We start from the raw sequence: 57671 nt of genomic DNA on the forward strand, positions 1-57671 counted from the left end.
ATTGGCCACCTTGTGCAGCGCCACCGCGGTCACGGTCGAGCCGCCCAGCGTCACCGAGTTATGTGCCGACGAGTCGTACATCACGGCGTTGGCCATCTGGCCTTGCAAGGTCGTGACGTTGTTTTGCACCGTCGTCATCTGGCCTTGCAAGGTCGTGACGTTGTTTTGCACCGTCGTCATCTGCCCTTGCAGCGTCGTGACGTTGTTTTGCACCGTCGTCATCTGCCCTTGCAGCGTCGTGACCTGACCTTGCACGGTCGTCATCTGCCCGTTGAGCGTGCTGATGCTGTTCGTGTTGGCCGTAACCTGCGTATCGGCCGCGTAAAGCTGCGAACCGTTCACCGCGTCCGTGCTCGTAGCCGTCACCCGGCCTGCCGCCACGTTCGTGATCGTGCGCTCCGTGCCGGCCGCACCGACGCTGACCGTACCCGTCGGGCTCGTGCCCGCGTACGTGTACGTCGTGCCGCCGATCACGCCGCTTGCCGTGCCAACAGCTGCTGCCGTCGTCGCGCCGTTGCCCAGCGCCACCGAGTTGGCCGTCGTAGCCTGCGCGCCTGTGCCGATCGCGATCGAATTCGTATTCGACGCAACCGCGGTTTTGCCGACCGCAATCGCCGAAGAACCAGACGCGGATGCAGAAGTGCCCGCAGCCAACGCGTCCGCAGCCAGCGATTGCGCGACGTAACCCAGCGCTATGCCGTCGGTTTGCGACGCGGTCGTGTACGTCCCCAGCGCAACGGCGTAAGCACCCGAGGCGAGGGCATTGGCTCCAAACGCCGCAGACTGTTGGTTGAGCGCCCTCGCAGTCGGGCCAAGTGCGGTGGAGAACTGTCCGCTAGCCGTTGCCGATGCACCGAGCGCGACCGCCGCTTGCCCGGACGAGGTCGTGCCGTTGCCGAGCGCCATCGAGTCCGTGTTCGTTGCTTTCGAAACAGCGTAAAAGCTGCCGGTGGTACCCAGGGAAATCGCACCGATTCCCGTGGCAGACGACGAACTACCAATCGCGATTGCTCCGTTGGCGCCGGTTGCGGTGCCGCCGTCCACGCTACCCGCGTGGGCCTGATGGGCAACAAACGAACTACCCAGCATCAGCGCGGCGGCCACGACTTGCGAGCCCTTGCTGCGCCCCTTTGCCGTTTCCTGGGCCGCCACCCATGTTTGCGTGGCAGCGTTCCAGACAGAACGATACGTCTTATTCAATTTGCAATCCTTAATAAAATATAAATCATCTGGACGCTGCCCCTGATCGCGTGGCGACGCTCAGACCTTCTGGCGACACTGTCGTGTCAAGCGAATCACAGTGCTCTGGCGAACACCGCGCTTTGTGGAATTAGTGCTTCACGCTGAACCGGTCAGGCCGTTCCGCTTGCCCGTTTCGTACCGCGGCGCACCGTCCTGTTCGCACCGCGCCTTACCTCAATGCGCGAGCTTGAAATCCTGCTCGTTGCTGCGGACCATTTTTGAATACACGGCGCGCCACGTATTGCCGCGCCGCACGAACACATCGGTGAATAGAAAGCGAACCGGCGTGGCCGCCGACGAAAGCTTGAACACGTTGGTTCCCGTTACGACGCCGACATCGCCGACCATTCGCACTTCGCAGTCTTGCAGTGCTTGCGTCGAACCCGCGGGAGGCGGCGGAGCAACGAGCATTTCGCGCTTCGAGCGGTGCGAACCGGTCGTTCCCGTCTCGACGAACGAGTCGTCGAGAATGCGATCCACAGTGGTGCGATCACCCGAGGAAACGGCTTGCGCCCAGGTGTTTTCCAGCGAGAGGATCGCCGCTTCGTCGGAGGCAGGCGGCACGGCTTGCGCACTCGCCATCGAGGCCATTGAAATGAGCAGGGACGCCAACAAGATGCGCTTCACGGATTCACCTCGGATATGAAATTCAATGTTTGAGCGATACGACGAACGCGCTCATTGCAAACCGCTGCCGCGTCGCGCTTCATCTAAAAACATAGGAGTCCATAGTAATTGTCCAGACATGCCGTTCACATCGGAATCCTTCGATAGTGGGCGTCGTTCGGCTCACGGGTGCGCCGCGAGCGATATCGGCTCCGGTTAAATCGAACGAGTGCTGTCTGACCGATGGCTAATTACGTTCGCCGTGTCGATTCCCTTGTCGAATCGCTTGGGACCAGGCGAAACGAGGCACGCGCCCGTCTCTGCAGAGACGGTTCGCCAGCCGGCAGGCGAGAACAAGCCATGCGGGCCTGAATCGCTGGGCACATCGGGAAGACGAAACGCAAACTGACACTCGATCAACATCCGTCGGGATCAGGGGGCTCGTTACCCGTAATACCCGACGCATGTTACGAATGGGGAGAAAAAAGACGTATCAGACAACTCTTAATTTGGCCATCTGAATTCGGATTTGTCTGGATGACAAACTAGAATGTTAGGTTTTTTTTAAAGACCGGCAAGCCACCCTCAAAAGATGGCTTATCCGTCAAATCGATCAGCGTTTAGCGATGAGCGTTGATCGTGTCGCGCGTCTTTTCAGCAGCCATTGCAGCCGCCTGCGCGTAGTCGTCGCCCTTGCTTGCGTAGATGATCGCGCGCGACGAATTGATGAGCATGCCGGTGCCGTTCGCCGTGCGGCCGGCCTTCACCGTGGCTTCCACGTCGCCGCCTTGCGCGCCGATGCCGGGAATCAGCAGCGGCATGTCGCCGACGATTTCGCGCACGGTTTCGATTTCCTTCGGGAACGTCGCGCCAACCACGAGACCGAGTTCGCCGCTCGCGTTCCACTTCTGCGCCGCAAGCGAAGCGACCACCTGATAAAGCGGCTTGCCGTCGGTGGTGAGAAATTGCAGGTCGGAGCCGCCGGGGTTCGAGGTGCGGCACAGCACGATCACGCCTTTGCCGGCATGCGCGAGCCACGGCTCGATCGAATCGAAGCCCATGTACGGATTGACGGTCACCGCATCGGCTTGAAAGCGCTCGAATGCTTCGCGCGCGTATTGCTCGGCGGTGCTGCCGATGTCGCCGCGCTTGGCGTCGAGAATGACGGGCAGCCCCGGATGTTTTTCGTGGATGTGCGCAATGAGCGCTTCGAGCTGGTCTTCGGCGCGATGCGCGGCGAAGTAGGCGATCTGCGGCTTGAAGGAGCACGCGTAAGGCGCGGTCGCATCGACGATGTCGCGGCAGAATTCGAAAATGGCGTCGCCGCGATTGGCCAACGCGGCCGGAAATTTCGTCGGTTCGGGATCGAGCCCGACGCAGAGCAGCGAGCCGGTGCGCTGCCAGGCGGCGGAGAGCGTCTGGGAGAAAGAGGTCATGATGTGCCGGGCGGGCAAGCCGTGGAAAGGGAAACGGCCCGTATTTTACCCGCCTGGCGGTCGGTCGCCGGACCGCCGCGCCACGGCGCGCGGCGCCGGCTCCGGGCTCAGCGCGCGTCCTGGCGCGCGCGTATGCCCTTGGCGCCGCGCGCCGCGCGGGTGCGTGCGCCACCGCGATGCGCGCTCGCGGCCTCGCGCGCGTCCATGCGCTCGACGGTGAACGCGAAGCGCCGCACGAGCCGCTCGCCGTGCGCGAGCACGGTCATGCCGTGTGCGTCGCCGCCGCCGCGCAAATTGACCGCGTTGATCGGATGATCGACGGGCTCGAAGCAGAAAAAGTCCTTGCCGGGCGGCGTGTAGAGCACGTAGTAGCCCGCATCCGCGCAAATGGAAAGCGAAAGCCGCCGGCGCTCCCACACCACCGCCGCGCGCCCGCTCCAGCCGCTGAACGCGTGATTCACCAGTCGATCCGGCAGCGGATACGCCACGCCGAACTGCCACGCGGGCGGCGCGGGCACGTGGCGCAGCGGCAGCCAGTCGGCGCCGGAAAGCCACAGGCCGCTCGCGGGCGCCGAAAGCTCGGTGCTCGCGTCGCGTGCGAGAAACGGATGCACGCCCAGCCCGAACGGCAGCGCGTCGCGGCCCGTGTTTTCCACTTCGAGCGCAATCGCGAGCGTCGCGCCGTCGAGCGCATAGGTGAGCGCCGCACGGTACGAATACGGCTCGCCGTCGCTGCGATCGAGCACGAGCCGCACGCTCTCGCGATCGGCGCGCTCGACGCTCCAGGGCGCGAGCCAGCCGTCGCCGTGAATCGGCAGCGGCTCGCCCGCGCGATTGCGCGGAACCTCGATATCGCGCCCGCCGAAGTGAAAGCGCCCCTCGCCGATTCGGTTCGAATACGGCAGCAGCGGGTAGCAGGCGAGTTCGTTCGGGTCCATGCGCGCGCTCACGCGCTCGCAGCGCCGAAACACCGGCTCGAACGCGCCTTCGCTGCGCCAGTCGAAGCGCGTGATGCCGCCGCCCAGTTGAGGCGCGACATCCAGACGCAAATAGGCGTTCGCCAGCGTCACGCAGTCCACGTCGCTCGACGCCACCGCGCCGATCGCGACCGCCGACGTGCTCGGCCCCGGCATGACCGGATGCGTGGCGGCTTCGAGCCGCGCGCGGCGCGCCGCGGCGGCGGGCGAAACGGTGGACGGCATGGTGGAAGAAGCGGCCGGCGCCGAAGCGGACGGCGAAGGCGCGGCGGGCTGCGCGTTCAGCGCTTGAGCGGTGGAACGATTGGATCGACGCACAGCGGAATTCGCGACGCTCATGAGAGGCTCCTCGAGAGGCATGTTCTGATGGCCGTCCTGGCGGCTCCAGCACGGCTTCCCGGCGGCTTTCGGGTTCGCGTGCGGGTTGCCCGCGCGCGCCTGGCCGCTTCTTGTGTTTGCCCTTCTACTCGATGACGCTTTGACGTGGCAACGGCCGGCGCCCGATACCGATGCATCTGTTGCCGAACTGCAACGGCTCAAGCGCGCCGACACACATGGCCGCGTCGAACAAGGCGGCGCGGGCCGCCTGCGCCCCCGCCGTATCGGCGAGGCCTGCTAACGCGGATCAGCCGCGCCGGCGCCCCTGAAACAGCGGCTCGGCCAGGCCCGTGTGGCCGGCTTTGGCAGCGAACACGCCGCCCGCCTGCGGCTCGCGAGCGAGCGTTTCGGTATCCATGCCCTCGCGCGCGCTCGTCACGTAAAGCGTGTCCAGCAACGCACCGCCGAGCGTAACGCAGCTTGGCTGCGCCGTGGGAATCTTTACCCGGGCAGTTTCCCTACCTTCGGCGCTGTAGCGCACCACGCGCGCGCCGCCCCATTGCGCGTTCCAGAGGCCGCCCTCGGCGTCGACGGTCGAACCGTCCGGCGCGCCGCTCTCGTCCGCGAGCGTCGCGAACGTGCGCTGGTTTGCAATCGTGCCGTCAGCGCCGTAGTCGCACGCGCGAATCTCGCCCGCGAGCGTGTCGCAAAAGTACATCGTCGCGCCGTCGGGGCTGAACGCAATGCTGTTGGAGATCGCGGGCTCGGGCAGCGGCAGCTTTTCCAGCGTGAGATCGTGATTGAGCCGATAAAAACCGCCGATCGCCCGCATCGGCTCGCCTTCGTATTTCGTGCCGAACACGAAGCGGCCCTGGCGGTCGCAGCGCCCGTCGTTCAGGCGCGTGGGCCGGCCGGGCTCGACTTCGACGATCGTTTCGAGCGCGCCCGTTCGCAGATCGAAGAACGCGAGCCGCGAAGCGAGACCGAGCAGCAGCGTGCCTTCGTCCTCGCAAAAAGCGAAGCACGCGAGGCGCTCGGGCATCGTCCACGCATGCGTTTTCTCGCCGGACGCATTCGCGTCGTGGCGATAGAGGCGCTTGCCTTCGATGTCGGTCCAGTAAAGCCTCCCGCTGCGCGCGCACCAGGTGGCGCCTTCGCCCAGCTCGCATTGCACCGGGACGAACAGCCCGGCCACGTTTTCGCCGCCCGTTTGCGCGCTCATGCCCAACCTCCGTCAACGATGATTTCCTGAGACGTGATCATGCGGCTGTCGTCGGCGGCGAGAAATAGCGCCATGCGCGCGAGATCCTCGGGCAGCAGTTCGGCGTCGATGCACTGGCCGCGCTTGATGTCCTCGCGGCCCGCGTCGGTGAGCCACAAGCGGCGCTGCTTCTCCGTCATCACCCAGCCCGGCAGCAGCGAATTCACGCGGATGCCGAAGCGCCCGAGGTCTTTCGCGAGACCGCGCGTGAGCCCCTGGACCGCCGCCTTGCTCATCGTGTAGACCGGCATTTCCCACTGCTTGAGCAGCCAGCTTATCGAGCCCAGATTGATGATCGAGCCCGCCCGCGCCGCCTTCATGTCCTCCGCCACCGCCTGAATGGCGAACAACTGATGACGCAGATTCACGGCCACGCCCGCGTCGTAGGACTCGGGCGTGACTTCCGCGAGCGTGTGGCGCTTGTCGTTGGCCGCGTTGTTGACGAGCACTTCGATCGGGCCGAGCGCCGCTTTCACGTCGGCGATACCGGCGCGCAACGCGGCGATGTCGGTGAGATCGACGTTGGCGAACAGCGGCTTGTGGCGCGAATCGCCGAGCTGGTCGGCCAGCGCCTGGCCGGCGCTCGCGTCGACGTCGAAGAACGCCGTGCGCGCGCCCTGCGCCGCGAAGTGCTCGACGAACGACGCGCCGATGCCGGTCGCGCCGCCCGTGACGAGCACCACGCGATCGACGAGGCTGGGAAAGCGCGCGTATTGCGGCTGCGTGTGTGCGTTGGCGGGTGACGACATGTCAAGCTTCTCCTTGGCCTTGATCGCTCAATCGCGCGAGCCGCGATTCTTCAACTGATCGAGCAGCACCGCGGCGAGCAGGATCGCGCCGCGCACGAGGTACTGGTAGAACGCGTCGATGTTGAGCAGGTTCATCACGTTTTCGACCGTGCCCATGATGAGCACGCCGATCACCACGCCCGAGATCGTCGCGCGGCCGCCCAGCAGCGAGACGCCGCCCAGCACGCACGCCGAAATCACGTTCAGCTCGAAGCCTTCGGCCGCGTTCGGCTGGCCCGAGGTGATGCGCGCGGCGAGAATCACGCCCGCGAGCGCCGTGACCGCGCCCTGGATCAGGAAGATCCAGACGCGCGTGCGCTCGACCTTGATGCCGGCGAGCCGCGACGCTTCCGGGTTGCCGCCGATCGCGAGCGTGTTGCGCCCGTACACGGTCTGATTGAGCATCACGCCGAACACGATGAAGCAGATGAGCGTGACCCAGATCGGCATTTGCACGCCGAAGAACGCCATCGTGCCCATGGCGATGAACGTGTCCGACGACACGCCCACGGCCTGGCCGTGCGAGACGATGAAGCCCAGGCCGCGCACGATTTCCATCGTCGCGAGCGTGGTGATCAGCGCGTTGATGCGCAGGTACGCGATCACGGCGCCGTTCACGAAGCCGATCGCGGCGCCGGCCGCCACCGCCGCCACGATCGCGACGAACGTGTTGTTGGTGGCGTTGAGCACCATCGCGCAGAGCACGCCCGCGAACGCGACGGTCGAGCCCACCGAAAGGTCGAAGTCGCGCGAGGCGAGGCAGAACATCATGGTGCAGGCGACCATGCCGATCTGCGAGATCGACAGCGCAAGGCCCAGCATGTTCTCGATCGAGAAGAAGTGATCGACGGTCAGCGACATCGTGATGAACATCACCGCGAAGATCACGATGAGGCTGTACTCGGTGATCTGCTGCCACCACTTCTGCTTGTCGGTCTTTTGCGGAATGAGCGCGTCGGCCGCGCTGTGCGCCACGCTTTTCGCGGCGTCGGCGGCCTCGGCCGCCAGATTCTCTCGTTGCATTTCCTTTACTCCTCCCCGTCCACTCAAGCCGCGCGCTTCTGCGCGCCCTGCGGCAGCGCGAGATCCAGCACGGCGTGTTCGCTCGCCGCGCCACGCGGCAACTCGCCCGAAATGCGGCCTTCGCGCATCACCACGATGCGATCCGACACGCCCAGCACTTCCGGCAACTCCGACGACACCATCACGATCGCGCAACCGCGCTGCGCAAGCTGATAGATCACGTTGTAAATCTCGTGCTTCGCGCCCACGTCGATGCCGCGCGTCGGCTCGTCGAGAATCACCACCTTCAGGTCCGGCTCCGCGAGCCAGCGCGACAAGATCGCTTTCTGCTGATTGCCGCCCGAGAGAAAGCGGATCTTCTGGCGGCGGCTCGGCGTCTTGATCTTCAGCAGCTTGATGAAGCGGTCCGCCGTTTCTGCTTCCTTCTTGCGGTCGAGGAACATGCCCGCGCGCAGGAAGTGGCGCCGGCAACTGATGTTGATGTTCTCCGAAACCGTGGCCATCGCGACGATGCCCTGCTCCTTGCGGTCTTCCGGGCACAGCACGATGCCGTGGCGGATCGCGTCGCTCGCGCTTTTCACGCGGATGGTCTTGCCGTCCAGCTCGATCTCGCCCGCACGCCGCTTGTGCGTGCCGTAGATCAACTGCATCAGTTCGCTGCGGCCCGCGCCCACGAGGCCGAAAAACCCGACGATCTCGCCCGCCTTCACCTCGAAGCTCGCGGCCTGCGCGAGCGGCGCGCCTTCCACGCCGCGCACCGCGAAGCGCACCGGGCCGTGCTCGCGCGGCGAATAGTTGTAGATGTCGCTGATCTCGCGGCCCACCATTTCGGCCACGAGCGTTTCGCGCTTCACCTCTTCGAGCTTCTCGTGCGAGGCGATCTTGCGGCCGTCGCGAAAGATCGTGCAGGCATTGCACAGCTCGTAGATCTCGTCCATGCGGTGCGAGATGTAGATGAGCGCGCGGTTGTCGGCGCGCAGCTCGCGCACGAGCTTGAACAGCACTTCGGTCTCGCGGTGCGAGAGCGAGCTGGTCGGCTCGTCGAGCGCGATCACGCGCGCGTTGCGCAAGAGCGCCTTGCAGATTTCCACCATCTGGCGTTGCGCGATGGAGAGCTTGCGCAGCTTCGCCGCGGGGTCGAGATCGACGCCCATCGCGGCGAGCCGCTCGCGCACGAACTTGCGCGCCTCGCCGCGCTTGACCCAGCCGAGCGCGTTGGGCAGCGCGCCGAGCAACAGGTTTTCCGCGACCGTCAGGTCGGGCACGTATTGCAGTTCCTGATGGATCACGGCAATGCCCGCGCCGATCGACGCGGCGGCGTCGGCGAACTTCACCTCGTTGCCGTCCACGAGAATGCGGCCCGAATCGGGCTGATATTCGCCGCCCAAAATCTTCAGCAGCGTCGACTTGCCCGCGCCGTTCTCGCCCATGAGGCCATGCACCTCGCCCGCGCGCACGTCGAACGACACGCCGTCGAGCGCGCGCACGCCGGGGAACACCTTGCCGATATTGTCAAAACGCAGTGTCGCTGACACTTCGGTTTCCTCTCATTCGATGCGTTGCGGGGCACGCGCCCCGCAACGGGAAACACCTCAAATCACTTCTGCCGGACTTACTTCGAGGCGAGGCCCATTTGCTGACGCACGCTTTCCACGTTGTCGCGCGTCGCGAGCATGCCCGTCGTGAGCGTGAGCTTCGGCGGTTCCTTGCCTTGCGTGATCCACGCGTACATCAGGTCCGAGGTTTCCTCGCCGTGGCGCTTCGGGCTGATGATGACCGTGCCGTAGAAGCCCGTCGGCTGCGGCTTCTTGAACTCGTTCAACGCCGAATCCGAGCCGCCGATGCCGATGCCGATCATGTTGTCGGCCTTGAAGCCGCGGCCTTCCGCTGCGCGCACGGCGCCCAGCACGGCTTCGTCGTTCAGGCCGTAGGCCACCCAGTGCTTGAACTGCGGGTTCTTCGTGAGCGCGATGTTGGCGGCGTTGAAGGCGTTTTCCGTGTCGGTCTTGGCTTGCGGCGCCATGATGACGTTGGCCTTCGGGAAGCCCGCGGCCACGAGCGCGTCGGTCGCGCCGCTGGTGCGGTCGTGCGCCGTCGGCAGTTGCTCGTAGGTCACGTCGATCGCGCCCACGTCCTTCATGTCCCAGCCGCGCTTCTTGATCTCGGCGGCAATGCCTTCGCCCACCTGCTTGCCGATGTTGTAGGCCGAAATGCCCATGTGCGGCACCGATTCGATCGGCTTGCCCGAGCCGTCCACGAGACGGTCGTCCACGGTCATCATCTTGAGGTTGTCGGCCTTGGCCTTGGCCACGATGCCCGGCCCGAGCTTCACGTCAGGCGTGCAGATGATGAAACCCTGCGCCTTTTGCGCCGCGAGGTTGTCGATGGCGCTCATCACCTTTTCGCCCGAGGGCGCGCCGATCTTCACGAGCGTGAAGCCCTTTTCCTTCGCGGCCGTTTCGGCGAACTTCCATTCGTCCTGGAACCACGGCTCCTCGGGCTGCTTCACGAGAAAGCCGATCTTCACCGGGTCGGCGGCCTGCGCGATGGGCGCTTGCGCGAACATGGCGGTGGCGGCAGCGGCCACCAGCGTCAGAAAAATACGTCGTTGCATGCTGTCAGTCTCCTGTCTTCTTCAGTCACGGGAAGGGTGTCGGCCGCCTCTTCTTTTGCCCGTCGAAAGCGCGCGGCCAGCGTTTCGTCGGATTACTGCGTTTTCTGTCGTCCTTCGCTTCTTTCGTGCTGCGAAATACTTTTTTGCGGCTTCGAGCGCCGGTCAATCGTGATACAGCGCCGTGCGGCCTCCGTCGATCGTGATGCAGCTCGCGTTGATGAACGGTGCTTCGTCCGAGGCGAGAAACACGGCCGTCATCGCCACTTCCTCCGGGCGGCCGATGCGCTTCATCGGCTGCAAGGCGAGCGTCGCCTCGCGCGCCGCCCGCGGGTCGGGCTGCTCGTTCCACCAGTCGTGCGTGAGCTGCGTTTCGATGTAGCCGGGCGCGATGGCGTTCACGCGCACGTTGCGCGGCGCGTACTCGATGCCGAGCGCGCGCGTGAGCCCGATCACGCCGTGCTTCGCCACCGGATACGGAAAGCAGCCGGGAATGATCTGGAACGCATGCGTCGAGGCGATGTTGACGATGCTGCCCGCGCGCCGCTCGACCATGCCCGGCAGCACCGCGCGGCAGCCGTTCCACACGCCGTCCAGATCCACGGCGAAGCAGCGGCGCCAGTCGTCGTCGGTCATCGTGAGCGGGTCGGCGAACACGTTGATGCCGGCGTTGTTCACGAGCACGTCCACCGCGCCGAATGCGCTTTCGGCCTGCGCCACCGCCGCGCGCACCGAAGCGGCCTGCGTGACGTCGGTCGGCACCGCCAGCACGCGCGCGCCGGCGCGTTCGGCGGCAATCCCGCGCGCGGTCGCCTCGGCGCTCGCGCCGTCGAGTTCCGCGAGCACGACCGCGGCGCCCTCGGCCGCGAACGCGCGCGCGATCGCGGCGCCGATGCCGCGTCCGGCGCCCGTCACGAGCGCGACCTTGCCTGCGAGGCGGCTCACTTTTGCGCCTCCCGCGTGCGCTTCCAGCCTTCGATGAACGCGACGGCGTTCGCGCGCGTCGTCGCCACGTCCTGGCCCGGCTTGTAGAGCGCCGACCCGAGGCCGAAGCCGCTCGCGCCCGCCGCGAGCTGCGGGCCCATGTTGTCGGGCGTCACGCCGCCCACCGGCAAAAGCGGCACGACCGGCGGCACCACGGCGCGCCACGCCTTCGTCACGGCCGGGCCGAGCTGTTCGGCGGGAAACATCTTGAGCGCGTCCGCGCCGTGCTTGAGCGCGCTGAACGCTTCGGTCGGCGTGGCCACGCCCGGCACGCACGCAAGCCCTTGCCGCTTCGCGGCCACGATCACGTCGACGTCGGCATGCGGCATCACGATGAGTTCGCCGCCCGCGTTGCGCACGTCGCTCACGCGCCCGGTCGAAAGCACGGTGCCCGCGCCCACCAGCGCGTCGGCGGGCAGCGCCTTGCGGATCGCGGCGATGCTGTCGAACGGTTGGGGCGAGTTGAGCGGCACCTCGATCAGACGAAAACCCGCTTCGTAGAGCGCGCGGCCGTGTTCGGCGGCTTCGGCCGGCTGAATGCCGCGCACGATCGCGACCATGCGGCACGCCGCGAAAGCCGCGACGAAGCCCGCGTGCGGCGTGTACGGGGCGGGCAGATTCGGTTCGTGTTGCATGTCGGCTTCCTGTCGTTCCGGTCGGTTCATGTCGATTTCAGCGCGGCGCGACGAGCCCCGCCTGCACGGCGATGCGCCACAAGCCCTGCTCGGTCGCGTGCCGCACGAGCTGCGCGCCTTCGCAGCCGAACTGCGCGAGCGCAAGGCGATACCGCTCGCACAACGCCTCCGCGCCGATCAGTTGCGGGGCGCACGCGGCGAGCGACACGTCGCGCCGCGCGAGCGCCGCGTCGAGACCCGCGAGTTCGTGGCCGATCACGAGGCCCGAGAGATAGTCGGGCTGTTCGTCGGCGGCAAGCTGGCCCGTGAGGCCGAGCGTGCGCGCACTGAACGCGGTGGCGAGCAACCCCACGCAGCCCTGCTCGCGCGCGACGCTCACGCCGCGCAGGAACGCCGCCGTATCGGGCTCGGCGGGATGCTTCATCGTGCGGCCGAGAATCGTGTGCGCGCAGAGCGCCGCGTAGATTTCGCCGGTCATGAAGGTGTAGAAGCGCGCAATGCGCTCGCCTTCCACCACCACCCATTTCGCGTGCGTGCCGGGCAAACCGATCAGCGCGGGCGCGGCGTCCTGGCCGTGGTTGACGCCGCCGCTTGCACTGCTTGAGGCGCTTGCATCGCGTGGGCAGCTTGCCTCGCTCCACGCCTGCAACGCGCCGAAAATCTGCGTTTCCTCGCCGCGCATCACGTTGGGCAACGCGCCCGGTTCGAGCACGCCGGGCACCACGGCCACCTCCGCGCCCGAGGCGGCGCGCACGCGCACGATGCCGTCCACCAGCGCCTGCGCGCCCGCCGGCGTTTCCACGTAAGGCGCCTGCACCCAGCCCTGCGCGCTGCCCACCATGCCCGCGGCCAGCACGGGCAAACCGGGCGCTTGCGCGAGCCATACGCCCACGGCTTCGTCGAACGCGGCATCGAAGCCGCCTTCTTCCGCCGGCACCGGCAGGTTCATGATCCCCGCCGTCGAGGCGCGCGTGGCCAACACCTTGCCCGCCGCATCGAACAGATACGCGCGCAGCGAGGTCGTGCCCCAGTCGAGCGCGATCAGCGCGGCGTCGCGCGCGGCCGTCGCGTCCTGCGCGCCGTTGGCGTTCTTCTCGTGCGCCCTCATCGGCGAATCCTGCGCGTGGCGGGCTGCGGCGCCCGCCAGCCGAGTTCCTGCGAGATCGCACGCGCTTCGCGCTGCACGACGGGAATCAGTTCATCCATGCGTTCGAGCGGCATGTAGGGAATCGTGCTGGCGACGGAAAGCGCCGCGACGATCGCGCCGGACGCGTCGCGCACGGGCGCCGCCACGCAGCGGATCGAAATTTCGTTCTCCTCGAGATCGAACGTATAACCGCCGGCCGCGTAGGTGGCCATGCGCTTGATGAACGTGTCGGGTTCGAGGCTGTGATCGGGGCGAAAGCTCACGCCCGCCAGCGTGCGGCGCGAGGCGTCGAACAGCTCGCGCCACGTTTGCGGCGCGAGGTCGAGCATCATCGCCTTGCCGATGCCCGTGGACGCGAGCGGCATGCGGTGCCCCACGCGCGAGCGCATTTCGAGGCCGCGCTGGCCGGGAATCTTGTCGATGTAGAGCACGTCGTCGCCGTCGCGCACGCCGAGATGGATCGTGTCGAGCGATTGATCGGCGAGCACTTGCAGATGCGGGCGCGCCACGGCGGTGAGCGGCATCTGTTCGAGCGCGATGGTGCCCAGCTCGATGAGCTTCGGGCCGAGCAGATAGCCGCCCTGCACCTGCCGCAGATAGCGCGCTTGCACGAGGCTGGACACGAGGCGGTGCGTGGTGCTGCGCGTCGTGCCGAGCACCGCGCCGAACGAGCGCAGATCGCGCACGCCCGCCGCCGCCGCTTCGAGAATCGCGAGGCCGCGCAACAGCGTTTGCGTGCCGGCTTGCTGGGCGGAGCCGTCGAGCAGCGTGCTCGCGAGGCCGATTTCGTCGGCGCCGGGAGCACCCGCGCCCGCGCCGCGCGAGGTGGCGCGCGCGGGCGCCGCCGACGCTTCGTCGTGCCCGGCAACCGTGGGTGACATCGCTTTGTTCATGGCGATTTCGGGAAGAGACAAGGGAGCGGCGCGGCGTCAGGCGACGGCGCGCGAAGCCGGGCCGAAAACGGTGCAAGGCGCTGGCGCGCTCGGGTGCGCAAGGCGGAATGCGGCGCGCTTCGCGGGCTGCAACATGGCGGTGTCTCCGGTTGTCGCCGACATGCCTCGCGCCGTGCGCGGGTGCCGGGATGTGTCTCGATGTCTTGTGCCGATCGTCGGTCGATCGTCAGCCGGCTTTCTGGCCGATTTTTTAGCCGATCTGCGCGCTGCGCCTGGGCTGCGCGCCGGATCGGATGGATCGGATGGATCGGATTTTAGGCAGGTTTTTTCGAGTTCTCCAATATGTGATTGAGTGGCCCATATATTGGGATATTTCGGCGATTCGTGCGCCGAAGGCGTGCAAAGCCGCGCCGCGCAAGAAAAAACGGCTGCCGGATCGCTCCGGCAGCCGTTCTTCCTGAAGCGCGGCCCAGCAGGGCAACGCGTTACTTCCCCGCCGGCGCCTTGTACGCCACGCAGTCGATCTCGACCTTGCAGTCCACCACCATGCTCGATTGCACGCACGCGCGCGCCGGCGGATGCTCGCCGAAATATTCGCGGAACACCTTGTTGAACGAGGTGAAATCGCGCGCGTCGTCGAGCCACACGCCGCAGCGCACGACGTGCTCCGCGCCATAGCCCGCTTCCTTGAGAATGGCGAACAGGTTCTGGATCGCCTTGTGCGACTGCTCGACGATGCCGCCGTTGATGACCTCGCCGCCTTCCATCGGCGTCTGGCCCGAGACGTACAGCCAGCCGTCGGCTTCCACCGCGCGCGCGAACGGCAAATGCTGGCCGCCCTGGCCCTTGCCGCCTTCCGCTCCAATTCGTTTCATCGTTTGCTCCTTTGAGAATCGTGCGGCGCGCGCGGCTTCGCGAGCGTTGCGCGCCGAGGGTCGAAATTCGTTGATGCCGATACGGTTCGCCGCGAACAATGCGGCCTTAGAACGCCGCGCCGTCGGGCTGCGCCTCGCGCTTGCCGCGCGCGACGAAATGGCCCGCGCGCGCGCCCGTAGGCCGGCCGTCGCGGTAGGACAGCACGCCGTTCACCCACACCGCGTCGATGCCTTCGGCCACCTGTTGCGGCTTCTCGAAGGTCGCGGCGTCGCGCACCGTCGCGGGATCGAACAGCACGAGATCGGCATGCCAGCCCACGTGGACCTCGCCGCGCTGGGCAAGCCCGAAACGCCGCGCCGAAAGCCCCGTCATCTTGCGCACCGCCTCCTCCAGCGGCAGCAGCTTCGCGTCGCGCACGTAATGGCCGAGCACGCGCGCAAACGCGCCCCACAAGCGCGGATGCGGCAGCGGATCGTTCGGCAGGCCGTCCGAGCCCACCATCGACACCGGATGCGAAAGAATGCGCCGCACGTCGTCCTCGGACATGTTGTGATACACCGCGCCCGCCGGTTGCAGGCGCTTGCCCGCTTCCTGCTGCGACACGCCCCACTGCGCCGCGATGTCCCTGATGAGCTTGCCCGCCTGCTCGGGATGCGGCGTGGACCATGTAATCGTGATGTCGATGTCGCCCGTCACCTGCTTGAGATCGAGCGTCGACGAGCTGCGGCTGTACGGGTAGCAGTCGCAGCCCACCGGCTGATACTGGCGCGCGCCTTCGAGCGACGCGAGCACTTGCGCGCTGCGCCCCCAGTTCGACGGCCCCGCGCACTTCAGATGCGAGATCACCACCGGCACGCGCGCATGCTTGCCGATGCGATACGCCTCGTCCATGGCGTCGAGAATCGCGTCGAATTCGGTGCGCATGTGCGTGGTGTAGAGCGCGCCCGCGGCCGCGAGCGGTTCCGCGAGCGTCGCGACTTCCTCCGTCGATGCTTCGTACGCCGAACCATAGGCGAGGCCCGTCGAAAGACCGAGCGCGCCGTTCGCCAGCGCCTCTTCGAGCTGCGCGCGCATTGCCGCGACTTCCTCGCTCGTGGCCGCGCGCTTGAGGTCGTCGAGATGATTGTTGCGCAGCGCCGTATGGCCGATCAGCGCGCCCACGTTCACGGCGGGCTTCGCGGCGTTCACGGCCTGCACGTACGCGGCGAAGGTCGGATAGTCGAACGCCTCGCGCTCGCCGAGCAGATTCATCGGGTCGGGCGGATCGCCCTTGAGCGCGACCGGCGCGGCGCTGATGCCGCAATTGCCGACGATCACCGTCGTCACGCCCTGGCTGATTTTCGGCAGCATTTGCGGCGCGCGAATCACATGCGTGTCGTCGTGCGTGTGGACGTCGATGAAACCCGGCGCGAGCGCGCGGCCGTCGGCTTCGATCACCGTCTCCGCGAGCCAGTTCGAGAGATTGCCGATCGCGGCGATGCGCCCGTCGCGCAGCGCCACGTCGCGTTCGACGGGCGGCGCGCCGGTGCCGTCGTAGAGCATGGCGCCGACGATCAGCGTGTCGGCGGCTTCGGGATGCGAATGCATGCGCGTGTCCTCCTCGTTCCTCGTAGCGTGGATGCCGCGTGCCGGCGCTTCAATCGCCGAGCGGCTGGCGTTCGCCGCCGCCGCGATGCGCGTCGAGCGTGTGCTTCATGCGGCGCAACAGTTCGCGGCTCGTTTCCGACTGCGCGAGCGCGAGTTCGGTAACGAGCACGTCGAGCGCCATCATCATCGCGTAACGCGACGACGACGGCTTGTAGATGAAATCGGTTTCGCTCGTGACGATGGGCACGAGCCAGTCGGCGAGCGCCGCGAGCGGCGACGCGGGCGCCGTGATCGCCACGAGCTTCGCGCCGTAGTCGCGCGCGATGCGGCAGGCGTCGAGCAGCTCGGGCACGCGGCCCGTTACCGACAACGCAACCACCACGCAATCGGGCGCGAGCGTGCTGGCCACCATGCGCTGCAACAGGCTGTCCTGATACGACGCGACCGGCCGGCCGAGCCGCACGAGCCGGAAGCGCATTTCGTCGGCGAGCGCGCTCGAACCGCCGCCCATGCCGAACACGTAGATCATGCGCGCCCGCGCGAGCGCGGCGGCGGCTTCGGCGCACGGCGCCTGGCGCAGCAATTCGTGATTGCGCGCGAGCGCCGTATGCACCTCGTCGTACACGCGCGTGGCGAGCGAGGCGCCTTGCGCGGCAGCGGCGTCGTCGCGATGCGCTTCGCTTTCTCCCGTGCGCGGGGCCGCGGGGCGCAAAAAGCGTTCGCCCACCGCGGCGGCCTGCGCGAGCCGCAGCTTGAGTTCGCGCACGTCGGCGCAACCGACGGTTTTCGCGAACCGCGTGACCGACGCGACGCTCACGCCCGCACGCTGCGCGAGTTCGCCGATGCTCGCACGCGCGGCGCCCGCGAGATCGTCGAGGATCAGCGCGGCAACGTCGCGCTCGGCGGGACGCAGGCCCGGCACGCATTGCGCGATGCGTGCGACGATATCGAAGCGGGCGGGATCGGCGGCAAGATTCATGCGCGGAACGCAGGGGAGAACTGGCTGGAAAACGCGCCTGCCCGGCTGCTGCCGGCGCATGCCGCGTTGGCTCGCGTTTCTGTTAATAAATAACATTTCACGAGACGATATTACTTTGTGTACTATCGCTCAGTCAACGCCGAGCCGATGCGCATCGGCCAGCCGATAGACCAAGCAAGGCGAACAGGCCGGAAACCGGACCGTATGGAGCGAACGGAAATGAAAGTTACAAACTATCAGAGCGCGACGATCGACCCGAACAGCAAGGGTCTCGGCAACGTGCCGGGCGCGAGCGTGCCGCTCGCGGACGCATCGCGACTCGAATGGAATCTGCTGGCCGAGGACGTGAGCCTGCCGGCCGCCGTGCTGTACGCGGAGCGCGTGGAGCACAACCTCAAGTGGATGCAGGAATTCGTGACGCGCTACGGCGTGAAGCTCGCGCCGCACGGCAAGACCACGATGGCGCCGCAGCTCTTTCGCCGCCAGCTCGAAACCGGCGCGTGGGGCATCACGCTCGCCACGGCGCATCAAACGCGCGCGGCCTATCGAGGCGGCGTCACGCGGGTGCTGATGGCGAACCAGCTTGTCGGCCGCCGCAACATGGCCATCATCGCCGAACTGTTGAGCGATCAAACCTTCGAATTCTTCTGCATCGTCGATTCGGTCGAAGGCGTCGAGCAGCTCGGCGAATTCTTCCGCGCCTCGCGCCGCACGCTCCAGGTGCTGCTCGAACTGGGCGTGCCGCGCGGGCGCACCGGCGTGCGCGATACGCAAACGCGCAATGCCGTGCTCGAAGCCATCGCCCGATACCCCGACTCGCTCCAGCTCGCCGGCGTGGAAATCTACGAAGGCATTCTCAAGGAAGAAAGCGAGGTGCGCACCTTCCTGCGCGACGCGCTCAACGTCACGCAGGAACTCGCGGCGGCGGGCCGCTTCGCGCGCTCGCCCGCTTTGCTTTCGGGCGCGGGGTCGGCGTGGTACGACGTGGTGGCGGAAGAATTCGCGCCGGCGGCGAAGGCGGGCACGATCGACGTGGTGCTGCGCCCCGGCTGCTACGTGACGCACGACGTGGGCGTCTACAAGGCCGCGCAGTCGCAGATTCTCACGCGCAATCCGGTCGCGCGCGAAATGGGCGCGGCGCTGCAACCGGCATTGCAGCTATGGGCGTACGTGCAGTCGATTCCCGAGCCGGGCCGCGCGATCGTCGGCTTCGGCAAGCGCGACGCCGCGTTCGATGCAGGCTTCCCGGAGCCGTCGCGCCACTATCGTCCGTCGCAAGGCGGCGAGCCGCGCGAGGTGGCCGCGAAGGAAGGCTGGGAAGTGTTCCAGATGATGGATCAGCACGCCTACCTGCAAATTCCGGCGGGCGCCGATCTCAAGGTCGGCGACATGATCGCTTTCGATATCTCGCATCCGTGCCTCACGTTCGACAAGTGGCGCCAGGTGCTGATGGTCGATTCGTCGTATCGCGTGACGGAAGTGATCGAAACGTTCTTTTGAGCGCTTCGATCGGCCGAGGGCGCGGGCGGCGTTTTATTTGCTGCGTTGTTTGCTGCGTGGTTGCGGCGGCTTGATGGCGGCGTGGTTTAACTGCCTCGCGGCTTCGTTGCCGCTTCGTTGCCGCTTCATTGCCGCTTCATTGCCGCTTCATTGCCGCTTCATCGCCGCTTCATCGCCGCTTCATCGCCGCTTTATCGCGCTTCATCGCCGCTTCATCGCGGCTTCGTTGCCGCTTCGTTGCCGCTTTATTGCCGCTTCATCGCCGCTTCATTCCGCTTCCGGCAACGCCGTGCCCGCGGCGGCCGCCGCCTCGCCGATGCGCGCCTCCATCATCCCCAACGCGCCCGAGAGCGCCGCGAGCGCATCGTCGGGCAGCGCCATCGTCATGTTCAGGAACGCGTTGCGGCGCGGCAGCCCCTCTTCCACCACGGCGCGGCCCGCTTGCGTGAGCGTGACGTTCGTGATGCGGTTGTCGCGCTCGTCGGCGCGCCGCGCGATCCAGCCGAGCGATTCGAGCGGCTTCAACTGGCGCGTGAGCGCGCCCGGATCGACGCGCAGCCGTTCCACAAGCCGCTTCTGCGACGACTCGCCGTTCTGGTCGTAAAGCGCGAGCAGAATGCGCCAACGCGGCATCGGGTGCCCGACGCGCGCCTCGAACGCCGCCATGAACGCGCGGTACGTGCGCCCGAATTGCTGAACGATGGCGATGCGGTCCTGAGTTTCCATGGGCGGTATCTGCGTATGAAGCAACGAAAAAGCGGCGGGATCAATCCGCGTGAATCACGGGTTCGAGCTTGCGCTGGAGCTTGATGGGCGGCACGCGGCGCGTCTGCCACAACGAAATCAACGCGATGATAGCCGCCAGCCCGAGCCCAAGGTGAATCGCGCCCACGAGCGCCTCGCGCGCGGCTTCGAGCAGCGGCGCGCCGCGATGGCCCGCCTGCGCGAGATCGGCGACGAGCGCCGCTTGCGCGTCGCGGTTGATGAGGATTTGCGGATCGGCGAGCTGCGGCAGCCAGTGCGTCGCGCGATCGGCGTCCAGCGCCTTCTGCACGCCGCTCGTGTAAAGCTGCGTGACCATCGTGCCCACGATCGCCGTGCCGAACATGCCGCCGATCATGCGCAGCGATTGCAGCAGCGCCGTGGCAATGCCGAGGTGCTCGCGCCCGGCGGTCTGCTGCGCGAAGATCGTGAGATTCGGCAGCACGAAACCAAGCCCGAGACCGCCCACGATCATGCTGCCCATCAGCACGCCGCGCGGCGTGCCACGCGTGGCGACGGCGATCACGCAACAGGAGAACGCGATCATCGTGAAACCGGTGTAGAGCATGAAATTCGGCTTGCTGATGCGCGACACGATACGCCCGTTCGCAATGCTGCCGATGGTGATGAACACGACGAACGGCGTGATCACGACGCCCGCCTCGTTCGGCGTCATGCCGAAACCGCCTTGAAACAGCAGCGGCGCGTAGAACAGCAGCGAAAACAGCGTGAAACCGCCCAGCACCGCCAGCGTGAACAGCGCGCTCAGGCTCTTGTTGCGAAACATGTCGATGGGCAGGATCGCCTGCGGGCAGCGCCGCTCCCAGCGCCACAGCGCCCAGCCCGAAATCGCGGCGAGCGCGAGCAGGCCGAGCGCCGGCGCCGTGAACGCGTGCCCCGGCAAGCGCTCCACGAACAGTTGCAGGCTGCCGAGCGTGAGCGCGATGAGCAGCGCGCCGGGCCAGTCGAGCCGCATGCGCTCCCGATGCGCGACGTGCCGCAAGTGCGGCAGATAGCGCCACACGAAGTACGCCGAAATCAGCCCGACCGGCAGATTGACGTAGAACACCGAGCGCCAGCCGCAATATTGCGTGAGAAAGCCGCCCAGCGACGGCCCGACCGCATTGGCGATGCCGAACGCCGAACTCATCAGCACCTGCCAGCGCAGGCGCACGACGGAATCGGGGAAAAGATCGGGAATGCAGGCGAACGCGGTGCCCACGAGCATGCCGCCGCCGATGCCTTGCAGCCCGCGCGCGAGCACGAGAAACAGCATGCTGTTGGCCGCGCCGCACAGCACCGAAGCGCCCGTGAACACGACGATCGACGCGATCACGAACGGCTTGCGGCCGTAGTAATCGCCAAGCCGGCCGAAAATGGGCACGGTGATGACCGAGGTCAGCAGATACGAGGTGGCGACCCACGCGTACAGCTCGAAGCCGTGCAGTTCCGCGACGATGGTGGGCAGCGCGGTGCCGACGACGGTCTGATCGAGCGCGACCAGCATCGTCACGAAGGAAACGCCGAGCATCGCGAGCAGCGACTCCCGGAACGGCAGAACCTGCCCGCTCGAATGGTGGGCGGCGGTGTGAACGGCCATTTTTGATCCAGCAACGGTTGACGCGTCAAAGAATCGACATCATAGCATGAGCCGTCCGTTAAACTGGGACGCCAGGCGCTGCAACCGCGCCTCGAAAACCGGGAACATTATGACCCCTGATAGCCACGATCCACTGCCGCCCACCGCCCTGCTCTCGCCCGACGATCTCGATGCGCTGCGGCACGCGAAGCATCGGCTGGAAACGCCGCCGCTCGGCATGAAACTCGCGGCGATCGTCGGCGCGCCGGTGGAGAAGCTGATCGCGCGGCTGCCCGGCATCGCCAGCGACAAGGTCACGGACGCGACGCAAAGCGCGCTGCGCAAGTGCCTGCAACTCGCGTTGCGCACGCTCGGCAAGCCCGGCGCGCAGGCGGTGCCGGCCGACGCGGCGAAGCCCGATGCGAAGCCCAGCAACCTGCTGCACAAATTTGCCGTGGCCACCACGGGTGCGGCGGGCGGCGCCTTCGGCCTGTTCGCGTTGCCGGTCGAGTTGCCCGTCACGACCACGTTGATGTTCCGCTCGATCTGCGACATCGCCCGCAGCGAAGGCGAGGATCTCGCGAGCGCCGGCGCCCAGCTCGAGTGCCTGACCGTGTTCGGCATGGGCGGGCGCTCCGCCGCCGACGACGAAGCCGACTTCGGCTACTTCATCGCGCGCGGCGCGTTGGCCCAGGCGGTGTCGAAAGCCTCCTCCGAAATGGCAACCAAGGGTTTTGCCGCGCACGGCTCCACGGCGCTCCTCAAGCTCATGCAGACAGTGGCCGCGCGCTTTTCGGTGCAGGTGAGCGAGCAGGTCGCCGCGAAGTCGATTCCGGCGATTGGCGCGGTGCTCGGCGCGATGGTGAACACCGTCTTCATCGATCACTTTCAGCAGGTCGCGCACGGGCATTTCACCGTGCGGCGGCTCGAACGCCGCTACGGCGAAGCGGCCGTGCATGCGGCTTACGACGCGATCGACGTCGCGCTCGATTGAACTTCGCGGGATTGAGCGTCGCGTCTGGGCGTGCGGCGCGGCGTGCGTTTGGGGGCGCGTCTGGGCGGTCGCTTCTGCGTTCGGTTCTGCGTTCGTTGTACGTTCGCGGTCGCTTAGGCGTTTGTTGTGCGTTCGCGTTCGCTTAGGCGTTCGTTGTACGTTCGCGTTCGCTTAGGCGTTCGTTGCGCGTTCGCGCTCGCTTAGGCGTTCGTTGTGCGTTCGCGCTCGCTTGTGCGTTTGTTGTGCGTTCGCGTTCGCTTAGGCGTTCGTTGTGCGTTCGCGCTCGCCTATGCGTTTGTCGTGCGTCCGCGTTCGCTTATGCGTTCGTCGTGCGTTCGCGCTCGCTTAGGCGTTTGTTGTGCGTTCGCGTTCGGTTCCGAGTTCGCCTATGCGTTCGTTATGCGTCCGCGTTCGCTTATGCGTGAATCCGCGAGTTCGTTTCTCTATTCGCTTGCGTGTTCGCCCGTGCGTTCGCGCCCGGCCCATCCGCGGTGACACGGCGCACGAAGCGCGCGGCGGCGTCGAGCGTGCGGCGCGCTTCGGGCAGGAACGGCGCGTAAATCGGCCAGATGTGCGGCAAGCCGTGCGCCGTCTCGCACTCCACCTGCACGCCGGCTTCGAGCGCGCGCGCCACGACGCGGCGCGTGTCGTCGAGCAGCGTTTCGCTACTGCCGACGTGAAAGCTCAGCGGCGGCAAACCGCGCAGATCGGCGTAAAGCGGCGAAACATACGGATGCGTCGAGTTCGTCTCGCCGCGATACAACGGCGCGATGCGTGCGAATACGTCGCCGCAGAACATCGGGTCGCGGCCGTCGTTATCGCGAATCGAAGCGCCCGTCGCGGCAAGATCGGTCCAAGGCGAAAACAGCAAGGCGCCCGCCGGCAGCGGATCGCCCGCGTCGCGCAGCGCCACCAGCGTCGCGAGCGCGAGGCCACCGCCCGCCGAATCGCCGGCAATCACGATTGATCGCGGCGAAACGCCATCGGCGAGCAAGCATCGGTACGCAGCAAGCGCGTCGTCGTGCGCGGCGGGAAACGGGTGCTCGGGCGCGAGCCGGTAATCGAGCGAGAAGCAATCGGCGTCGGCGCGTTTCGCGAGGCCGAACGTGATCGTGCGATGCGTGCGCGGCGAGCAGAAGTAATAGCCGCCGCCATGCAGATAGAGGATGACGCGCGACGCGGCGACGTCATTGCCCGCGGCGCGCTCGCGCGCGAGCCACTCGCCGCGCAAGGGCGCGCCGGGTAAATCTCGCTGCCCGCCGCGCCGCTTTTCGTATTGCTCGCCGCGTTGTTCGCCGCGTTGTTCAGCGGATTTCTCGCCGCGCTGCTCCCCGTACTGCTCGCGCAGATGCCAGCCGCGCGGCGGACGCGGCGTCCAGATGCGCCGCGCCGTCAGGGCGCGCACGCGCGCGACGTCGATCGGCTTGCGCGTTTCAGGCAGAAAATTGCGGCGCAACGACCAGCAGATCAGTGTGTTTTGCCAGCTCATCGGACCGGTTCCTGCCGCTTTGCCTGTTCGTTTCACCGCGCGCTTCATCCGCGCGTTTCACCTACGCGCTTCATCCGCGCATTATTTGCTCAGGCGTTCTTGCTCGCCTTCGGGGCGTCAGCTCGCGGGCAACACCTGGCCGCGAATTTCGCCGGACGGGTTCTGCTGCGTGTGAACGTTGAAATACCACTGGCCGCCCATCAGGTCGGTGACCTGCTTGTCGTTGAGCGTGGCGGACCCCTTGATCGGGCTCGCCAGCTTGTCCTTTGGAATCGGCACCTGCACGTTCGCATTCTGGCCGACCGGCGCCGGACCATGGAAATGCGCGGCGGTAGCCGGACCTGACAGCCCTTCGTAAGTCACCGTCCACGTGAGCGATTTCGTCGACGTGTCGAACGTGGCGTTGAGCATGCCGTGGCCCTGGCTCACGCGCGGCGGCACTTCGCTGGACGGTTCGAGATCGGCTTTCAGCGCGACGGTATCGGCAAAAGCGGCGCTGGAAACGAGAACACTGAATGCGAGGGCGAGCTGAAGCGGACGAAGCGCAATCATGGGATTTCTCCTGTTGTTTTTGCGCGCCCTGGCGGCGAGCCAGGGCCGCGCTCCCACATGCTAGTGCAAATCCGCGGAGTGCGTCCGTTGCGACGATGGCGCGCGGCGCCGGCACGTACCTTCACATGCGCACGAACGCGCATGAACACGAAAAAACGCGCATAAAAAAAGGGCGCCGCAAGCGACGCCCTTCAACCCAAGTACTACCTTCTTGCCATCCGGTGCCTCGCGCCCGCGCCAGCCTGGCGGCGGCAACAAGCGCGATTAACCCGAATTTCTTAGAAGCGGTGACGGATACCCGTCGTGATCACGCCTTGGTTCTTCGACGACGAAACGCCGCCATCCGCCGTCACGCCGACTTGCGTCAGGCCGACTGCGTTCTGACCAGCGCCCCAGAGGCCAACGCCTTCGAGGTACACGTCGGTGCGCTTCGAGAGCGCGTAGTCAGCCTGGAGGCCGAACTGGTTCCAGTGCGCCGAGTTGCTGCCGGTAACCGACGTGAGCGGCAGCGTGCCGCGCATCGTCGTGTACGTGTACATACCGCCGATGGCGAGCGCCGGCGTCAGGTTGTAACGCACGTTCGCTTCGAGGTTGTTGATACGCACCGAGTCGTTCACCACGTCGTTCACGCGCGTTTGCGTGAAGACCACGCCGCCGACCAGCGGGCCGTAGGCGTAGCTTGCACCGGCGCCCCACGTACGCTGACGCTGGCTGTCGGCGCCGAAGGAATTGAACATGCCCGAGATCGGCGTGCCGGCAACCGAAGCGCTGCCATTGGCGCGGTCCAGACCTTGCACTTGCGAGTACGCGGCGCCGAGACGCAGGCCGCCGTAGTTGTAGCTCGCGCCTGCGCTGTACTGACGGCCGTTGGCGAAGCCGCCAGCCTGGTTCGAGAAGCCGTACATGCCGCCGAACTCGAAGCCCGAGTAGTTGGCGCTGCGGAACTTGATCGAGTTGTTGATCGAGTACGAACCGTTCAGGTTGTCGTTGTCGCCGAGGTGCGCCATGTAGGTGCCGCCCCACGTGCCGACTGCCGTCAGCGGTGCCACGTAGTCGATGACCGAGTCGAACTGGCGGCCGAGCGTGACCGTGCCGAACTGGTCTTGCGTCAGGCCGACATAAGCCTGGCGATTGAACAGGCCGCCGTTCAGGCCGCCGTTCATCACGTCGAAGCCGCTTTCGAGGGTGAAGATCGCGCGCAGACCGCCGCCCAGATCTTCCACGCCGCGCAGGCCCCAACGGCTTGCCTGCACGTTGCCGCTGGTCATGCCGAACTTGTTGTGGCCGACCAGGTTGCCGTTGACGTCATAGCCCGTTGCCTGGTTGGTGGTGTACGTGAAACCGGCATCGACGATACCGTAGAGCGTCACGCTGCTTTGGGCGTACGACGCCGATGCGAAAGTCGCGGCGACTGCCGCTGCGATAACGAGTTGCTTTTTCATATGCTTCCTTCGATGCAAGGCCTTTCGGCAAAAATGGATGCCGTCGCCGGCCTCACGCCGGCATAGCGATTCCATGGCGCCGCGAGGGCGGCACCGCATTGATATGCATGGCGAAGTGTATGGGTGCCGCTTTTGCACAGGCCATCCCGCAAGCCGGCAAAAGCTTTTTCGAAGAAGTGAAAAATAGCTGCGGTTAACCCTTGAACAGCTTGAGCGTCAGTGCTCGCAAGCTATCTCGTATTTGCACGAAAACGGCCTGCGCAAAGCCGTATCCCGATAATGCGTTGTCCCCAGACAACACGCCGATTTCGGGACAACGCGGGATTCGGACGATTCCCATTCGCCGCGCGCACGCGTGTCGGTAATATCCGTCGCGGCTGGCATCGGTGTCCGTCATTGCGCATGGCCGCTTTCGCTTCGCCTTCGTCTCCACCGTCGTCTCGATTCACTCGCGTTCCGCACGCATCGGCTCGCATCGAAGTTTCTCTCGCATCATGTCCACGCGCCCCAAAACGATGAATCAGCTTCAAGCGATGCGCGTATTCGTGAGCGTCGCCGAGCACGGCTCGTTCGGGCGCGCGGCGGCAAGCCTCTGCATGTCGAATGCGGTGGTCACGCGCTACGTGGCCCTGCTCGAAGCGCATCTCGAAACCCGGCTCATCAATCGCAATACGCGCAGCGTGTCGCTCACCGAAGCGGGCGCCGCGTACGCGCACGGCTGCCGCCAGGTGCTCGACGACCTCGATCGCATCGAAACGCATATCGCACACGGTGTCACGGTGCCCTCGGGGACGCTGCGCATCGTGGCGCATGCATCGTTTTCGCTGCACGATCTTACGCCGCTGCTCAGGCAATACCTCCGCGCGTTCCCGAAGGTGCGGCTCTCGCTCACGCTGCTGCATCGGCCCGTCGATCTGATCGAGGAAGGTTTCGACGCCGGCATCGTCGCGCCGCGCCAGGTAAGCGGCGGCACGCTGATCCGCCGCCCGCTCGTGAGCGTCGCGCCCGTCGCCGTGGCCGGTCCCGCGTACTTCGCCTCGCATGCCACGCCGCTGCGCCCCGCCGATCTCGCGCATCACACGCTGCTCGCGCCCTCGGCCGACATTCACGGCAACGAATGGCACTTCCAGCGCACCGACGGCACGCGCGAACCGGTGCTGATCGAGCCCGCCTATGCGGTCAACAATTCGGTGATGTTGCGTCAGGCCGCGCTGGCGGGCATGGGCATCACGATCCTGCCGGCGAACCACGTATCGGTCGATCTGGCGCAGGGCGCGCTCGTGCGCGTGCTGGCCGAATGGGAGATTCGCGACGCGGACAAGGAACTGTCGCTGGTTTATCCGGGGCGCCGCCATGTGCCGGCGAAAACGCGCTCGTTCGTCGACTTCACCGTCGAGTGGTTTCGCAAGCAGGAATCTGAAACGCATAGCGCAGCGCGGGCCGAAGCGGATGAAGCGGCCGGGGCGCCGGCGATTATTCCTACTTCTGGTAACAGTTAATTGACCGAAATTGTCTCGATCTCTGACAGCGCGACCACTAAGCTTGGGGCTGCGAGAAGTGACTCTTCATCGAAGGGTCTCCAAGCTTGAACGCGGCTTCGGCCGCGTTTTTTTTCGCCGGTTTTTCACCTGTTTTTGCGCATTCCGGCGTCTTTCCACTATGTGAACGCCGGCGCGCCGTTCGTTAGCGCAATGCAAGCCGTGCCGCGTCGCGCGGCTCAAGCCAGCAACGCCGCCTGCTGTTCGATGCCGCCGAGCATGGCCTGGCAGGTGCGGATCAGCGCATGGCCTTCCTCGCGCAACTGCGTGGGCGCCTGCGTGTCCATATGGCGACGGAACGTCTCCAGTTCCGCGAGCAGCGCCGGATATTGCAGCACGCCCACGGCGCCCGCCATGCGGTGATGCCATTCGCGCAGCCGTGCAATGTCGATTTTCTCCAGCAACGGCGGCAGCGCGTCCAGGTCGTCGCGCATGGCCGAAATGAACGAGCCGAGCAGCGTCTTCACCGTCGCTTCGCCGCCCCAAACCTGGATCATGTGCGCGATGTCGAGCGGTTCGAACGTGCGCGCAGCCGTGGATTTGTCGACGCTCGCGGCACCGGCCGGTTCCCCGCCCGCCGCGGCGCGCCCAGCCGCGCCGCTGTCTCGCGCGCCCTCGTCGGGCAGCGGGCGCTGCGCGCCGTCCACGCCGAACCAGCGCGCGAGATGCTCGCGCAACGTGGCCACGCGCGTGGGCTTGATGAGGCAGTCGTCCATGCCCGCCTCGCGGCATTGGGCGCGGCTTTCGGGCGCCGTGTTCGCCGTGATCGCGAGAATCGGCAGAGGATGCGCGCTGGCCATGCGCTGTTCCCGCTCGCGCACGCGGCGCGCGAGATCGTAGCCCGAGACGTTCGGCATATGGCAATCGGTGATGAGGCAGCCGTATTCGGTCGTTTCGATCGCCGCCAGCGCCTGCGCGCCGTCATCGACGACATCGCACGCGAAGCCGAGCAGCGCCAGTTGATGGCGGATGAGTTCCTGATTCACGGGATGATCCTCGGCCACGAGAATGAGGCGCCCCGCCGCCCGCTCCGTCTCGCGCTCGGGCGCGGCGAGCAGCGGCGTTTCGGGTGCGCCGGGGGCGCCGGCCGACGAGCGCGGCTGCCACGCGGGCTTGAGCGGCAAGCCCGCGAGCGCCATCGCGCAGGCCGCGCTCAGCCCGCGCCACGACAGCGGATTGACGCTCACGCGCACGCCGGTCTCGGCCACGCGATAGCCGGTCGGCTTGGGATTCTCGGTCAGCCAAAGCACGGGCGTGCCCATCTTGCCGAGACCCGGCGCATGGCTTTCCGACGCGAACACCATGTCGGCCTTGCCTTCGCGCACGAAACGCGCGAGGTTCGCGGGCGCCACGCGCTGCATGGTCATGCCGAGCGCCTCGCAGAAGTTCGTGAGCGCCGCCGCCGTGCTGTCGTCCTCGTAGGCGATCACGCCGCGCTTGCCGCGCAGGCCGTCACGCGCGCTGTCGCGCGTTTCGACGGGCAGCACGATTTCGAGCGTGAGCCGCGTGCCCCGCCCCACCTCGCTTTGCAGATCGAGCGTGCCGCCCATCAACGCGGCCAGCCTGCGGCAGATCGTGAGTCCGAGCCCGGTGCCGCCGAAGCGCCGCGTGGTCGAGGTTTCGGCCTGCACGAAAGGCTCGAAGAGTTGCGCCTGCGCGTCGGGGGCAATGCCGATGCCGGTGTCGATGACCGAGATCGCCAGTTGCTGCCGTGCGAACGCGGCCCCCGCGGCGTCGAGATCGCGCGCCCGCACGAGCACGCGCACTTCGCCTTGGAGCGTGAACTTGATCGCGTTGCTCAGCACGTTGAAGAGAATCTGGCGCAGGCGCACGCTGTCGCCGCGCAGCGTGGCCGCGACGCCCGGCTCGACGTCGACGCGCACTTTCAGGCCTTTTTCGTGCGCGCGCGCGGAGAGCAGCCCGACCGCGTTGTCGACGAGCTCGCGCACGTCGAACGGCTGCGAGTCGATCACGAGATGACCCGCCTGGATCTTCGAGTAGTCGAGCAGATCGTCGAGAATTTGCAGCAGCGCGCCCGCCGACTCGTGAACCATGCCGACCATCTGCGTCTGGTCGGGATTGAGCGGCGTGCGCTCGAGCACTTCGACGAGACCCAGCACGCCGTTCATGGGCGTGCGGATTTCGTGGCTCATCATCGCGAGGAAATCGTCCTTCGCGCGCGAGGCCGCTTCGGCCACGTCGCGCGCATGTTCGAGTTCGTGCGCGCGCGCATGCTCCACGTTGGCGTCGACCGCGTAGCCGCTCCAGATCATCGCCCCGTCTTCGGCGCGGCGCGGCACGAACGCCGCGCGCACCCACACCACGCCGGCCGAGCCGTGAAAGCGGAATTCCATGTGTACGGCCGCCGAGCGGCGCGCCGAACGCTCGAGCGACGCCACGAGACGCGCGCGGTCCGGGCGGCACACGCGCGCGAGATCGACGCCATGCGTGCGCATGAGCGTTTCGGCCGTCTCGCCGAGGAGGCGCTGCGTGTCGCCGCCGATATACGGAAACGAATAGGTGCCGTCGCGCGCGCGCTGCAACTGGAACACGACCACGGGCAGCGAACGCGTGACTTCGGAGAGCAGCCGCTCCGACTCGCGCGCGCGTAATTCGGCGCGACGAATGTCGGTGACGTCGATCAGGGTGCCGAGCACGCAGAACGGCGCGCCATGCAGGTCGCGGCACAGGCGCGTCCAGAAGATGCCGTGGCGCAACTCGCCGTCCGTCGCTTCGTACATGAGTTCGACGCGCTGGTTGCTGGCTTCGGCGATGGTCTGCCGATACAGCTCGTCCATGCGGCGGCTGTTCTCCACTCCCCACGCGACCACGACCGCGCCCGAGCGGCCGAGCACCTGCGCGCGCGGCAGTCCCGTGGTTTCCTCGAACGCGCGATTGACCGCGAGATAACGATTGTCGAGATCGCGCGCGCCGAGCGGATACGGGATCATTTCCATCATCGTGTCCTGCAACTCGACCTGACGCGCCAGCACGCGCTCGGCGCTGCGGCGGCGCTGCATCTCGCGTTGCAGGAGCATGTAGGCGCGCAGCATGACGACGAGCAATACGCCGAACACGATCAGGAGCGGCAGCAGACGCAGCGCGTTGACGCTCCAGCCGCCCGCGCGCGTGGCGGTGGCCGCCGTCCAGCGATTGCGGATTCGCTGCTGCTCGACGGGCAGCATCGCGTCGAGCGCGCGGTCGATCAGGCGCGCGAGCGGCGCGAGGTCGCCGCGCACGGCGAACGCCGTGGAGTCGTCGATGCCGGTCGCGCCCAGCACTTTCAGCGTTTCGAGATAAACGCCGCTCAACGGCGCGTCGAGCGCGGCCGCGTTGCCGAGAAGCACGTCGGCCTCATTGTGCGCGACCATCCAGAGCCCGGTGTCGAGGCTTTCGGCATGCACGAGCTGCGAACCGGCAAGACCGGCGGCCATGTCGGGCGGCATGCTCGCATGCGGCGCGAGCACGATGCGGCGGTCGGCGAAGTCGGCGAGCGCGTGCGCCATCGGCTCGTTGCGCCGGCCGACCATGACGAGCGGATAGTGCTCGAACGCTTTCGTGTAGACGACGCCCGCGCCGAGCGCGGCGTCGTTCGCGGAGGTCGCCGCGAGTGCGAGCTCGCCGCGTTCCAGCGAACCGGCAACGCGCGCCCACGGCGTGACGGGCACGCGCTCGAACCGCACGCCGAGCGTGCGCTCGAGATAGTCGAGATAGTCGTTGACCATGCCCGACGGCGCGCCGGTGCCGCCCTGGGAACTGAACGGAATCCAGCCGGCGTCGTAGCCGACCTTCAGCGGCGGCAGCGCGCGCAACCACGCCCGCTCCCTGGCGGTGAGCACGAACGTCGGCTGGGCGGCGGCGTCGACGTCGCTCGCATCGCCGAGCCAGCGCGCGCGCAGCGCCGCCGCCGAAGCGGGCCGCACGCCGCCGAGCAGCGTGTTGAGCCGGTCGCGCAATGCGAGCTTCGACACGGGCACGCCGAATCGCGCTTCGTTCGATCGGCCGCGCTCCTCGAACGCGACGCGCAGATCGCGAAACGCATCGAACGAAAGGTGATAGCGCGTGACCGGAGAAAAGCCCGCGTACACCTGCGCGACGCCTTCCGCCACGGCATGAAGCGCCGCCGGCGTGTTCGGATAGGTTTGAATGCGCGCGTTCGGAAATCGCTCCCGCAGGCTCGCTTCGAGCGCATAGCCGCGCTCGATCGCGATGGTCGCGCGCGCGAGCCGCTGCGCCGTGGTGGCGATCCGTTCGAGCCCGGCCCGCGTCACGAAAGCGCTGGTGCCGGAAAGGTACGGCGTCGTGAACGCGAGGCAGCGTTCGCGCGAGGGCGTATGCGCAATGTTCAGCACGATGTCGATTTCGCCCGCGCACGCGGCGGAGAGCAAGGCTGGCATGTCGGCGAACACGCGCGGCTTCAGTTGCACGTCCTCGCCGACGACGAGGCGCAGGTAATCGGCGCTGTAGCCGGTGAGCGACGCGCCTTCGAGTCCTTCGAGCGGCATCCAGCCGCCCGCCGGCACGCCGATCACGAGCTGCGGCTGGTCGATGCCTCGCTGCGGCGCTTCGGCGGCGCCGGCGAGGCGCGCCGCGAACAGGCACGCGAGCGCCGCCGCCAGGGTCGCTGCCGGCGCCAGCCTGCGCACCGCACGCACGAGCAACGCGCCGCAATGCGCGCGAGGGGCCGCGGTAAAGAGGAAGGCGAGAAAGAGCGGGATCATCGAAATCAATACGGACGGCATGCGCGGCGGGCTTGGCGATTCGGCGACAGGCGCTTACACGCCGTCGCGCGGCTGCGTGGCTGCGCACACGCTGTCGTGCGGTTTGCGGAGCAAGCGGTGCGCGAGGCCCGCCGCCGCGCCGCCCGCGAGCGGCGCGGCCCAGAAAAGCCAGAGTTGATCGAGCGCCCAGTCGCCGACGAATAGCGCGGGCCCCGTCGAGCGCGCGGGATTCGCGCCGCCGTTGCTGACCGGCACCGCGATCAGATAAATGGCCATGAAGCACGCGCCCACCGCGAGCGGCGCCGCCTTGCGCCGCCCCGCCGTGCTCGACATGACGAGCTGCACGAACACGAGCACGAAGGTCAGCACGCATTCGAGCGCGAACACGGCCGCGAGCGAGTATTCGCCCGGCGAGTGATCGTCGTAGCCGTTGCTGCCGAAGTCCGCGATGGCCACCGAGAAGCCCGGCCGCCCGCCCGCGATGCGCATGAGCAGCGCCGCGCCGAGAACGGCGCCGAAGGTTTGCACGGCGATGTACGGCGCGACGTCGCGCACGGGAAAGCGCCGCGACACGGCGAAACCGATCGTGACGGCGGGATTGAAATGCGCGCTCGACGCGCGCGCGGCCGCGTACCCGGCGACAGTGAGCGCAAGGCCGAAAACCATGGCCATTTCGAGCACGTTGCAGCCCTGCGCGGGGACGGTTGCGTTCAGCACCGTGGCCGCGCAACCGGCAAACACGAGCCAGGCCGTGCCCGCGCCCTCGACCGCCAAACGCTTTGCGAGCTTCATTCGTCTCTCCGTGTGCTTCGGGATCGCGCGTGGTGGCCGTCGGCCAGGTCGACAGTGAAGCGGCACTTTGTCTGGCAGGCTCTACTGAAATCGTATTGCCGGAGCGGCAATATCTGACGAACTACGCGCCAAATTTGGAAGTATGGAGAGACAATCCCCGCAATCAGATAGGACAACTCTGAAATTAAGGCAGACGCTACGCAGGACGACGTAGGACTTCAGGTGATGCCGACGAGCGTCGCGAAATCAATGAGATCGCGTTCGGTGACGAGCCCGAGCTTGCGCATCGTGCTGCGCTTTTGCGAGCTGATGGTTTTCACACTGCGTTGCAGGCGATGCGCGATCTGCCGAACCGGCATGCCCTGCGCGTAGAGCTGGAACACTTCCCATTCGCGCGCGCTCGGCACGCCCGCGCACGGCGCGCACTCGGCGCCCGCGTTGTCGAGCGCCGCGCGCGCCTGGTCGGACAGGAACGGCCGGCGCGCATTCGCGGCCGCCAGCGCGGGCAACAGCGCCACGGCAACGTCGCGCTTGTCGACGATCACGTCGAGGCCGACTTGCAGCAAACCGGTGAGGATTTGCGGCGTCGACACCATCGTGAGCACCACGACGCCGGGCGCGTCGCTCGCGCGCACGAGACGCCGCAGCACGGCGAGCGAGCTGTATTCGCCTTGCAGGCCGGGCATGCAGAGATCGGCGACCACGAGGTCGCATGGCGTCATGTCGAGCTGCGTGGCGAGTGCGAGCGTGTTGTCCGCCTCGCCGACCACGACCGCGCACGACTCGCTGTGCAGCAGCTTCGTCACGCCGAGACGCACGCAGGCGTGATCGTCGGCAACGATCACGCGCGGCGGCGTGCTCGCCAGGCTCAGGGCGTCTTGCGCGTCATCCATGATGAGGTTCTTTCTTGAATAGCGACGTTGCGCGGAGGCTGCACGGAGGTAGCGCGGAGGTTGCGCGCGAGCCGTGCCGTACTTCACACCGGCTCGATCTGGGTCACGCCGCATTCGACGGCGAAACGGTAAAGCTCGATATCGTTGGTGAGCGCGAGCTTTTTCATCGCCGAGCATTTCTGCGCGCTGATGGTCTTGACGCTGCGCCCGAGCAAGCCCGCGATTTCCGTCACGCCCAGGCCCTTCGCATAGTGCGTGAGCACCTCGAACTCGCGCCGCGTCAGCAGCCGGTGTACTTCCTCGCGGCGCTCCGTGCGCGCCGCTTCCGCAAGCAGATCGCGCACGACGGGACCGAGGTAATGCTCGCGCGCCATGGCCGAGACGATGGCGACGGGAATCAGGTCGATGCGGTCGCGCTTGCTCAGCACGCCTTCCACGTCGAGCCCGATGGCCTTGCGCAGCGCGGCGGCGTCGCTTTCCATGGTGAGCACGACGACGGGCTTGTGCGGAAACTGCTGGCGAAACGCGCGGATCGTTTCGTGAGAATCGAACTGGGCGGCCGCGGTCATGTGAAGATCCATCAGCACGAGATCGAACGCGTGCTGCGCGGCCGCCTCGAACAGCGACGGCACGGTTTGCGCGCGCGCGACGATTTGCAGGTTCGGATAATTCGACAACAGGCTTTCGAGCGCGAACAGCACGAGCGGATGATCATCGGCGAGAATCACGCGCACGGGCGCGGCCATGTCGGACAGCTCGGCTGCCGGCGCGCCGCGCATGGAGCGCGCATCGCTCGGAACGTGCACCGAATGCAGCGACTGGGGCTGCGCCGACGATTGCGGCGACGGCTGTGGCGACGATTGCGATGTCGATTGCGCTAGCGATTGCGCTGACGTTTGCACCGCCAATTGCGATGTCGATTGCGCTAACGATCGCACCGCCAATTGCGACGTCGATTGCGCTGACATTTGCGCCGCCAGTTGCGATGTCGATTGCGCTGACGTTTGCGCCGCCAATTGCGATGTCGATTGCGCTGACCATCGCGCCGCCAATTGCGGGGGCGGAGGCGGCTGCGCGGTGACGATGTCGTGCCCGCAACGCGGCGCGAGCGAGTCGAAATGCATAGTCATATCAGTCCGTGTGCTCTGACGAACGCGAACAGGCCCGCGTCGTTGCTGACGCCCAGCTTCGCCATGGCGTCGCGCTTCTGGCGGCTGACGGTGCGCACGTCGCGATCGAGCGTGCGCGCAATCTCGGTGATGGTGCTGCCGCAGACGAACTTGCGGATCACCTCGGATTCGCGCGGCGTGAGGCGCGGCAGCGGCGAACCGATGCCGAGGTCGCCGACCGCGAGTTCCTGCTGGATGGACGGGCTCAGCCACGCGTGGCCCAGGCCCGCGCCGCGCACGGCGCGGGCGAGTTCGTCCATGGACTCGCTCTTGCGCAGCATGGCGATGACGCCCGTGTTCATGACGGCGCGCAGAATGGCGACGTTCGCGATGCTCGTGAGCACCACCACGCGCAAGTCGGGCCAGTCGCGGCGCAGGCGGCGCACGAGACGCAAGCCGTCTTCGGCGTCGCCCCTGGGTTCGGGCATGGTGAGATCGGTCACGACGATGTCGCAGTTCACCGAGTCGAGCAGATCGAACAGCCCGCTCGCGCTCGACGCCTCGCCGACCACTTCGATGTCCCCGGCGGCAACGAGTGCGGAACGGACGCCGAGCAGGACGAATGGATGGTCGTCCGCCAGGACGGCACGTAACTTCACACTGTTCTCCTTCGAATTCAATGGTGCTTTCGCAGGCGGCGCCCGATGCCGGACCCGCCGACGGAATCGCACATGACTTGGCGCCACGCACCAAGGTCATTTATCAGACCATTGAAATTCGTCCCTCAGAATCGGAGATTTCCGAATCGTTAAATTCTCCTTAATTTATCCGCTACCGTGCGATGCCCACCGGCTCGTTTTCCGAATCAAATCGCATATTAAATGCGAACATCCCAAATTTTTATCGAATTCCTAAGTTAATTCGCGACGCGTGTTCGGGTTTGTCGAGCCCCCTTATCGGCGTAACAAACCGCTTGTGCGGGCGAGCGCGCGAACGCGGGCCATGCGAGGAATGCGCACAGCGCGGCCGCGCCCCATACCGCCGGCCACGCGTGCCATGCGAGCAACGTGGGAATCGCCGAAGGCGCAATCCAGAAAGCGAGGAAAGCGCCCGTGTTTCCCATTGCGAGCGCGGTGCCGACGCGGCCCTGACCGGCGAGCGTCGCGAGTTCGGTGAACGCCACGCCATGCCACGCCGAAGCCGCGATGCCGCCGGACACGAGCAACGCCGCCAGCGCGACGGCAACGGCGCCCGATGCCGGATGCGGATGCGGCACGAATGCGCTTTGCGCCGCGAGCGCCGCAAAGAGCGCGGCCGTGAGCGCGGCGCTGGCGCGCAGATAATCGCGCCGGTTGCCGCGCCGGTCGGTCCAGCGCCCGCTCCAGACGCGCATGAACGCAGCGCCGCCCTGCACCGCGAACAGCGTCGCGCTAACGGCCGCCGTGCCCGCCTGCCCGACGTCGTGCAGAAAAATGCTCGCGAACGACAGCACGGCGATCTGGGGCATGCAGAGCGCGCCGATGCCAATCACCATGCGCCACACCGGCGCGCTGCGCAGCGGCGAAACTGCGCGAAGGGTTTCGGACCGGCCCGCATCGAGCCCGCCCGCCTCCGGTTCGGGTTCGGGTTCGCGCAGCCATGCGTACGCGAGCGCCGCCGAAACCACGCACAACGCCGCGAGCACGCCGAATACGGCCGCGAATCCCGCGTGCGCGGCAAGCGCGGGCAGCACCAGTGCGCCGACGCCACCGCCCGCGGGCACCGCCGTTTGCCGGATGCTCATTGCGAGGCCGCGCTCCTGCGCGGCAAACCATGCCATGACGGCGCGTCCACTTGAACCGTTCACGCTGCCGCCGAACAGGCCGAGCGCAAGCAGCCCGGCGGCAAGCGTCGCGGGCGCGGGCACCCTCGCGTGAGCGGGCGCGCCCCACACGGCCATCGCGGCGAGCACGAGCGCCGTGGCGGTCAGCCCCGTGAGAAGCACGCGGCGGTCGCCCCAGCGGTCGGTGAGAAGTCCCCACGGCAGTTCCGACAGCACGATGCCGAGTCCGAGCATGCCCAGCACCAGGCCGAGTTGCCCGGTGCCGAGCCGGTAGTCTGCGCGCAGCACGACCGCCGTGGCGGGAATGCCGCCCAACGCCGCCGCGAAGCTCGCGTTCGCCGCGACACCCACGCCGAGCACTTTCCACCGATGCGCCGCGCCGTGCGTTTGCCTGCGTCCCATGATGTTCTCCGTTCGAGGTTGACTGCGGGCATCGTAGGGGCGCACCATTTATCGGAAAAGCGGGAATTTCCTATTGGTTCATTCGGTTTCAACGAAACATAGGGGCGGCAAGGTCATGAACGCACGCGGTTTCGATCTCGCGCAGTTGCGCACTTTTATCGCCGTCACGGAAGCGGGCAGCGTCTCGGCGGGCGCCGGGCGCGTGTTTCTCTCGCAATCGTCGGTGAGCGAGCAGTTGAAGAAACTCGAGGAACGCGTCGGCCAGCCGCTCTTCGTGCGCAGCAAGCACGGTATGGCGGCCACGCCCGCGGGCGCGAAGCTGCTCGCGCACGCACGCCGTATCGTGGCGATCTGCGACGCGGCGTTCGACGACATGCTCGGCCGCTCGCTGGACGGCGAACTGCGACTCGCGATCACCGACTACTACCGGCCGCACGACATCGCCGAAATCATTCGCCGTTTCGCGAGCCAGCATCCGCGCCTGCGCCTGCACGTGACCGTGCTGCCGAGCGCCGTGATCGACAGCAGCGCCGACGACAACGCGTTCGATATCGGCCTCTCGCTGCGGCTCGTCGAAGGCGCGCGCAAGAACGTATCGAGCGCGCCGGCCGGCACGGCGATTCGCCGCGAAAGGCTAGTCTGGGTGAGCGCGGCCCAGACGCTGCGCGAGCGTGTCGCATCGGCGCCGCCATGGCCGCTCGTGCTGCTGCCTTCGACGTGCCAGTTGCAGCGGCGCGTGGTGAAACTGCTCGACGACGCACGCATTCCGTATCTGATCTCGCATTCGGCGTCGGGCGTGGCGGGGCTGCAACTCGCGCTGAAAGCGGGGCTGGGAATTTCCTGCCTGAACGAATCGGCGGTAGGCGAAGGCATCCTGCCTTGCCCGGCTTCGTTCGGACTGCCAACCTTGCCCGCAGCGGAATTTCATCTGCTGCCGGGACAACCCGGCGAGGCGCCGCACGTCACGAACGCACGCGCGGCGCTGGCGGAACTGCTGGTATAGATCGCGCGCGCAAGGACGTACTCTTGCGGGCCACCATCACGTCTTCAGCTTGCCTTCAGCCGCCCTGCGGACGCCCTTAATCCGCTGCCTGCACGAGCGCCGCGAAACGCAGCAGATCCACGTTGCCGCCCGAGATCACCACGCCCACGCGCTTGCCGCGCACATCGACCTTGCCGTGCAGCACGGCGGCCGCCGCAAGGCAACCGGTCGGTTCGACCACGAGCTTCATGCGGCTCGCGAAGAACTTCATCGTGTCGACGAGTTCGGCGTCGCTCACCGTCACGATCTCACTCACGCGCTCGCGAATCACGGCGAACGTAAGCTCGCCGAGGTGCTGCGTCTGCGCACCGTCGGCCAGTGTTTTCGGCGTGTCGATATGAACGATCTGGCCGCTCTGGAAACTGCGCTGGCCGTCGTTGCCCGCCTCCGGTTCCACGCCGATCACCGTGCAGCCGGGCGACATCGCATGCGCGGCCGTGGCGCAGCCGGAGAGCAGCCCGCCGCCGCCGAGCGGCGTAAGCAGCAGGTCGAGTTCGCCGGTTTCCTCGAACAGTTCCTTCGCCGCCGTGCCCTGCCCGGCCATGACGTGCGCGTGGTCGTACGGCGGGATCAGCGTGAGGCCGCGCTCGGCCGCGAGCCGCTTGCCGAGCGCCTCGCGGTCTTCGGTGTAGCGGTCGTAGAACACGACTTCGCCGCCGTAGCCGCGCGTGGCCTCCACTTTCACGGCGGGCGCGTCGTGCGGCATCACGATGACGGCCTTCACGCCGAGCAGCCGCGCCGACAACGCGATCGCCTGCGCGTGATTGCCCGACGAAAACGTGATGACGCCGCGCGCTTTCTGCTCGGGCGTGAACTGCGCGATGGCGTTGTAGGCGCCGCGAAACTTGAACGCGCCCATGCGTTGCAGGCTTTCGCACTTGAAGAAAAGCTCCGCGCCCGTGCGCTCGTTCGCGGTGCGCGACGTGAGCACCGGCGTGCGGTGCGCGATGCCGCGCAGGCGTTCGTGGGCGGCGGCGACGTCGTCGAAGGTGATGGGCAGGGTCATGGTCGGTGTTCCACTGGCAGGTAGGTGTAGACGGTCGAGCGGGCCACGCCGAGCGTGGCGGCGACTTCGGCGAGCGCATGGCGCAGGTTGAGATGGCCGCTCGCGGCGAGTTCGCGCACGGCTTCGCGGCGCTGCGCCAGCGTCATGCCGATGGGCGTGGCGTTGCGCGCGGCGGCGAAACGTTCGAGCGCGGCGCGCACTTCGCCGCGCCCGTCTTTGCCCGTGCCGCCTGCGGCGCACTGCGCGAGCGTTTCGTCGACGGGCGCGGCGCCGCCCGTTTGCATCAGTTGCGAAAGGCCCGCCGTCACGGCGCCGAGCAGCGAGACGTCCATGTTCAGGCAGATCGCGGCCACACACTCGCCCGCGCTATTTTTCAAGCCGATGGACGTGCTTTTGACGGGCCTTCCGTCGGGGAAACGATTCGGATAATTCGCCACGACTTCGGGAAACGCCGGGTCGGCGATGCGCGCGAGCCCCATTTCCGTGGCCGCGTCGCCGACTTGCCGCCCCGATAGATTGTTGGCGATCGCCACGACCGAGTGCTCGGGCCGCGCGAGATCGTGCAGCACGACTTCGACGAGCGGCGCGAGCGTCTGGCCGAGCGCTTCCACGATCTTGCGGCCCTCGCGCAGCAAGAGCGCGTTTTCGTCGAGGATGGCGGTTGTGGGAGCGGGTTGGCGGCGCGGTTTCATGATGATCGACATTTTGACATTTATCGACAATATGTCAATCGACGAAAAAAGCGCGAATCGCGCATGGGTACGCGAGGCAAAAAAAGACCTCGCCCGAAGGCGAGGCCGGAAAGTCGCGGAGCGGGGAATCGTCGCTCCGCGGTTGGGTTCGGACCACGGCATGATCGGCGATACGAGCCGTGACCTATGCGCGGCATGAGCCGCGATATGAGGCGCGATACGAGCTGCGATATGAGCTGCGACACAAGCCGCAAATACAAAGCCGCAAATACGAGCAGCCGCAATACGAGCCGCAAAATAAGCCGCAACGCGAGCTGCACGAGTTGCAACACGAGCCGCGCCAAGAGCCGCGACACGAGCCGAAACATAACCGCGCCACGAACCGCACCATCAACCGCAACGCGCGCCGCGCGGCTCAAGCCGTGAAGCGCTCGCTCACGAACTGCGCCGCCGGCACTTGCGCCGCGAAAGCCGCCGCCTGCGCCGCGCTCACCATTGCGGGCGGCCCGCACGCGTAAATATCGGGTGCGACCGTGCAGCCCGCGAGCGCGGCGGCGAGCGCATCGACGGGCGTGCCGAGCCACGCGTCGTCGCGATCGTGCGGCTCGCGCACGCACAACTCGACGCGCAGTTGCGGCAGCGTTACTTGCAACGCGCGCAACGCGTCGAGCAAGAACAGCTCGCTCGCGCGATTCACGCCGAAAAAGAGCCGCGCCTCGTTCGTCTCCCCGTACTCGGCCATGCGTCGCAGCATGGAGAGCACGGGCGCGAGACCCGTGCCGCCCGCCACGAACCAGCGCGGCCGCAAGCTTTCGTCGATCAAGCCGAAGCCGCCCTGCGGGCCATGCACGACAAGCGCGTCGCCGATCCGGGCGCGCTCGCGCAGATAGGCCGAGAACGCGCCCTCGGGCCGCAGCCGGATCAGGAATTCCAGGCGCCCTTCCCAGTTGCCCGTATTGGCGAGCGAGAAGGGGCGGCGCACTTCGCCGCCGCCTCCGTCCGCCGTACCCGGCAACGCCAGTTCGACGAACTGGCCCGCCGCGAATTCGGCGGCGCTGCCGTTGGCGTCGTCGGCGTCGAGTTGCAGTTCCAGGCGGCGCGTATTGTCGGCGATGGTTTCCAGCGCGACGATGCGGGCGCGACGCACGGCCACGGGCTGCAACAGCACCTTCGCGCGGTCGTACGGCGCGGCGATGCGCAGGTCGCTCGACGGCGTGGTGCGGCACAGCAGCACCGCATGACCGTCGCCGGGAGCGAGCGCGTCGGGGCCGTGCGCGCCGAGCGTGTACGTTCCGGCGGTCACGCTCGCATGGCACGCCCCGCAACTGCCGCGGCCGCACTGCGACGGCAGCGTGATGCTGGCCGCCGCAGCCGCCGCGAGCACGTCCTGGTCCGGCGCGCACGCAAAGCCGAACGACGCGCCGTCGCGCGTGATCAATTCGATTCGATAACTCATGGGGTTCGCTTTTCCTCGCGTTTTCCTCGCGTTTTCCTCGCGCTTCTGCACGTTTCCGCGCTTTGGCTCTCGACCTGCCGTTGCGCTCAGGCGGCTTCGCGCGTGAGCGCGGCCGCGAGATCGGCGTGCGCGTCGCCGATCGGCTTGATGCCGAATCGCGCCACCAGAATCTCGAGCACGTTGGGCGTGAGGAACGCGGGCAGCGTGGGGCCGAGATGGATGTTGCGAATTCCGAGCGCGAGCAGCGTAAGCAGCACGGCGGCGGCCTTCTGCTCGAACCACGACACGACGAGCGTGAGCGGCAGATCGTTGACGCCGCACCCGAACGCGCCCGCGAGCGCGATGGCGATCTGGATCGCCGAATAGCTGTCGTTGCACTGGCCGACGTCGAGCAGGCGCGGAATGCCGCCGATGTCGCCGAACGCGTGCCGGTTGAAGCGATATTTGTTGCAGCCGAGCGTCATGACGACGGTGTCGGCGGGCGCGGCTTGCGCGAAGTCCGTGTAGTAGTTGCGGCCGGGCGCGGCGCCGTCGCAGCCGCCGATCAGGAAGAAGTGGCGAATGCGGCCGGCCTTCACGGCGTCGATCACCTTGTCCGCCACGCCGAGCACCGCGTTGCGCGCGAAGCCGATCGTCACGGTTTGCTCGGGCGCGGTTTCGCGAAAGCCGGGCAGCGCCTGCGCGGGCGGCAGAAGCTTCGCGAAGTCGTGATGGTCGAGGTGGCGCACGCCCGCCCAGCCCACCGGCCCGGTCGTGAAAATGCGCTGGCGATATTGCGGCAGCGGCTCGATCAGGCAGTTCGAGGTCATCAGGATCGGGCCGGGGAAATTCGCGAAATCGGCGTGCTGATCCTGCCATGCGCCGCCGAAATTGCCGGCGAGATGCGGGTACGCCTTGAACTTCGGATAGGCGTGCGCGGGCAGCAGTTCGCCATGCGTGTAGACCTGCACGCCGGTGTCGGCCGTGGCTTCGAGCAGCGCTTCGAGGTCGCCCATGTCGTGACCGGAGACGAGAATCGCCTTGCCTGCGCGCGGCGTCATGCGCACGGACGTGGGCTCGGGAATGCCGAAACGGCCCGTGTTGGCCGCGTCGAGCAATTCCATCACCGCGAGGTTCAGCTCGCCGAGCGCGAGCGCGTGTTCGAGCAGACCGGCCGCTTGCGCGGGTTCGCCCGCGAGAAACACGAGCGCGTTTTCCACGCCTTCGTACACGCGTTCGCTTTCGTAGCCGAGCACGCGCGCGTGGTGGGCGTACGCGCACACGCCCTTGAGGCCGTAGAGCACGAGCGCGCGCAAGCCCACGATGTCGTCGCCGACCTGCGCCTGGCCCGCCAGAATGCCGACCCGCGCCGCTTGCGCGAGGAGTTCGGGAAGATCGCCGCCGGCTTGCCATTGCGCGGGGCCGTGCGGCGCTTCCGCGGCCGCGCCTTGCGCGAGCGCGAGCGTTTCCCAGGCCGCCTTCACGCGGTCGCGATGTTGCGCGGCCTCGTGCAGCATCGTGACGAACCGGGCCGCATTGAAGTTGACGTTGGTGAGCGTGGTGAACAGCGCGTAGAGCACGAAGCGGTCGGCTTCGCGGTCGGGCGCGCCGAGCTTGCGCGCCAGCGCGCCGTATTGCGCGATGCCTTTGACGGCGTGAATCAGCAGATCCTGGAGGTCGGCGGTCGTGGCGTCCTTGCCGCAATTGCCGCGATTACCCGTCCCCGCCGCGCAGCCGGGCCGGGTTTGGGTTCGATCGGTTTGTTCGCACTGATAGCAAAACACGGCTTTCTCCTTTCGTGGGTGACGTCGATGGCGCGACGGGGCCGAGCCTCGATCGACTGACAGATTCGCGCGCCATTCTTGTAAGATGCAATCTAAATGCATCTTTTTTATCGTCGCGCGCCGAAGGAAGTCTTGCCGTGATGTAAATCAGAAAAAGCGGCGGCGGCCGTGCGGAAACGCGAAGGTGAGCGCACACGCCGCAGGGCCAAGCGGCACCCAGGAGGAAAAAGCAAAAAGCCCCGGATTTCGGGCCGTGAGCCTGAAATCCGGGGCTTTCGAGCGTGTCGCTCGCGCCGTGCGGCGCGCGGAAAACCTGTTTAGAACGGAATATCGTCGTCCATTTCGTCGAAGCCGCCGCCAGCCGGCGCGTTCGAGCGGCCGCCCGCACCGCCGCCGGCGTTGCCGCCCGACGAACGCGGCGCACCGCCGCCACCGCCACCGCCCGAGGCGCGGCCGCCGCCGCGCGGCGCCGACTGCTGGCTGTAGCCGCCGTCGTCGCCCATGTCGCTGCCCGACGAAGCGCCGCCACGGCCGCCCAGCATTTGCATCTGGTCGGCGACGATTTCCGTCGAATAGCGGTCGGTGCCGTCCTGCGCTTGCCACTTGCGCGTGCGGATACGGCCTTCGATATACACCGACGAGCCTTTCTTCAGGTATTCGGAAACGATCTCGGCGAGACGGCCGAAGAACGCCACGCGGTGCCATTCGGTCATTTCCTTGAACTCGCCGGACGCCTTGTCCTTGTAGCGGTCCGTCGTAGCGAGGCGGATGTTCGCCACGGCGTCGCCGCTCGGCAGATAGCGCACTTCCGGCTCGGCGCCGAGATTGCCGACGAGAATCACCTTGTTCACGGATGCCATGATTTTCTCCTGTTAATTCCGTTGCGAGGAGCGGCCGCGCGGTGCGCGCCGGCGCGCGATTTCACACGCGCCGTTGCATACCGCCTCCGCGAATTGCATTTGCTGCGAACCCGGCGTTCGCGGGTTCGGATCAGGCGCGCTTGAGCGGCGCCTTCATATTGGCCGCGATTATAAGCCAGCACAACACGAGCCCCGAGCATGCGTAAAACACGGTGCTGGCGCCGTCGTGCTTGAGCAGCCAGCCGCCCACCACGCCGCCCAGCGCCAGACCGATCGACTGCGTGGTGTTGTACACGCCCGTGGCCGCGCCCTTGCGACTGCCCGGCGCGAGCTTCGAAACGAGCGACGGCTGCGACGCTTCCAGAATATTGAAGCCGAGAAAGTACACGAACAGCACCGCCGACACGATCAACAATGTATGCGCGAGCGAGCCGAGCAACAACTGGCCAATCAGGATAAGACCAATCGCAGACACCACCACCGCCTTCATCTTGCCGCGCTTCTCCGCCGCGATGATCGCGGGCACCATCATGACGAACGAAAGGCCCATCACCGGCAGATACACCTTCCAGTGCGACGCCACCGGCAAGCCGGCATCGACGAGCAGGCGCGGCACGACGAGAAACAGCGCCGTTTGCGTGGCGTGCAGCACCAGCACGCCGAAGTTCAAACGCAGCAGCTCGACGTTGTGCAGGACTTCGGCGAACGGCGCGCGCACATGCACCGGTTTGTGGGGCGCGTCGGGCACGACCCAGATCACCACGCCCACCGCGAGAATCGAGAACACGCCGACGAGCGCGAACAGGCCGCTCATGCCGACCCAGTGGAACACGATGGGCGCGCCCACGATCGCCACCGCGAACGACATGCCGATCGAGCCGCCCACCATCGCCATGGCCTTGGTGCGGTGTTCCTCGGCGGTCAGGTCGGCGATGAAGGCCAGCACGGCCGACGACACCGCGCCCATGCCCTGGATCACGCGGCCGACGATGATCCACGCCATGTCGTGCGCGCCCGCGGCCACGAAGCTGCCGATCGCGAAGATCACGAGGCCCGCGGCGATCACCGGCTTGCGGCCGATCTTGTCGGAGATCCAGCCGTAGAAGATGTAGAGCAGCGACTGCGTGACGCCGTACGCGCCGAGCGCGATGCCGACGAGCAGCAGGTTGTCGCCGCCGGGAATGGTTTTCGCGTACACCGAAAACACCGGCATGATCATGAAGAGGCCCAGCATGCGCAGCGCGAAGATCGCGGCGAGCGACACCGTTGCGCGCAACTCGGGCGCGCTCATGCGTGTGGAAGTGGCGGGTGAGTTGGAGGACATCGGAGCGTGATAAGTGGGGTTCGCCGCTGCCGGCTCGGATGAGCGGGCGAAGGCGAGCTTCGTTGTTGCCGCGGCGGTCTTGCAGGAACGGGAACGAAGGTGGCACGAAATATCCGGCGATGCGCGGGCTGCACGCGGGGCGACATCGTCGCGCACGCGGCTCTTGCAACGCGCCGCGCACGCCCCATCTGCGAGAAACCACGACGAACCGCGCGCACGCCATTGCTGGAAGGCCCGCGAAACGCGGCGCACGCCGCACGCCGCACCGGCTGCCGCGCACGCATCGCGCACCGGCCGCGCGGCGTCGAACTTTCCCGAAGCCCTGCTTCCCTCATTCGCGATGAAGCCCGCCGCGAAGCTCGCAGCAAAGCGCTCGAGCGCGGGCTTTCAAGCGGGTTAAAGCGCCTTTCGAAGACCGTCGGCAAGCCGTAACGGCGGTCTGGAAAAGTCGTTATAGTAGCAGGTTTAGCCCCCCTTTCTCCCGCAGGTTCATGGAACAGATCCGTATCCGTGGGGCCCGAACCCACAACCTGAAGAACGTCAATCTGGACCTGCCGCGCCACAAGCTCGTGGTGATCACCGGGCTTTCCGGCTCGGGCAAGTCCTCGCTGGCGTTCGACACGCTCTACGCGGAAGGCCAGCGCCGTTACGTCGAGAGCCTCTCGGCCTACGCGCGCCAGTTCCTGCAACTGATGGAGAAACCCGACGTCGATCTCATCGAGGGACTGTCGCCGGCCATCTCCATCGAGCAGAAGGCCACCTCGCACAATCCGCGCTCGACGGTCGGCACCGTGACCGAGATCCACGACTACCTGCGGCTTCTGTACGCGCGTATCGGCACGCCTTACTGCCCGGACCACGAGATTCCGCTGGAGTCGCAAAGCGTCTCGCAGATGGTGGACGCCGCGCTCGCGCTGCCCGAAGAGACCCGGCTGATGATCCTCGCGCCCGTTATCGTGGACCGCAAGGGCGAGCACGCCGAACTCTTCGACGACATGCAGGCCCAGGGTTTCGTGCGCTTTCGCGTGCGCTCGGGCGGCGGCACGGCCAACGAGGGCGAGGCGAAGATTTACGAAGTGGAGTCGCTGCCGAAGCTGAAAAAGAGCGAGCGCCACACCATCGACGTGGTGGTGGACCGCCTGAAAGTGCGCCCCGACATGAAACAGCGCCTCGCGGAGTCGTTCGAAACCGCGCTGCGTCTGGCCGAAGGCCGCGCCGTCGCGCTCGAAATGGACACTCACCGCGAGCATCTTTTCAGCTCGAAGTTTGCCTGCCCGATCTGCTCGTACTCGCTGCCGGAGCTGGAGCCGCGCCTCTTCTCGTTCAACAACCCGATGGGCGCGTGCCCCGAGTGCGACGGCCTCGGCCAGATCACGTTCTTCGACCCGAAGCGCGTGGTGGCGCATCCGTCGCTGTCGCTCGCGGCGGGCGCCGTGAAGGGCTGGGACCGGCGCAACCAGTTTTACTTCCAGATGCTGCAAAGCCTCGCGGCTTTCTACGAGTTCGATATCGACACGGCGGTCGAGGACTTGCCCGAGAAGGTGCGCAAGATCCTGCTCTATGGTTCGGGCAAGCAGGAAATCCCGTTTTCGTACATCAACGAGCGCGGCCGCACTTCGGTGCGCGAGCACGTATTCGAAGGGATCATCCCGAATCTGGAGCGCCGCTACCGCGAAACCGACTCGGCGGCGGTGCGCGAGGAACTCGCGAAATACCAGAACAATCAGGCCTGCCCGCATTGCGAAGGCACGCGCCTGCGCCGCGAGGCGCGTTTCGTGCGCATCGGTTCGGCCGGCGAGGCGCGCGCCATCTACGAGATCAGCGGCTGGCCGCTGCGCGACGCGCTCGGCTATTTCCAGACGCTGCGGCTCGAAGGCTCGAAGCGCGAGATCGCCGACAAGGTGGTGAAGGAAATCGTCGCGCGGCTCATGTTCCTCAACAACGTCGGGCTCGATTACCTCTCGCTCGAACGCAGCGCGGAAACGCTCTCGGGCGGCGAGGCGCAGCGCATTCGCCTCGCCTCGCAGATCGGCTCCGGGCTGACCGGCGTGATGTACGTGCTCGACGAGCCGTCGATCGGCCTGCATCAGCGCGACAACGACCGGCTCATCGCGACGCTCAAGCATTTGCGCGATCTCGGCAATTCGGTGATCGTCGTCGAGCACGACGAGGACATGATCCGCATGGCCGACTACGTGGTGGACATGGGGCCGGGCGCGGGCGAGCACGGCGGCATGATCATCTCGCAGGGCACGCCCGCCGAGGTGGAGCACGATCCCGCCTCGATGACCGGGCAGTATCTGTCGGGCGCGCGCCGCATCGAGTACCCGGACGAGCGCAAGGAAGCCGACGAGCGCCGCCTGCGCATCGTCGAGGCCTACGGCAACAATCTCAAGCGCGTGTCGCTCGATTTGCCGGTCGGGCTCTTGACCTGCGTAACCGGCGTTTCGGGCTCGGGCAAGTCCACGCTCATCAACGACACGCTCTACAACGCGGTCGCGCAGCACCTTTACGGCTCGTCGGCGGAACCCGCGCCGTTCGAGGCGATCGAGGGCATGGAGCATTTCGACAAGGTCATCAACGTCGATCAATCGCCGATCGGCCGCACGCCGCGCTCCAATCCCGCCACCTACACGGGCCTCTTCACGCCCATTCGCGAGTTGTTCGCGGGCGTGCCGGCGGCCAAGGAACGCGGCTACGAGTCGGGGCGCTTCTCGTTCAACGTGAAGGGCGGGCGCTGCGAAAGCTGCCAGGGCGACGGCGTGCTCAAGGTGGAAATGCACTTTCTGCCCGACGTGTACGTGCCCTGCGACGTCTGCCACGGCAAGCGCTACAACCGCGAAACGCTGGAAATCCAGTACAAGGGCCGGAACATCAGCGAAGTGCTCGACATGACGGTGGAAGCCGCCTACGAGTTCTTCAAGGCGGTGCCGGTGGTCGCGCGCAAGCTCAAGACGCTGCTCGACGTGGGGCTCGGCTATATCCGGCTCGGCCAGTCGGCCACCACGCTTTCGGGCGGCGAGGCGCAGCGCGTGAAGCTGTCGCTGGAACTTTCCAAGCGCGATACCGGCCGCACACTCTATATACTCGACGAACCGACCACGGGCCTGCACTTCCACGACATCGCCCTGCTGCTCGAAGTGATTCACCGGCTTCGCGATCAGGGCAACACGGTGGTGATCATCGAGCATAATCTCGATGTCATCAAAACCGCCGACTGGGTCGTGGACATGGGCCCCGAAGGCGGCGCGGGCGGCGGCCAGATCGTGGCCCAGGGGACGCCCGAGCACGTCGCGAAGTCGAAGGCCAGCTTCACGGGCCGCTATCTCGCGCCGCTGCTCAAGCGCCCGATGGCCGCGCTGGACACGGCATCGGGCAAATAGCAGGCGTAGCGGCATCAACGGGCTGGGCGCCCTCGTGCGCCCACGGTTTGGGGACGGAATCAATCCAACATGGTCAAGCGCAACGAAGCGACCAACACAGCCGGCTCGGCCGGCGAGAAGCAGCAACAGGTGCGCGACCTGCGGCCGAGGCCGGTCAGGCTCACGAGCGACATGAGCCTGCCGCGGCTCTCGGCGGTGGAAATCGGCAGCTATCTCGCCGCCCTCGCGGGCATGCTGGCGGTGCTGCACCTGAACCTGCTCGGCGCCTTGCTCGCGGGCATGCTTGTCTATCAGCTCGTCCACACCATTTCGCCGCTGATCGAGCGGCGCATGTCGAGCAGCCGCGCGCGCTGGCTCTCGGTCGTGCTGGTTTCCGTGGTGATCGTGGGCATTCTCACGGGCCTGACCGTGGGCGTCATCGAGCAGTTCGAGAACGACGTGCCGAGCGTGCAGAAGGTCATGGCGCAGATGATGACCTTCGTCGATCAGGCGCGCGGGCGCATTCCCGACGCCATCGCGTCCTACCTGCCCGTGGACGTGGCGCAGATGAAGCTCAAGGCGCTCGCGCTCATGCATGAGCACGCCACCCAGCTCGGCCAGGGCGGCAAGAACGCCGCGCGCATCCTGGGCCATATCGTAATCGGCATGATCATCGGCGCGATCGTGGCGATCGGCGCGCAAAAGAACGCCACGCGCCTGCCGCTTTCCACGGCGTTCGTCGCGCGGGTGGCGCGTTTCGCCGACGCGTTCCGCCGCATCGTGTTCGCGCAAGTGAAGATTTCGGCCATCAACACGGTGTTCACCGGCCTGTTTTTGCTGCTCGCGCTGCCCATTTTTCACGCGCCGCTGCCGCTCGCGAAAATGCTCGTGGTGGTCACGTTCGTGGTGGGCCTGCTGCCCGTGATCGGCAACCTGATTTCGAACACGCTGATCGTCGCCATCGCGCTCACCGTGAGCCTGCCGGCGGCCGTCATGGCGCTCGGCTTTCTCATTCTCATCCACAAGTTCGAGTACTTTCTGAACGCGCGCATCGTGGGCGGCCAGATCGAGGCGCGCACGTGGGAACTGCTCGTTGCGATGCTCGTGATGGAAGCCGCGTTCGGCCTCCAGGGCGTGATCGCCGCGCCGATCTTTTATGCGTACATCAAGCGCGAGCTGATTTATCTGCGGCTGGTTTGAGCGGTTTGTGCGCTTTGTGCGCGATCCCGCGCGAAAAAAAATGGCCCCGGGCGTTCAGCCTCGGGGCCATTTTTCATGGTGCGCCAACTCACGGCGAGGTCAGCGGAACACCACCGTCTTGTGCCCGTTCAGCACGATGCGATGCTCCACGTGCCACTTCACCGCGCGCGCGAGCGTCACGCACTCCACGTCGCGGCCGATTGCCGTGAGCTGGTCCGGCGTCATGTTGTGGTCCACGCGCTCGACTTCCTGCTCGATGATCGGGCCTTCGTCGAGATCCGACGTCACGTAATGCGCCGTCGCGCCGATGAGCTTCACGCCGCGGTCGAATGCCTGATAGTACGGCTTCGCGCCCTTGAAGCTCGGCAGGAACGAGTGATGGATGTTGATCGCGCGGCCTTCGAGCGCGCCGCACAATTGCGGCGACAAAATCTGCATGTAGCGCGCGAGCACCACGAGATCGGCTTGCTCGTTGTTCACCACGTCCAGCACGCGCGCTTCCTGCGCGGCCTTGTCCGCTTCCGTGCCGCCGAGCAGCGGGAAATGGTGGAACGGAATGTTGTAGCTCGCGGCGAGCTGATAGAAGTCCTTGTGATTCGAGATGATCGCGGGAATCTCGATCGGCAGTTGACCGGTGCGATAGCGGAACAGCAGGTCGTTCAGGCAATGGCCGATCTTCGAGACCATCAGGATCACGCGCGGCTTCACGTTCGCGTCATGCAATTCCCAGCGCATGCCGAACTCCTGCGCGAGCGGCGCGAACAACTCGCGCAGGCCGTCGAGGCCCGGGTCGCCGCCCACTTGCTGAAAGTGTACGCGCATGAAGAATTCGCCCGTGTGGCTGTCGCCGAACTGGGCCGAATCGAGAATGTTGCTGCCGCGCTCGAACAGAAAGCCCGAGACGGCATGCACGATGCCCGGCCGGTCGGCGCACGACAGTTTGAGGATGAAGCTGTGATCGGTCGACATGACCTTGGTGACTCCCATCAATTGCTCGGTATTTCAAAGGGTTTTGCAAAAACGCCCTTTCACAGCGTCGGCGGTTCGAAGATCGCGGCAATGCCCTCGCACGCATCTTCGTCGATCCAGCGGCGGCGCAGCAGGCAGTCGAGCGTCGCGAGGCTCGCGTCCACCGTCATCGCGCCCTCCTCGATCCAGCGCGCCGTTTCGTCGATGCGCGCGAGGCGGTGCTCGCCCACTTCGCCGTCCTGATTGTGCGGCACGAAGTCGGCGGGCAACGCGAGATCGTAGATGAAGATCTGCTCGGCCTGGGTGCCCTCGGGCAGCGATTGCAGCACGTGCGCCGTGCGGCCCGCGCGCGCCGTGCGAGCGAGGTCGGCGGCAATGCCCGCCTCTTCCCAGCATTCCTTCACGAGCGTGGCCTCGACGCCGAAACCCCAGCCGATACCGCCCGCGACGACGTTGTCGAGCATGCCGGGGTCGGTGGCCTTGGTGTCGCTGCGGCGCGCGATCCACAACTGCGGCGCGCCGGAATCGCCATATTCTACGACGCCGTTCAGATGCACCGCGTACGTCATCGTGCCGAAGAAACGCGAGGCGGCGCGCTCGATATAGGCGAGCGGCGGCGCGTCGAAGGCGTTGCGGATCGCGTAGGTTTCGTTGCGCCAGCCCGGAATGCGGCCCTCCGCCGCCAGCGCGCCGATCACCGAGCCGAGCGCGGCGCTGCGCGCCGCCACGGTGTCGAATCCGGCCGCGAGCGCGACGCGCGCCTGCCCGGCACCGCCGCCGATCTCGAACACGTCCGGCCAACGCTCGAGCAGCGCGACGTCGCGCTCGCGAATCCAGCCGACGCGTTCGTCGCCGAAATAAAACGGCCGGTGCGCGCTCGCATCGAAGCGGCGCGCGGCGGTGATGCAGGGCAAGGTCATCGGCGAAAGCTCCTGAGATCGGCCGCGTTCAGTCGCGCAGCGCGACGCGAATGCCGATGGCGATGAAAGTGATGCCCGCGAGGCGGTCGAGCCACACGCCCGCGCGCGGGCGGCGCTTGAGCCAGCCGCCGATCGTGCCCGCGCACAGGCCGAACACGGAGAACACCACGAGCGTTTGCGCCATGAACACGAGGCCCAGTTCGAGCATTTGCAGCGTGACGGGCTGCGTGCCGCGGGCGTTGGCCGTGTCGATGAATTGCGGCAGGAACACCACGAAGAACAGCGTCACCTTGGGATTCATGATGTTGCCGAGCACGCTCTGGCGAAAGATCGCGGCAAGCGGCTGGCGCGGCCGGTCGCCCGCCGCCGCGAGCCCCTGGCTGCGCAGCGCCTTCACGCCGATCCAGACGAGATACGCGGCGCCCGCGAACTTGAGCGTCTGGAACGCGACCGGCGACGAACGCAAGAGCGCCGCCACGCCGAGCGCGGCGAGCGTGGTGTGGAAGGTGACGCCGGCGGCGAACCCGAGCGCGGCCACGAGCCCGGCGGCGCGGCCCTGCGAGATGCCGCGCGCGAGCACCTGAAGATTGTCGGGACCGGGCGCGAAGGTGATCGCGATGGAAGTGGCGAGAAAAAGCGCGAAATTCGGCATGGGATGCAAGTGGTTGATCGAGGGCAGCTCAATGGCCGCCGAACGAGGTCACGGTGTAAAGCGGCAGGCCCGCCGCGTCGAGCAGCTTCGAGCCGCCCAGATCGGGCAGGTCGATGATCGCCGCGCCTTCCACCACGCTCGCGCCCAGGCGCTCCAGCAGCAGCTTGCCCGCCATCATCGTGCCGCCGGTCGCGATCAGGTCGTCCACGATCACGACGCGGTCGCCCTTGCCGCACGCATCCTCGTGAATCTCGACCGTCGCCTCGCCGTATTCGAGCCGATAGGTTTCGGACACGGTCTTGTACGGCAGCTTGCCGATCTTGCGGATCGGAATGAAGCCCACGTTCAGCTCATAGGCGACGATCGGCCCGATGATGAAACCGCGCGCGTCGAGACCCGCCACGTAGTCGAGCTTCGCATCCACGTAACGCTCGACGAACAGGTCGATCAGCACGCGCAAGCCTTTCGGATGGCCGATGAGCGGCGTGATGTCGCGAAACTGCACACCCGGCTGGGGCCAGTCGGGCACCGTGCGGATCAGGCTGTGCACGAACTGGGCGGGATCGGCGCTCGGGTTCGCAGGTGCGTGGGACATGGTTTCTCCGGGAATACTGACAGAACAAGGAATACGAAAAAACTAAAACGGGGCGCAAAGCCGTTGAAGAAGCGGCTAAAGCCGCCCGCTTCGGGCAGCCCTCAGGCGGGCTTCATGCGGCTTTATGCGGCTTTATGCGGCTTCATGCGGGCTTCAAGCGGACTTCAGGCCGGTTTCGGGCGGATTTCAAGCCGGTTTCGCGCGGGCCTCGGCAACCTTCGAGGCGCCTCGCGCCCCCGCAAACCCGCTCAAGCCGCCGCCGCGCCCGTGCGCCGATGCCGCGAAAGCCGTTCCTCGGCAAGCGCCAGTTGCTCGGGCAAGCCGCGCAGCACGACGATATCGGCCTCGCGCAGCTTGGTCGCGGGGTCGGGCTCCACGCCGCGAATGCCGTGCCGGCGAATTGCCGTGACTTCCACGCCGAGGTCGTAGAGGCCCAGCTCCGCGAGCGTGCGGCCCACGGCGTCGGCGCGCGCGTCGACCGGTACGGATTGTAGCCGCACCTGCTCGTGACCGTCCTCGCCGGCATCGTCGGTGCCGTGGAAGTAGCCGCGCAACAGGCTGTAGCGCTCGTCGCGCAGTTCCTCCACGCGGCGCACCACGCGCCGCATCGGCACGCCCATCAGCACGAGCATGTGCGAAGCGAGCATCAGGCTGCCTTCGACGATTTCGGGAATCACCTCGGTCGCGCCCGCCGCCAGCAGACGTTCGAGATCGGCGTCGTCGACGGTGCGCACGATCACGGGCAAGGTGGGTTCCAGCTCGTGAATGTGATGCAGCACGCGAAACGCCGACTGCGTGTTCGCATAGGTGATCGCCACGGCCGCCGCGCGGTGGATGCCCGCCGCCACCAGCGACTCGCGCCGCGCCGCGTCGCCGAACACCACCGATTCGCCCGCCGCCGCGGCCGCCGCCACGCGGTCCGGGTCGAGGTCGAGCGCGACGTACGACAGCCCTTCGTTTTCCAGCATGCGCGCGAGGTTCTGCCCGGCGCGGCCGTAACCGCAGACGATCACGTGGCCGCTCTGCTTGATGCTCTGCGTGGCGATGCGCGTCATCATCAGCGACTGCTGCATCCATTCCGTCGACGAAAGCCGCAGCACGATGCGATCGGCGTTCTGAATGAGGAACGGCGCGGCGAGCATGGAAAGCAGCATCGCCGCGAGAATCGCCTGGAGCAGCGTGGGATCGACGAGATGCTTGTCGAGAATGAGGTTGAGCAGCACGAAACCGAATTCGCCCGCCTGCGCGAGCCCGAGGCCCGTGCGCATGGCCACGCCCGGCGAAGCGCCGAACAGCCGCGTGAGCGCCGTGATCAGCACGGCCTTCATGACCACCGGACCGAGCACGAACGCCGCGACCATGAACGGGTGCTGCCAGATCACGAGCGGATTGAGCAGCATGCCCGTGGTTACGAAAAAGAGGCCGAGCAGCACGTCGCGAAACGGCTTGATGTCCTCTTCCACCTGATGCCTGTACGGCGTTTCGGCGATCAGCATGCCCGCGATGAACGCGCCCAGCGCGAGCGAGAGGCCGAATTTGTCGGTGATGAACGCCGCGCCCAGCGTGACGAGCAGCACATTGAGCACGAACAGCTCCTGCGAGCGGCGCCGCGCCACCACGTTGAACCAGCGCGTCATGAACTTCTGGCCGACGAACAGCAGAATGCCGAGCGCGAGCACGATCTTCACGGCGGCCATGCCGAGCGACTCGAACAGCGACTTCGACGACCCGCCGAACGCGGCGATCACAATGAGGAGCGGCACCACGGCCAGGTCCTGGAACAGCAGCACGCCGAGAATGTTGCGGCCGTGCTCGGATTCGATCTCGAGCCGCTCGGAAAGCATCTTGCTGACGATGGCCGTGGACGACATCGCGAGCGCGCCGCCAAGCGCCACGCACGCCTGCCACGTGATGTGTACCCACGGCTCCATCGCGAGCCCGAGCGCGAGCGCGACCAGAATGGTGCCGAGCACCTGCGAAAGCCCGAGCCCGAACACCGCGCGCCGCATGGTGCGCAGCTTCGAGAGCGAAAATTCGAGGCCGATCGAGAACATCAGGAACACCACGCCGAACTCGGCCAGATTCTGCGCGCCCTCGGTATTGGGCACGATGCCGAACGCGCGCGGCCCGACCAGAATGCCGACCGTGAGATAACCGAGCATCGGCGGCAGGTTCAGATAACGGAACAGCACGACGCCGACCACCGAGGCGAGCAGAAGGAACAGCGTCATTTCCAGCGGAGAAATCATCGTGTCGGGCGTCCTCTTGCGTCGGCTTCGGGTTGGCGGCGGTGTCTACGGCTTGTTCGTCGGGGCGGCGATGAATCTGTTCGATGCGGGCAATGCAGGCGCCAGGGGCGCGGGGAGCGACAAGGGCGATAAGTCACCGCGCTCGTCGCAATTCCACGACGAGCGGCGATAACCGATAGGGGCCACCGCGCGGACCACTGCGCGGGCTAACCGCACAGACCAACCGCACGGACCAACCGCACGGACCAACCGCGCGGACAGCTCACGCGGACCGCCCGCGCCCGTCTGTTCGCCCGGTTCGGGGTCGACGACCGGCGCGGTGGCGGCGCGGGAAAAATGCGGTGCGGGCGGGGCTCGGCAGCAGCGCGGGACGACGGGCTGCCGGCAGGCCCGCAAGGCGCGGCAGGGCCGTTCGGGGCACGCGGCCAGGAACGCGGCCAGGAACGCGACCAGACCCGCGGCCAGACCCTCGGCGCCTACGCGTTTCGCGGCTCGCGCACGGGGCTTTCGCGCTGGAGGCGTCGGCGCGGCGGCGAGACGCCTTTGCTATACTCCGCGAATGATAGCGAAAATCAATGGCGACCGGGCGCTGAAGCTCGCTCGCGACGTGCTCGACATCGAAGCCGACGCCGTGCGCGGTCTTCGCGACCGGCTCGACGACAACTTCGTCGGCGCGGTCGATCTCATTCTTGGCTGCCGCGGGCGCGTGGTCGTTTCCGGTATTGGCAAATCGGGGCACATTGCCCGCAAATTCGCGGCCACGCTGGCCTCCACCGGCACCCCGGCGTTCTTCGTTCACCCGGCCGAAGCCAGCCACGGCGACCTCGGCATGGTCACCGAGGACGACGTCTTCATCGGTCTGTCGAACTCCGGCGAATCCGAAGAACTCGTGGCGATCCTGCCGCTCGTCAAGCGCATCGGCGCAAAGCTTATCGGCATCACGGGCAACCGCCCGCAATCCACGCTCGGCAAGCTCTCCGACTTTCATCTGGACGCCGGCGTCGAAAAAGAAGCCTGCTCGCTCAATCTCGCGCCCACGGCCAGCACCACGGCGTCGCTCGCGCTGAGCGACGCGCTCGCGGTCGCGGTGCTCGACGCGCGCGGCTTCGGCGCCGACGACTTCGCGCGCTCGCATCCGGGCGGCGCGCTCGGCCGGCGCCTGCTCACCTACGTGCGCGACGTCATGCGCACCGGCGACGAAGTGCCGAAGGTGAGCAGCGACGTCACCGTGCGCGACGCCCTCTTCCAGCTCACGGCCAAGCGCATGGGCATGACGGCCGTGGTGAGCGAGGCCGGGCACGTGGAAGGCATCTTCACCGACGGCGACTTGCGCCGCGTGCTCGAACGCGCGGGCGACTTCCGCGAACTGCCGATCTCGCAGGTCATGACGAAGCACCCGCGCACGATCGGCCCGGACCAGCTCGCGGTGGAAGCCGTGGAACTGATGGAGCGTCATCGCATCAATCAGATGCTGGTCGTCGATACCGAAGGCACGCTGATCGGCGCGCTCAACATGCACGACCTCTTTTCGAAGAAGGTGATTTGATGGCTCTCCAACTTGACGCAACGGCGCGCGCGGCGCGCGTGCGCCTGATGATCTTCGACGTCGACGGCGTGCTCACCGACGGCGGCCTGCTCTTCACGGGTCAAGGCGACACCATGAAGGGCTTCAACTCGCTCGACGGCCACGGCGCGAAGCTCTTGCGCGAAGCCGGCATCGACACGGCCATCATCACGGGCCGCAAGTCGGAGATCGTCGCCGTGCGCGCGAAGGAACTGCGCATCACGCATCTGTGGCAAGGCGTGGAAGACAAGCGCACCGCGTTCGCCGAACTGCTCCGGCAAACCGGCATGACGCCCGAGCAATGCGGCTACATGGGCGACGACTGGCCCGACCTCGCGGTCATGCTCCAGTGCGGCTTCGCGGCCGCGCCCGCCAACGCGCACCCCGACGTGCTGTCGCGCGCGCATTGGGTATCGGACAAAACGGGCGGCTATGGGGCCGTGCGCGAAGTCACCGACTTGATCCTGCGCGCGCAGAACCAGTACGAAACGCTGCTCGCGCAGGCGTGTTCGCCGCATTCGCCGCACGCCGCCAACGCCGATGCAAATCCTGCTGCGAATTCGGCTGCAAATCCCGCCGCAACCAGGGCGCAAACGCGATGAACCCGCGGTTTCGCCTCGTCTCCCTCGTTCCGCTCATTTGCGTGGCGGCGCTCGCCGGCTTCACGTGGTGGCTGCTGCAAGCCGTGCAACCGCGCGAGCACGAGGCGGCGCCGCGCCCGCTCACGCATACGCCCGACTATTTCGCCGACAATTTTTCCGTCTCCGAGCTGGATCAGTCGGGCGCGACGCAATACAGGCTCACGGCCGCGCACATGGTCCATTACGAGGACGACGAAGACAGCGACCTCACGAATCCGGCCGTGCGGGCGTTCCAGCCCGGCAAGCCGATCGTGACCGCCACCGGCAAACGCGGCACCGTCAACGGCGACGCTTCCATCGTCAATCTGTACGACAACGCACAGATCTTGCGCGCGGCCGGCTACGGCGACCCCGAAATGCAGGCCGATTCCGAGCATTTCCGCGTGCTCGTGAACGACGATGTGATCCTGACCGAAAA

Annotated in this window: 49 protein-coding genes and 1 pseudogene (1 of these 50 running past the window's edge); 12 read left to right on the plus strand and 38 right to left on the minus strand. The window is 66.7% G+C overall.

Annotation, left to right across the window (positions count from 1 at the left end):
- From U5805_RS11335 to U5805_RS11410, 16 genes are all read right to left on the minus strand, one after another.
- Positions 1 to 1200 (minus strand): ESPR-type extended signal peptide-containing protein (locus U5805_RS11335; RefSeq protein WP_322103574.1); only part of this gene is annotated, 1200 nt, incomplete at its 3' end.
- A 216-nt stretch (positions 1201 to 1416) separates the two neighbouring features.
- The gene (locus tag U5805_RS11340; protein WP_322103575.1) at positions 1417 to 1869 is read right to left on the minus strand and encodes a nuclear transport factor 2 family protein; all 453 of its coding nucleotides are present in this window, start codon (positions 1867 to 1869) and stop codon (positions 1417 to 1419) included.
- A gap of 599 nt (positions 1870 to 2468) precedes the next feature.
- Positions 2469 to 3284, minus strand: coding sequence for an orotidine-5'-phosphate decarboxylase (pyrF, locus tag U5805_RS11345; RefSeq protein ID WP_322103576.1), 816 nt, complete (start codon positions 3282 to 3284; stop codon positions 2469 to 2471).
- 107 nt (positions 3285 to 3391) lie between these two features.
- Positions 3392 to 4486, minus strand: a complete 1095-nt coding sequence (locus U5805_RS11350) for an aldose 1-epimerase (RefSeq protein ID WP_322103773.1) — start codon at positions 4484 to 4486, stop codon at positions 3392 to 3394.
- A 400-nt stretch (positions 4487 to 4886) separates the two neighbouring features.
- A complete protein-coding gene (locus tag U5805_RS11355) occupies positions 4887 to 5801 on the minus strand; it encodes an SMP-30/gluconolactonase/LRE family protein (protein ID WP_322103577.1) in 915 nt (304 codons plus the stop codon).
- The gene (locus U5805_RS11360) at positions 5798 to 6589 is read right to left on the minus strand and encodes an SDR family oxidoreductase (protein ID WP_322103578.1); all 792 of its coding nucleotides are present in this window, start codon (positions 6587 to 6589) and stop codon (positions 5798 to 5800) included. Before U5805_RS11360 ends, U5805_RS11355 begins: the two co-directional genes overlap by 4 nt.
- 27 nt (positions 6590 to 6616) lie before the next feature.
- Entirely contained in the window at positions 6617 to 7651 is a 1035-nt protein-coding gene (gene araH, locus U5805_RS11365; RefSeq protein WP_322103579.1) for an L-arabinose ABC transporter permease AraH, read from the minus strand.
- Between the two features lie 23 nt (positions 7652 to 7674).
- Complete coding sequence (gene araG, locus U5805_RS11370; RefSeq protein ID WP_322103580.1) at positions 7675 to 9186, minus strand: L-arabinose ABC transporter ATP-binding protein AraG; 1512 nt, start codon at positions 9184 to 9186, stop codon at positions 7675 to 7677.
- Between the two features lie 77 nt (positions 9187 to 9263).
- A complete protein-coding gene (locus U5805_RS11375; RefSeq protein ID WP_322103581.1) occupies positions 9264 to 10265 on the minus strand; it encodes an arabinose ABC transporter substrate-binding protein in 1002 nt (333 codons plus the stop codon).
- Positions 10266 to 10427: 162 nt separating this feature from the next.
- The gene (locus U5805_RS11380) at positions 10428 to 11207 is read right to left on the minus strand and encodes an SDR family oxidoreductase (RefSeq protein WP_322103582.1); all 780 of its coding nucleotides are present in this window, start codon (positions 11205 to 11207) and stop codon (positions 10428 to 10430) included.
- The gene (locus U5805_RS11385) at positions 11204 to 11881 is read right to left on the minus strand and encodes a 2-dehydro-3-deoxy-6-phosphogalactonate aldolase (RefSeq protein WP_322103583.1); all 678 of its coding nucleotides are present in this window, start codon (positions 11879 to 11881) and stop codon (positions 11204 to 11206) included. Before U5805_RS11385 ends, U5805_RS11380 begins: the two co-directional genes overlap by 4 nt.
- Positions 11882 to 11918: 37 nt before the next feature.
- On the minus strand, positions 11919 to 12989 hold the full coding sequence (locus U5805_RS11390) for a 2-dehydro-3-deoxygalactonokinase (protein ID WP_322103584.1): 1071 nt from the start codon (positions 12987 to 12989) through the stop codon (positions 11919 to 11921).
- On the minus strand, positions 12986 to 13921 hold the full coding sequence (locus tag U5805_RS11395) for an IclR family transcriptional regulator (protein WP_322103585.1): 936 nt from the start codon (positions 13919 to 13921) through the stop codon (positions 12986 to 12988). The genes U5805_RS11390 and U5805_RS11395 overlap by 4 nt, the downstream gene beginning before the upstream one ends.
- Positions 13922 to 14406: 485 nt before the next feature.
- Positions 14407 to 14796: a RidA family protein gene (locus U5805_RS11400; protein ID WP_042262655.1), complete on the minus strand. Its 390-nt coding sequence runs from the start codon at positions 14794 to 14796 to the stop codon at positions 14407 to 14409.
- Between the two features lie 106 nt (positions 14797 to 14902).
- On the minus strand, positions 14903 to 16384 hold the full coding sequence (locus tag U5805_RS11405; protein ID WP_322103586.1) for a D-aminoacylase: 1482 nt from the start codon (positions 16382 to 16384) through the stop codon (positions 14903 to 14905).
- A 49-nt stretch (positions 16385 to 16433) separates the two neighbouring features.
- A complete protein-coding gene (locus tag U5805_RS11410) occupies positions 16434 to 17363 on the minus strand; it encodes a MurR/RpiR family transcriptional regulator (protein ID WP_322103587.1) in 930 nt (309 codons plus the stop codon).
- A 219-nt stretch (positions 17364 to 17582) separates the two neighbouring features.
- Between U5805_RS11410 and U5805_RS11415 the strand changes: the two genes are divergently transcribed.
- Positions 17583 to 18863, plus strand: a complete 1281-nt coding sequence (locus U5805_RS11415; RefSeq protein ID WP_322103588.1) for an amino acid deaminase — start codon at positions 17583 to 17585, stop codon at positions 18861 to 18863.
- A 267-nt stretch (positions 18864 to 19130) separates the two neighbouring features.
- Here the strand turns inward: U5805_RS11415 and U5805_RS11420 are convergent, their stop codons facing one another.
- Both U5805_RS11420 and U5805_RS11425 read right to left on the minus strand, forming a co-directional pair.
- A complete protein-coding gene (locus U5805_RS11420; protein ID WP_322103589.1) occupies positions 19131 to 19589 on the minus strand; it encodes a MarR family winged helix-turn-helix transcriptional regulator in 459 nt (152 codons plus the stop codon).
- A gap of 40 nt (positions 19590 to 19629) precedes the next feature.
- Positions 19630 to 21225: an MFS transporter gene (locus tag U5805_RS11425; RefSeq protein ID WP_322103590.1), complete on the minus strand. Its 1596-nt coding sequence runs from the start codon at positions 21223 to 21225 to the stop codon at positions 19630 to 19632.
- Between the two features lie 109 nt (positions 21226 to 21334).
- Here U5805_RS11425 and U5805_RS11430 point away from each other — a divergent pair, with 109 nt between their 5' ends.
- Positions 21335 to 22198, plus strand: a complete 864-nt coding sequence (locus tag U5805_RS11430; RefSeq protein WP_415914576.1) for an EcsC family protein — start codon at positions 21335 to 21337, stop codon at positions 22196 to 22198.
- Positions 22199 to 22613: 415 nt separating this feature from the next.
- Here U5805_RS11430 and U5805_RS11435 read toward each other — a convergent pair whose 3' ends face one another.
- From U5805_RS11435 to U5805_RS11445, 3 genes are all read right to left on the minus strand, one after another.
- Positions 22614 to 23687 carry an alpha/beta hydrolase gene (locus U5805_RS11435; protein ID WP_322103591.1) on the minus strand — a complete coding sequence of 358 codons (1074 nt, stop codon included), beginning with the start codon at positions 23685 to 23687 and terminating at the stop codon, positions 22614 to 22616.
- Positions 23688 to 23804: 117 nt separating this feature from the next.
- Complete coding sequence (locus U5805_RS11440) at positions 23805 to 24239, minus strand: CHRD domain-containing protein (protein WP_322103592.1); 435 nt, start codon at positions 24237 to 24239, stop codon at positions 23805 to 23807.
- 278 nt (positions 24240 to 24517) lie between these two features.
- Positions 24518 to 25681, minus strand: a complete 1164-nt coding sequence (locus tag U5805_RS11445; protein WP_322103593.1) for a porin — start codon at positions 25679 to 25681, stop codon at positions 24518 to 24520.
- Positions 25682 to 26196: 515 nt separating this feature from the next.
- On the opposite strand from U5805_RS11445, the gene U5805_RS11450 reads away from it, so the two are divergent.
- The gene (locus U5805_RS11450) at positions 26197 to 27180 is read left to right on the plus strand and encodes a LysR family transcriptional regulator (protein WP_322103594.1); all 984 of its coding nucleotides are present in this window, start codon (positions 26197 to 26199) and stop codon (positions 27178 to 27180) included.
- A 218-nt stretch (positions 27181 to 27398) separates the two neighbouring features.
- Here U5805_RS11450 and U5805_RS11455 read toward each other — a convergent pair whose 3' ends face one another.
- The 4 genes from U5805_RS11455 to U5805_RS11470 form a co-directional block, all read right to left on the minus strand.
- Positions 27399 to 31961 carry an ATP-binding protein gene (locus tag U5805_RS11455; protein WP_322103595.1) on the minus strand — a complete coding sequence of 1521 codons (4563 nt, stop codon included), beginning with the start codon at positions 31959 to 31961 and terminating at the stop codon, positions 27399 to 27401.
- A gap of 33 nt (positions 31962 to 31994) precedes the next feature.
- Positions 31995 to 32732, minus strand: a complete 738-nt coding sequence (locus U5805_RS11460) for an aquaporin (RefSeq protein ID WP_322103596.1) — start codon at positions 32730 to 32732, stop codon at positions 31995 to 31997.
- Positions 32733 to 32950: 218 nt separating this feature from the next.
- A complete protein-coding gene (locus U5805_RS11465; RefSeq protein ID WP_322103597.1) occupies positions 32951 to 33625 on the minus strand; it encodes a response regulator transcription factor in 675 nt (224 codons plus the stop codon).
- Positions 33626 to 33708: 83 nt separating this feature from the next.
- Entirely contained in the window at positions 33709 to 34404 is a 696-nt protein-coding gene (locus U5805_RS11470) for a response regulator transcription factor (protein ID WP_322103598.1), read from the minus strand.
- 71 nt (positions 34405 to 34475) lie between these two features.
- Here U5805_RS11470 and U5805_RS11475 point away from each other — a divergent pair, with 71 nt between their 5' ends.
- On the plus strand, positions 34476 to 34706 hold the full coding sequence (locus U5805_RS11475; RefSeq protein WP_322103599.1) for a hypothetical protein: 231 nt from the start codon (positions 34476 to 34478) through the stop codon (positions 34704 to 34706).
- A 45-nt stretch (positions 34707 to 34751) separates the two neighbouring features.
- Here U5805_RS11475 and U5805_RS11480 read toward each other — a convergent pair whose 3' ends face one another.
- Together U5805_RS11480 and U5805_RS11485 are read right to left on the minus strand one after the other, a co-directional pair.
- Positions 34752 to 35393, minus strand: a complete 642-nt coding sequence (locus U5805_RS11480; RefSeq protein WP_322103600.1) for a response regulator transcription factor — start codon at positions 35391 to 35393, stop codon at positions 34752 to 34754.
- Positions 35394 to 35650: 257 nt separating this feature from the next.
- Complete coding sequence (locus tag U5805_RS11485) at positions 35651 to 36958, minus strand: MFS transporter (protein WP_322103601.1); 1308 nt, start codon at positions 36956 to 36958, stop codon at positions 35651 to 35653.
- Between the two features lie 115 nt (positions 36959 to 37073).
- Between U5805_RS11485 and U5805_RS11490 the strand changes: the two genes are divergently transcribed.
- Positions 37074 to 37961, plus strand: coding sequence for a LysR family transcriptional regulator (locus U5805_RS11490; RefSeq protein ID WP_322103602.1), 888 nt, complete (start codon positions 37074 to 37076; stop codon positions 37959 to 37961).
- 76 nt (positions 37962 to 38037) lie between these two features.
- Here the strand turns inward: U5805_RS11490 and U5805_RS11495 are convergent, their stop codons facing one another.
- Both U5805_RS11495 and U5805_RS11500 read right to left on the minus strand, forming a co-directional pair.
- Positions 38038 to 39006, minus strand: a complete 969-nt coding sequence (locus U5805_RS11495) for a threo-3-hydroxy-L-aspartate ammonia-lyase (protein ID WP_322103603.1) — start codon at positions 39004 to 39006, stop codon at positions 38038 to 38040.
- A complete protein-coding gene (locus U5805_RS11500) occupies positions 39003 to 39698 on the minus strand; it encodes a transcriptional regulator (RefSeq protein ID WP_322103604.1) in 696 nt (231 codons plus the stop codon). The genes U5805_RS11495 and U5805_RS11500 overlap by 4 nt, the downstream gene beginning before the upstream one ends.
- Here U5805_RS11500 and U5805_RS11505 point away from each other — a divergent pair.
- Complete coding sequence (locus U5805_RS11505) at positions 39697 to 39897, plus strand: hypothetical protein (RefSeq protein ID WP_322103605.1); 201 nt, start codon at positions 39697 to 39699, stop codon at positions 39895 to 39897. The genes U5805_RS11500 and U5805_RS11505 overlap by 2 nt on opposite strands.
- 216 nt (positions 39898 to 40113) lie before the next feature.
- Here the strand turns inward: U5805_RS11505 and U5805_RS11510 are convergent, their stop codons facing one another.
- From U5805_RS11510 to U5805_RS11525, 4 genes are all read right to left on the minus strand, one after another.
- The gene (locus tag U5805_RS11510) at positions 40114 to 41154 is read right to left on the minus strand and encodes a 2Fe-2S iron-sulfur cluster binding domain-containing protein (protein WP_322103606.1); all 1041 of its coding nucleotides are present in this window, start codon (positions 41152 to 41154) and stop codon (positions 40114 to 40116) included.
- 86 nt (positions 41155 to 41240) lie between these two features.
- On the minus strand, positions 41241 to 42917 hold the full coding sequence (gene hcp, locus U5805_RS11515) for a hydroxylamine reductase (RefSeq protein ID WP_322103607.1): 1677 nt from the start codon (positions 42915 to 42917) through the stop codon (positions 41241 to 41243).
- Between the two features lie 317 nt (positions 42918 to 43234).
- Positions 43235 to 43777, minus strand: a complete 543-nt coding sequence (locus tag U5805_RS11520; RefSeq protein ID WP_322103608.1) for a single-stranded DNA-binding protein — start codon at positions 43775 to 43777, stop codon at positions 43235 to 43237.
- 130 nt (positions 43778 to 43907) lie between these two features.
- A complete protein-coding gene (locus U5805_RS11525) occupies positions 43908 to 45101 on the minus strand; it encodes an MFS transporter (protein ID WP_322103609.1) in 1194 nt (397 codons plus the stop codon).
- Between the two features lie 13 nt (positions 45102 to 45114).
- Here U5805_RS11525 and U5805_RS11530 point away from each other — a divergent pair, with 13 nt between their 5' ends.
- The 3 genes from U5805_RS11530 to U5805_RS11540 all read left to right on the plus strand — a co-directional run bounded on the left by U5805_RS11530 (position 45115) and on the right by U5805_RS11540 (position 49663).
- Positions 45115 to 45501 (plus strand): hypothetical protein, encoded by a 387-nt coding sequence (locus U5805_RS11530; RefSeq protein ID WP_322103610.1) that lies wholly within the window; start codon positions 45115 to 45117, stop codon positions 45499 to 45501.
- Positions 45502 to 45592: 91 nt separating this feature from the next.
- Positions 45593 to 48484 carry an excinuclease ABC subunit UvrA gene (uvrA, locus tag U5805_RS11535; RefSeq protein ID WP_322103611.1) on the plus strand — a complete coding sequence of 964 codons (2892 nt, stop codon included), beginning with the start codon at positions 45593 to 45595 and terminating at the stop codon, positions 48482 to 48484.
- A gap of 69 nt (positions 48485 to 48553) precedes the next feature.
- A complete protein-coding gene (locus U5805_RS11540; RefSeq protein ID WP_322103612.1) occupies positions 48554 to 49663 on the plus strand; it encodes an AI-2E family transporter in 1110 nt (369 codons plus the stop codon).
- Between the two features lie 99 nt (positions 49664 to 49762).
- Here the strand turns inward: U5805_RS11540 and purU are convergent, their stop codons facing one another.
- From purU to U5805_RS11565, 5 genes are all read right to left on the minus strand, one after another.
- Complete coding sequence (gene purU, locus U5805_RS11545; protein WP_322103775.1) at positions 49763 to 50632, minus strand: formyltetrahydrofolate deformylase; 870 nt, start codon at positions 50630 to 50632, stop codon at positions 49763 to 49765.
- 59 nt (positions 50633 to 50691) lie between these two features.
- Positions 50692 to 51552 carry an NUDIX hydrolase gene (locus U5805_RS11550; RefSeq protein WP_322103613.1) on the minus strand — a complete coding sequence of 287 codons (861 nt, stop codon included), beginning with the start codon at positions 51550 to 51552 and terminating at the stop codon, positions 50692 to 50694.
- 28 nt (positions 51553 to 51580) lie between these two features.
- Positions 51581 to 52204 (minus strand): LysE family translocator, encoded by a 624-nt coding sequence (locus tag U5805_RS11555; RefSeq protein WP_322103614.1) that lies wholly within the window; start codon positions 52202 to 52204, stop codon positions 51581 to 51583.
- A gap of 28 nt (positions 52205 to 52232) precedes the next feature.
- Entirely contained in the window at positions 52233 to 52799 is a 567-nt protein-coding gene (locus tag U5805_RS11560; RefSeq protein ID WP_322103615.1) for an adenine phosphoribosyltransferase, read from the minus strand.
- A gap of 248 nt (positions 52800 to 53047) precedes the next feature.
- Positions 53048 to 55048 (minus strand): cation:proton antiporter, encoded by a 2001-nt coding sequence (locus U5805_RS11565; RefSeq protein ID WP_322103616.1) that lies wholly within the window; start codon positions 55046 to 55048, stop codon positions 53048 to 53050.
- A gap of 559 nt (positions 55049 to 55607) precedes the next feature.
- Between U5805_RS11565 and kdsD the strand changes: the two genes are divergently transcribed.
- The 3 genes and pseudogenes from kdsD to lptC all read left to right on the plus strand — a co-directional run.
- Entirely contained in the window at positions 55608 to 56594 is a 987-nt protein-coding gene (gene kdsD / locus U5805_RS11570) for an arabinose 5-phosphate isomerase KdsD (RefSeq protein ID WP_322103617.1), read from the plus strand.
- Positions 56594 to 57121, plus strand: a pseudogene (locus U5805_RS11575) (KdsC family phosphatase); the annotation flags it as partial. The gene kdsD and the pseudogene U5805_RS11575, both read left to right, overlap by 1 nt.
- Before the next feature lie 89 nt (positions 57122 to 57210).
- On the plus strand, positions 57211 to 57671 hold the 5' portion of the coding sequence (lptC, locus tag U5805_RS11580) for an LPS export ABC transporter periplasmic protein LptC (RefSeq protein WP_322103618.1). Its footprint extends 139 nt past the window's final position; only the first 461 of its 600 coding nucleotides appear in the window; it begins with the start codon at positions 57211 to 57213; its stop codon lies beyond the right edge, outside the window.

Origin of the sequence: Paraburkholderia sp. J41 (assembly GCF_905220235.1) — a bacterium.
Classification (GTDB): domain Bacteria; phylum Pseudomonadota; class Gammaproteobacteria; order Burkholderiales; family Burkholderiaceae; genus Paraburkholderia.

What these genes read in the sequence shown, in the direction of transcription:
- pyrF (WP_322103576.1), bottom strand. Translation starts at nt 3,284, where the DNA reads ATGACCTCTTTCTCCCAGACGCTCTCCGCCGCCTGGCAGCGCACCGGC.
- U5805_RS11350 (WP_322103773.1), bottom strand. Translation starts at nt 4,486, where the DNA reads ATGCCGTCCACCGTTTCGCCCGCCGCCGCGGCGCGCCGCGCGCGGCTC.
- U5805_RS11355 (WP_322103577.1), bottom strand. Translation starts at nt 5,801, where the DNA reads ATGAGCGCGCAAACGGGCGGCGAAAACGTGGCCGGGCTGTTCGTCCCG.
- U5805_RS11360 (WP_322103578.1), bottom strand. Translation starts at nt 6,589, where the DNA reads ATGTCGTCACCCGCCAACGCACACACGCAGCCGCAATACGCGCGCTTT.
- araH (WP_322103579.1), bottom strand. Translation starts at nt 7,651, where the DNA reads ATGCAACGAGAGAATCTGGCGGCCGAGGCCGCCGACGCCGCGAAAAGC.
- U5805_RS11375 (WP_322103581.1), bottom strand. Translation starts at nt 10,265, where the DNA reads ATGCAACGACGTATTTTTCTGACGCTGGTGGCCGCTGCCGCCACCGCC.
- U5805_RS11385 (WP_322103583.1), bottom strand. Translation starts at nt 11,881, where the DNA reads ATGCAACACGAACCGAATCTGCCCGCCCCGTACACGCCGCACGCGGGC.
- U5805_RS11390 (WP_322103584.1), bottom strand. Translation starts at nt 12,989, where the DNA reads ATGAGGGCGCACGAGAAGAACGCCAACGGCGCGCAGGACGCGACGGCC.
- U5805_RS11395 (WP_322103585.1), bottom strand. Translation starts at nt 13,921, where the DNA reads ATGAACAAAGCGATGTCACCCACGGTTGCCGGGCACGACGAAGCGTCG.
- U5805_RS11400 (WP_042262655.1), bottom strand. Translation starts at nt 14,796, where the DNA reads ATGAAACGAATTGGAGCGGAAGGCGGCAAGGGCCAGGGCGGCCAGCAT.
- U5805_RS11405 (WP_322103586.1), bottom strand. Translation starts at nt 16,384, where the DNA reads ATGCATTCGCATCCCGAAGCCGCCGACACGCTGATCGTCGGCGCCATG.
- U5805_RS11410 (WP_322103587.1), bottom strand. Translation starts at nt 17,363, where the DNA reads ATGAATCTTGCCGCCGATCCCGCCCGCTTCGATATCGTCGCACGCATC.
- U5805_RS11415 (WP_322103588.1), top strand. Translation starts at nt 17,583, where the DNA reads ATGAAAGTTACAAACTATCAGAGCGCGACGATCGACCCGAACAGCAAG.
- U5805_RS11420 (WP_322103589.1), bottom strand. Translation starts at nt 19,589, where the DNA reads ATGGAAACTCAGGACCGCATCGCCATCGTTCAGCAATTCGGGCGCACG.
- U5805_RS11425 (WP_322103590.1), bottom strand. Translation starts at nt 21,225, where the DNA reads ATGGCCGTTCACACCGCCGCCCACCATTCGAGCGGGCAGGTTCTGCCG.
- U5805_RS11430 (WP_415914576.1), top strand. Translation starts at nt 21,335, where the DNA reads ATGACCCCTGATAGCCACGATCCACTGCCGCCCACCGCCCTGCTCTCG.
- U5805_RS11435 (WP_322103591.1), bottom strand. Translation starts at nt 23,687, where the DNA reads ATGAGCTGGCAAAACACACTGATCTGCTGGTCGTTGCGCCGCAATTTT.
- U5805_RS11440 (WP_322103592.1), bottom strand. Translation starts at nt 24,239, where the DNA reads ATGATTGCGCTTCGTCCGCTTCAGCTCGCCCTCGCATTCAGTGTTCTC.
- U5805_RS11445 (WP_322103593.1), bottom strand. Translation starts at nt 25,681, where the DNA reads ATGAAAAAGCAACTCGTTATCGCAGCGGCAGTCGCCGCGACTTTCGCA.
- U5805_RS11450 (WP_322103594.1), top strand. Translation starts at nt 26,197, where the DNA reads ATGAATCAGCTTCAAGCGATGCGCGTATTCGTGAGCGTCGCCGAGCAC.
- U5805_RS11455 (WP_322103595.1), bottom strand. Translation starts at nt 31,961, where the DNA reads ATGCCGTCCGTATTGATTTCGATGATCCCGCTCTTTCTCGCCTTCCTC.
- U5805_RS11460 (WP_322103596.1), bottom strand. Translation starts at nt 32,732, where the DNA reads ATGAAGCTCGCAAAGCGTTTGGCGGTCGAGGGCGCGGGCACGGCCTGG.
- U5805_RS11465 (WP_322103597.1), bottom strand. Translation starts at nt 33,625, where the DNA reads ATGGATGACGCGCAAGACGCCCTGAGCCTGGCGAGCACGCCGCCGCGC.
- U5805_RS11470 (WP_322103598.1), bottom strand. Translation starts at nt 34,404, where the DNA reads ATGCGCGGCGCGCCGGCAGCCGAGCTGTCCGACATGGCCGCGCCCGTG.
- U5805_RS11485 (WP_322103601.1), bottom strand. Translation starts at nt 36,958, where the DNA reads ATGGGACGCAGGCAAACGCACGGCGCGGCGCATCGGTGGAAAGTGCTC.
- U5805_RS11490 (WP_322103602.1), top strand. Translation starts at nt 37,074, where the DNA reads ATGAACGCACGCGGTTTCGATCTCGCGCAGTTGCGCACTTTTATCGCC.
- U5805_RS11495 (WP_322103603.1), bottom strand. Translation starts at nt 39,006, where the DNA reads ATGACCCTGCCCATCACCTTCGACGACGTCGCCGCCGCCCACGAACGC.
- U5805_RS11505 (WP_322103605.1), top strand. Translation starts at nt 39,697, where the DNA reads ATGATGATCGACATTTTGACATTTATCGACAATATGTCAATCGACGAA.
- U5805_RS11500 (WP_322103604.1), bottom strand. Translation starts at nt 39,698, where the DNA reads ATGAAACCGCGCCGCCAACCCGCTCCCACAACCGCCATCCTCGACGAA.
- U5805_RS11510 (WP_322103606.1), bottom strand. Translation starts at nt 41,154, where the DNA reads ATGAGTTATCGAATCGAATTGATCACGCGCGACGGCGCGTCGTTCGGC.
- U5805_RS11520 (WP_322103608.1), bottom strand. Translation starts at nt 43,777, where the DNA reads ATGGCATCCGTGAACAAGGTGATTCTCGTCGGCAATCTCGGCGCCGAG.
- U5805_RS11525 (WP_322103609.1), bottom strand. Translation starts at nt 45,101, where the DNA reads ATGTCCTCCAACTCACCCGCCACTTCCACACGCATGAGCGCGCCCGAG.
- uvrA (WP_322103611.1), top strand. Translation starts at nt 45,593, where the DNA reads ATGGAACAGATCCGTATCCGTGGGGCCCGAACCCACAACCTGAAGAAC.
- U5805_RS11540 (WP_322103612.1), top strand. Translation starts at nt 48,554, where the DNA reads ATGGTCAAGCGCAACGAAGCGACCAACACAGCCGGCTCGGCCGGCGAG.
- purU (WP_322103775.1), bottom strand. Translation starts at nt 50,632, where the DNA reads ATGTCGACCGATCACAGCTTCATCCTCAAACTGTCGTGCGCCGACCGG.
- U5805_RS11550 (WP_322103613.1), bottom strand. Translation starts at nt 51,552, where the DNA reads ATGACCTTGCCCTGCATCACCGCCGCGCGCCGCTTCGATGCGAGCGCG.
- U5805_RS11555 (WP_322103614.1), bottom strand. Translation starts at nt 52,204, where the DNA reads ATGCCGAATTTCGCGCTTTTTCTCGCCACTTCCATCGCGATCACCTTC.
- U5805_RS11560 (WP_322103615.1), bottom strand. Translation starts at nt 52,799, where the DNA reads ATGTCCCACGCACCTGCGAACCCGAGCGCCGATCCCGCCCAGTTCGTG.
- U5805_RS11565 (WP_322103616.1), bottom strand. Translation starts at nt 55,048, where the DNA reads ATGATTTCTCCGCTGGAAATGACGCTGTTCCTTCTGCTCGCCTCGGTG.
- kdsD (WP_322103617.1), top strand. Translation starts at nt 55,608, where the DNA reads ATGATAGCGAAAATCAATGGCGACCGGGCGCTGAAGCTCGCTCGCGAC.